Origin of the sequence: Bacillus atrophaeus (assembly GCF_001584335.1) — a bacterium.
GTDB lineage: Bacteria > Bacillota > Bacilli > Bacillales > Bacillaceae > Bacillus > Bacillus atrophaeus.
The window spans coordinates 1-57,671 of record NZ_LSBB01000001.1; the positions used below are offsets into that span (position 1 = coordinate 1).

Below are 57,671 nucleotides of genomic sequence, written 5' to 3' on the forward strand. Positions count from 1 at the left end.
GTTTAGTTTTCAAAGAACTTTGTGTGCCGCTCTTGAAGCGACCATTTAATCATAACATTTCAAACTGTCTGGGTCAATACTTTTTTTCGAAAAGTTTTTGACGCCTGTGCCTTTCTTAAAAGACAACAGAATGAATTATATCATACTTATTCAGACTGTCAAAGACTTTTTTTATTTCTTATTGGATCTTGTTTATCTGTTTATAAAAAAAGAGGCAGCCTTTGATCGGCTGCCTCTTTTTTATTCTTCTTCCGGCTCATCTTCTTCTTGAGTCTCGTCATTCTTTTCTACTAATGCTACTGTGGCCACATGTTCTTGTTCGCCCATACGGATGAGACGAACCCCTTGGGTTACACGGCCTGTTATAGAGATATCTTCAATATCCATTCTGATCAGCACGCCGCTTGCTGTGATGATCATCAGGTCTTCTTCTCCTTTAGTCGCCTTCACCGTAACCAATCGGCCATTGTTTTCTGTAATCTTACATGTTTTAAGTCCCTTGCCTCCGCGGCTCTGGGTTCTGTAATCTTCAGCCGGAGTACGTTTACCGTATCCGTTTTCTGTCACGATGAGGACATGGGAGTCATCTTCTAATATTTCCATTCCGACAACTATATCATCATCAGTCAGTGTTATTCCTTTAACGCCTGCCGCAGTACGTCCCATTTCTCTTACGTCAGATTCCGGGAACCGAATAAGCAAGCCGTTCTTCGTACCGATAATGATTTGTTTTGTGCCGTCTGTGAGACGGACAGCCATCAGCTCATCGTCTTCACGGAGTCCTAAAGCGATAAGACCGTTGTTTCGAATATTTGCGAATTGAGAAAGAGTTGTGCGTTTTGAAATCCCGTGTTTTGTAGTGAAGAATAAGTAGAGCTTCTCATCAAATTCACTTACCGGGATAATCGCGTTAATCCATTCGCCCTTCTCTACTTCAAGCAGGTTTATAATCGGAATTCCTTTTGCAGTTCGTCCGAATTCAGGGATTTCATACCCTTTTGAGCGATAAACTTTCCCCTTATTGGAGAAGAAGAGTATCGTATCATGGGTGGAAGTCGAAATCAGATGCTCTACAAAGTCATCTCCATTCGTCCCCATTCCCTGCACGCCTTTACCTCCGCGTTTTTGACTGCGGTAGGTTGAAGCTGGGAGTCGTTTAATATAGCCATTATGTGTCAGCGTAACGACTATATTTTCTCTTTCTATCAGATCTTCATCTTCAATTGTTTCAAGACCTGCTGTCACAATTTCTGTACGTCTCTTATCATTGAAACGCTCTTTTATCTCTGTCAGCTCTTCACGGATAATCTCTAGCACTTTTTCTTCGTTAGCTAAGATTTCTTTAAGCTCTGCAATTAGTTTAACAAGTGATTGATATTCCTCTTCAATCTTTTCACGTTCCAAGCCGGTTAAACGCTGTAATCTCATATCGAGAATGGCTTGGGCCTGCTTTTCAGTCAGAGAGAACTGTTCGATTAAGCCATTTCTTGCGATCTCAGCCGTTTGAGAATTCCGGATGAGGGAAATGACTGCATCAAGGTGATCAAGGGCTATTCTTAACCCTTCTAAGATATGGGCTCTTGCTTCTGCTTTTCTAAGCTCGTAAGCAGTTCTTCGTCTGATTACCACTTTTTGATGATCAAGATAATGCACCAGACACTGCTTTAAATTTAATACCTTCGGCTCGCCGTCAACAAGCGCCAGCAGGTTAATCCCGAAGGAAGTTTGCAGGGCCGTTTGTTTGTACAGATTGTTCAGGATAACATGTGCATTGGCATCTCGTCTGATTTCAATGACAATCCGCATACCGTTACGGTCAGACTCATCACGCAAATCAGTTATTCCTTCAATTTTCTTATCCCTGACAAGATCAGCAATCTTCTCAATTAGACGCGCTTTATTCACCTGGTAAGGGAGTTCTGTTACTAAAATTCTTTCTTTCCCTGACGGTGTTTCTTCAATTTCTGCTTTTGCCCGAATCGTAATAGAACCTCTTCCGGATTCATACGCCTTGCGGATTCCGCTTCTGCCTAAAATTTGTCCGGCAGTCGGGAAATCCGGCCCAGGAATGAATTCCATCAGCTCTTGGATTGTTATGTCCTTGTTCTCGCTTACGGCAAGCACTCCGTCAATAATTTCTCCAAGCTGGTGCGGCGGTATATTTGTAGCCATTCCGACTGCAATACCGGCTGCTCCATTTACAAGCAGGTTTGGGAATCTTGACGGCATGACAACAGGTTCTCTCTCTGAACCATCATAGTTATCTTGATAATCAATCGTGTCTTTTGTAATGTCTCGCAGAATTTCCATGGCGATCTTAGACATTCTGGCTTCGGTGTACCGCATCGCAGCGGCTGAGTCTCCGTCTACAGAACCAAAGTTTCCATGACCGTCGACAAGCATATAACGGTAGTTGAAGTCCTGCGCCATCCTGACCATGGATTCATATACTGCGGAATCCCCGTGAGGGTGGTACTTACCGATAACTTCTCCGACAATACGCGCAGATTTTTTATACGCCTTGTCACTGGTCATTCCCAGATCATTCATCGCGTACAAAATCCGTCTGTGAACTGGTTTTAAACCGTCACGGACATCCGGAAGAGCCCGGGATACGATAACGCTCATTGCATAATCCAAGAAGGATGTACGCATTTCCTGACTGATATTTATTTCACGAACTTGCGGTGTATTTTGTTCACTCATTAAAAAAACCTCCCTGAAGTATCACATGAAATTATGTGGGAGTAGATCGTCCATTATGATCTTCAATACGATTTCACTATTCTCCATTATATCAATAAACTTATGTTTATACACATTAAATTGCTAGAATATACGGGTTTTGCAAGAATTGCCTGAATATATGTCCCTGCCAAGGGCCGCTTGAGAAAAAAGCCTTATTTCTTATTGGAAACAAGGCTTTCTCATATTAGATATCAAGATTTTTCACGTATCTTGCATTGGCTTCTATAAAGTTTCTGCGCGGTTCTACTTTATCACCCATCAGCATCTCAAACGTTTCGTCCGCATCCATCGCATCTTCCAATGTGACTTGCAGAAGCGTTCTTGTATCAGGATCCATCGTTGTTTCCCAAAGCTGAGTCGCATTCATTTCTCCAAGACCTTTATAACGCTGCAAGCCTGGCTTTGGTGTTTGCGGAAGTGTGCTTAACACTTCCTCAAGCTGCTTATCATTGTAAGCATATTCAACTCTTTTCCCTTGCTGAACTTTATAGAGCGGCGGCTGTGCGATATAAATATAGCCGTTTTCAATAATTTGACGCATATATCTATAAAAGAAAGTCAATAACAATGTTCTGATATGCGCGCCGTCAACATCAGCATCTGTCATAATAACGACTTTATGGTAACGGGCTTTTTCAAGATTGAAATCTTCGCCTATACCGGTTCCGAGCGCGGTGATCATCGAACGAACCTCATTGTTTGAGAGAATTTTATCAAGTCTCGCTTTTTCTACATTCAGAATTTTACCTCTGAGCGGCAGAATCGCTTGGAAATGACGGTCGCGTCCTTGTTTTGCTGAACCGCCCGCAGAGTCTCCCTCTACGATATACAGTTCAGAAATACCCGGATCTTTTGATGAACAGTCTGCCAATTTACCCGGCAAGTTTGAAATTTCAAGCGCACTTTTTCTTCGTGTCAGCTCACGTGCTTTTTTTGCCGCCATACGTGCTCTGGCAGCCATAAGGCCTTTATCAATCACTTTTCGTGCAGAGTCAGGGTTTTCAAACAAAAATGTTTCGAGCGCTTCCGAGAATAGCGCATCTGTAATTGTCCGAGCTTCAGAGTTGCCAAGCTTCGTTTTGGTTTGGCCCTCAAACTGCGGGTCGGGATGTTTGATGGAAATAATCGCTGTTAAGCCTTCCCTCACATCATCTCCGCTTAAATTCGGATCACTTTCTTTGAAAATACCTTTTTTTCTGGCATAGTCATTGATTACACGGGTCAGACCTGTTTTAAAGCCTGCTTCATGTGTACCGCCTTCGTATGTGTTGATATTGTTGGCGAATGAATAGATGTTGCTTGTATAGCTGTCGTTGTATTGCAAAGCGACTTCAACCGTAATTCCGTCCTTCGTGCCCTCAATGTAAATTGGTTCCTCATGAACAACTTCTTTCGAACGGTTTAAATACTCAACATAGCTTTTAATTCCGCCTTCATAGCAGTATTCATTTTTTTGTTCTTTTTCTTCGCGTTTATCTTCAATCGTGATTTTAACGCCCTTTGTTAAGAATGCAAGCTCACGGACACGGCTAGAAAGCAAATCATAATCATATACCGTCGTTTCGGTAAAAATCTCTGGATCCGGAACAAAGTGAGTAATGGTTCCGGTTGTATCTGTTTCACCAATCACTTCAACATCAGCCATAGGAACCCCGCGTTCATATGCCTGGTAATGAATTTTTCCGTCACGGTGAACGGTCACATCCAGGGTCGTTGAAAGTGCGTTTACGACAGAGGCACCCACACCATGCAATCCTCCGGACACTTTATAACCGCTTCCGTCAAATTTACCGCCGGCGTGCAGCACCGTCATGATAACTTCAACCGCTGGACGGCCCATTTTTTCCTGAATGCCGACCGGAATACCGCGGCCGTTATCTCTTACAGTAATGCTGTTATCTTTCTCAATCTCAATATTAATTTCTGAACAATAACCGGCCAGGGCTTCATCTATACTGTTATCGACAATTTCCCATACCAGATGGTGAAGGCCTTTGCTGTTTGTTGATCCGATATACATACCCGGTCTTTTACGAACAGCTTCCAATCCTTCTAATACCTGTATCTGATTTTCATCATAACTATTTTGCTGCTGTTCCATAGCCACGCACATTCACCTACACTTTTCTTAAACAATATATTTATTTTAAAGATCCGCTAAGAATCTATTTCTAACATAAATTGCGCTCGTTTTTTCAGTGTGCTGGAAGATAAGGGGGAGTAATATATATTCTGTATTGTGACTACAATAGACTTTGGTGTGCCGTTTACGGACGGCACTACTTTTTGTTTCTGTTTAGCAAGAAACTCTTCGACAATCGGCGACATGTTTACTTTATAATCAAAAATGCCGACGATGTCCCGTGTGGAAACGACAAAGTCATCACCCAGATGAATATACAATTGCTCACCTCATTTCTTCACTTCACTAACGCACCGTTTTGCACACGGAACATTCCTGCTTGATGTAAGGTTTCGTGATCAATGCCATCTACACTTGTCGTAGTGACAAACGTTTGAACACGGCCTTGGATCGTATGAAGCAAATGCGACTGCCGATAGTCATCCAGCTCACTCAGCACATCATCCAAAAGTAAGATAGGGTATTCTCCGATTTCTTCATGAATCAAGTCAATTTCCGCCAGCTTGAGTGACAATGCCGTTGTCCGCTGCTGCCCCTGAGAACCATATGTTTGCACATCGCGTCCGTTCACATAAAAAAGAACATCATCCCGATGAGGTCCTGACAGCGTTACACCACGCTCAATTTCTTTTTCTCTTAGCTTTGAAAACGCCCTTTGGTAACTATCTCCTATTTTCGACAAGTCTTCGGGATCTGATACCTCAAGAGCCGTCTGATACTTCAGCGTCAGTTCTTCAAGCCCTCTTGAAATTCCCGAATGGATCGGCTGCGCCCATTTTTCAAGCTGCGCTGTAAATTGCAGGCGTTTTACGACAACCTTTGCAGCTGTCTCGATCAGCTGTTCAGTCAGAACGTCGAGCATTGTCTGGTCAGTCTGTTTCCTGCTTTGCAGCTGTTTCAAAAAATGATTTCTTTGCGTAAGAATTTTCTGGTACAGAGAAAGATCGTACAAATAGACTGGAGATACCTGGCCGATTTCCATGTCAAGAAACCGCCGTCTTACTTGCGGGCTGCCCTTTACGAGATTTAAGTCCTCGGGCGCGAACATAATTGTATTCAGCGCTCCTACATACCGGCTCAGTTTTTGCTGTTCGATATGATTGACCTTGCCCTTTTTCCCCTTCTTGGAAATGACAAGCTGCATCGGGATCGACCCGTTTTGCTTCATCACTCTTCCCTCTATTTTAGCATAGTCTTTGTCCCACCGTATAAGTTCTTTGTCATTTGACGTGCGATGTGATTTCGCCATCGACAAAACATAGATCGCTTCCATGAGATTTGTCTTCCCTTGAGCGTTCTCACCGATGATGACATTCACTTTATTTTCAAATTGAAGTTCAGCACGCTCGTAATTACGATAAGACGTTAATTCCAAATTTTGGATATACAAACAATGTCACCTGCTTTAATTGACGACTTGAAATGAACCAAATCCTTCAATCGCCACCACATCTCCAACATACAGTTTTCTGCCGCGGCGGTTATCGGGTTCATTGTTAACGAATACCTCATGCTCGCTCAAAAACCATTTTGCCATGCCGCCTGACTGAATAACATCAGCTAATTTCAAGAATTGGCCAAGCGTGATCATTTCTGTATCAATGGAAATTGGATTTGCCATTATATCGACCTCTTTCAAATATCACTAATATCTAATTGTACTAAAAAATAACGAAATAGGGAAAGGGAAAACTTGTAGGAGCAGGTTCTGAATAGAAAAGCTGCCGGATCGGACCGGCAGCGGAATTGTTTTTGAATTAATAGGTTCTGACTGGCAGGATAAGCTGTACGATCGTTTCATCGTTCGGCGTGCGAATCAGAAACGGTCTCATAGCTCCTGTAAAGCTTACACGAATTTCTGCTCCTTCAAGCACCTTTAATGCATCCAACATATATTTTGGGCTAAAAGAAATATTTAATTCCTCACCCTCGATTTGATCTGCCAAAACGGCCTCAACCACTTTACCGATCTCAGGAGAGTTAGATGAAATCTCAATGGATTCAGCAGGTTTTGCAGAAAGCTTAACCACGTTGTTCCGTCCTTCTCTTGCCAAAAGGGATGCACGATCAATCGCTTGGAGAAATTCTTTTGTATTCACAATGATTTCTGTTTTGCTCTCTTGCGGAATCAGACTTGTCGTGTCGGGATAGTTTCCGTCAAGAAGTCTTGAGAAAAACAAGACATTTTTCGCTTTAAACAACACTTGCGTTTCTGTGATCACGATATCTACAAGTTCTTGATTGTCGTCCAGAATTTTACTCAATTCAGTTAAGCTTTTTCCTGGGATGACTACGTTGTATGAGCTGTCTTCAGGAATATCGAGCTTCGCTTTTCTTAATGCAAGGCGGTGGCTATCCGTAGCGATGCATAATAATTCACCGTTTTCCACTTTCCAGTTTACACCTGTCAAGATTGGGCGTGTTTCTGAGGTGGACACTGCGAATACCGTTTGACGAATCAGGTTTTTTAATAAATCAGTCGGGATTTGAATGGCATGATGTTCTTCGATCTGCGGAAGATGAGGATATTCATCTGCATCCAGACCATTTAAATTAAATTCAGCTTTTCCAGAACGGATAATGGTTAAATACTGATTTTGCACTTCAATCTCCACAGTGGACATCGGCAGTTTCTTTACAATTTCACTGAAAAAACGGGCTTGCAGCACAATACTGCCGGGCTGTTCTATCGTGATGATTTCTTTATCCCCTTCTTCTTTTGGGATAAAGGATTCGATTGAGATATCGGAATCACTTCCTGTGAAGGATACTCCTTCATCGGATGCAACAATCTTAATTCCTGTAAGAATGGGAATCGTCGTTCTGGATGATACTGCTTTTAATACATCCTGGACACTTTCAACTAAACGATCTTTTTGAATCGTGAACTTCATGTTTATCCTCCTAACGGATAATAATATATATATATTTTAAAAATAGTAGAAGTACTAGTAGGGCCTGTGGATTTGTGGATAAGTTGTGAAAAAGACAGGAAACACAGCCTATCCACATGTGGACAGACTGTGCATGACTTAAGAAAAGTTATTCACACTTTCCCGGGTTTATCCTCGGGCCTATTATTTAAGCTGCTCTTTAATTTCTTTTACATGCTGCTGAAGCTGCTCATCATCAAGCATCATTTTTGATATTTTTTCATGAGCATGAATGACAGTTGTGTGATCACGCCCGCCAAATTCTTCCCCGATTTTAGGCAAGGAAGAGTCGGTCATCTCCCTTGAGAGATACATTGCGATTTGCCTTGGGAACGCAACGGACTTTGTACGTTTTTTTGCTTTAAAATCTTCGAGCTTTATATTAAATTGCTGACCTACGATTCGCTGAATTTCTTTTATGGTAATCACTTTCGGTTTTGACGAAGGAATGATATCTTTCAATGCCTCCGCAGCCAGATCAGCGTTTATATCTTTATTGATTAAGGACGAATACGCTACTACCCGTATAAGCGCCCCTTCAAGTTCCCGAATGTTGCTGTCGATTTGATTAGCGATGTAAAGCATCACCTCATTCGGAATATCAAGCCCCTCAGCTTTCGCTTTTTTTCTCAAAATGGCAATCCTTGTTTCAAGATCAGGCGGCGTAATATCCGTAATCAGTCCCCATTCAAAACGAGAGCGTAAGCGATCTTCAAGTGTCGGGATCTCTTTTGGCGGTCTGTCACTGGAAATAACGATTTGTTTGCTTTCTTCGTGCAGCGTGTTAAACGTATGGAAAAACTCTTCTTGGGTTTGTTCTTTTCCCGCTAAAAACTGAATATCATCTATCAAAAGTACATCGACATTTCGATAGCGATTGCGGAAATCGACAGCTTTATTATCACGAATAGAGTTGATGAATTCGTTTGTAAATTTCTCAGAAGACAGATAAACCACTTTGGCAGAAGGATTATGATCTATGACATAATGGCCGATCGCATGCATTAAGTGCGTTTTTCCCAATCCGACGCCCCCATATATAAATAAGGGGTTGTACGCTTTGGCAGGTGCTTCAGCTACAGCTAGAGAAGCGGCATGAGCGAAACGGTTTCCAGATCCGATGACGAATGTGTCAAATGTATATTTAGGGTTGAGCATATTTTGAGGAAAATCAGACGGTTCTTCTTTTGCCACCTTTTTTATTGGAGGTTTTGGCATAAAGTCTTCTTCGTCTTGATTTTGAGGTATGACAAACTTAATGCTCAATTCTTCCCCGGTCAATTCATATATAGTATCTGCAATGAGATGCAAGTATCTGGACTCAAGCCAGTCTCTGGCAAATTCATTTGGAGCGGTGATTGTCAGTGTATCTCCTTGCAGTGCGTGTGCTTTTGTAGATTTCATCCAAGTCTCAAAACTTGGCTTGCTTAATTTTTTTTCAATTTGAACCAAGGCTTGATTCCAAAGGTCTAATATATTCTCCATTTTCCGGCACGTCCCTCCTTTTCTTTGAATTGGGCCAGCTGATTTCTGTTATAGAACACAAAAAAAGAGCAAATGGCGCATACCATTCGTACACATTAAATGTTGAAAACATATAATATAGTAGATAAATAGCTTTTCGACAATTTTCACAGCTTGTGGACAACATTCTACACACCCTGTGTGAAAACAGTCCACATCTTATCCACAGTTTGTGGATAACGGAAAAAGGTGAGTTCAATAATTAAGAGTTAAAACACAAATATAATATCAAAATAAACGAGAGCTTGCAATGGGTCTCATAATCTTATCCACAAACTGTACAAGTTGTTGAAAAAATATTGTCCACAACAGTTAGCAATGTGAAAATGTTGTCGATAACACCTGTGGATATTAAAAAAACGCCAAAAAGATATCCACATGGGGTTTTGAGCCTCAAAAAAATCTGGAGATTCATATTTTTTTCGCTAAATTAAGGAATATGAAAAATAAGGTTTCGAAAGTTAGAAAGGTGTGTTATCCTATTATGGTTGCAAGAAACAAAAGTATTAGTGAAGTTGACAATGAGTAGGTTACGCAAATATAATAAGTAAGACTGTCTTTAACAGCTATTCCTCGAGGGAGGTGTCATAAATGAAAAGAACATTTCAACCGAATAACCGTAAACGCAGTAAAGTTCATGGCTTCAGAAGCCGTATGAGTTCTAAAAACGGACGTCTAGTATTAGCACGCCGCCGCCGTAAAGGCAGAAAAGTATTATCAGCTTAGGCCACTGAATAATGTCAGTGGTCTTTTTTCACGTTAAGAGGGAAAGAAGTTCTATGCGGCGCTGTCAGCTAGAGATGGTTTTTCTCTGGCTTTCAGACGGCCCATATTCTAAATACAGAAATAAAAGTTTTCCGCCAGCCAGTATCGGAGTGAGTCAAAAATGAAGAAGCGAAATCGTTTAAAGAAAAATGAAGATTTTCAAAAGGTGTTTAAGCACGGAACGTCAATGGCGAATCGCCAGTTTGTTTTATATGTGCTTGATCAGCCGGAGGCCGATGAGTTTCGGGCGGGGCTTTCAGTTAGTAAAAAAATCGGAAACGCAGTCGTTCGAAATCGTGTGAAACGTTTAATCCGGCAAGTTTTACAGGATGAGAAAGACAAACTGAAGCAAAAAGACTATATCATTATTGCGAGAAAACCTGCGAGTCAGCTGACCTTTGAGGAAACTAAAAAAAGTCTGCAGCACTTGTTCAGAAAATCCTCTTTATACAAGAAATCTTCAAAATAGTTATTTCCACTGTTATTTGTAGTGTTTTAAAAGCGCTTCCTTCTGGTTGGACTGAAAAATCAACACCATTTAAAACTGAAAGATGCTAAAATACATACAAGTGTGTATTTTTTAGGAGAGTACCTTTGTTATTAAAGATTGATTATAGGAGGAAATGTTGTTGAAAAGGAGAATATGGTTACTACTTAGTATGGTCGGCATGTTAGTGCTTTTAGCTGGGTGTTCGAGTGTAAAAGAGCCGATCACTGCAAATAGTCCGCACTTCTGGGACAAGTACGTTGTGTATCCATTGTCTGAGGTCATCACGTATGTTGCTAAACTGACAGGAGACAACTATGGACTTTCAATTATCATTGTCACAGTTTTAATCCGTTTATTAATTTTGCCGCTGATGATCAAGCAGCTCAGAAGCTCAAAAGCCATGCAGGCATTACAGCCTGAAATGCAGAAGCTTAAAGAAAAATACAGTTCAAAAGATCAAAAAACGCAGCAGCAGCTTCAGCAGGAAACAATGGCTCTTTTTTCCAAGCATGGGGTAAATCCATTAGCGGGATGTTTTCCAATTTTAATTCAAATGCCGATTTTAATTGGTTTCTATCATGCAATTATGAGAACACAGGCAATATCAGAGCATAGCTTCCTATGGTTTGACTTAGGAGAAAAAGATCCTTATTATATTCTCCCAATCGTAGCCGGTGTTGCCACATTTGTGCAGCAAAAGCTTATGATGGCTGGCAATGCGACGCAAAATCCGCAAATGGCGATGATGCTTTGGATTATGCCGATTATGATCATCGTATTTGCCATCAGCTTCCCGGCAGCTCTATCTCTTTATTGGGTAGTCGGAAACCTGTTTATGATTGCGCAAACTTTCCTCATTAAAGGGCCGGATCTTAAAAAAGAACCGGAACCGCAAAAAGCGGGAGGAAAGAAAAAGTGAGGAAGGTGACTGCTGCTGGGCAAAATGTCGATGAAGCAGTACAATCCGGCCTTAAAGAGCTTCAATTAACAAAAGATCAAGTTGAGATCACCGTTATAGATGAAGGAAGTAAAGGCTTTTTAGGGATTTTCGGGAAAAAGCAGGCACTGGTGGAGCTTACTGAAAAAATGGACCCTGTTCAGGAGACGAAGGCTTATCTGGAACAGGTTTGCGAAGCCATTGCCGGTCCGTCACATGTTATGATCAACGAAAGCAAGAAGACAATTACCTTTCAGATAAAGGGTGATAAAGCTGCGCTGCTGATAGGGAAAAGAGGCCAAACCTTAAATGCCCTTGAAACACTGACACAGCTTGTCTTAAACCGCTATTCTGATCAATACTGGCATGTGGTGGTTGATGCGGAAAATTACCGGTTAAAAAGAAAAGATACTTTGCGCCAGCTGGCGGTTCGTTTGGCCGATCAAGTGCTCAAAACGAAAAAGGCGGTTCATTTAGAGCCAATGCCGTCCAGCGAAAGGAAAATCATTCATGACGCCCTTTCAGGTTATGCAAAGCAGATTCATACGTACTCAACAGGTGAAGGCCAGTATCGCCACCTCGTTATTTCCCATAAAAAATAGCATAAAACCGAAGCCCGGACAAAACTGAGGCTTCGGTTTTTTTGCGTTGAAAAACTTGTTTTTCCTATATAATATCACGTTTTTGCCGTTTAAGTTTTTCCTTTTTAGGTGTATGCTGTTGATAAAAAGGAAAGTTAGGAAATAAAATTAATTGTTATTCACATGTGGATAAGTTAAAGTAGTAAGGGATGAATTTCTTTGTCTGTGGATAACGGAATCTTCCACTTCAAACCAAACTATGTTATCTTTGAGTTTTGGCATAATAATATATTTTTTATATAGATGATAGAAAAGATAAAGAGAGGTGAACAGCATGGATACGATTGCGGCGATATCGACACCAATGGGAGAAGGCGCGATTGCGATTGTTCGATTGAGCGGACCGGAAGCTATACAAATCGCTGACAGAATGTATAAGGGGCCGAAGGGGAAAACAATCAGTTCGGCTGAATCTCATACCATTCATTATGGTCATATTGTTGACAGAAGTACGCAGCGGGTCGTTGAAGAGGTCATGGTATCGGTTTTAAGAGCGCCAAGAACATTTACACGAGAAGATGTAATTGAGATTAACTGCCATGGAGGAATTGTGACGGTCAATCAGGTTCTTCAGCTCGCTTTAAGAGAGGGAGCAAGATTAGCCGAACCTGGTGAATTTACTAAACGGGCGTTTTTAAACGGACGAATTGATCTTTCACAGGCTGAAGCCGTTATGGACTTGATCAGAGCAAAAACAGACCGTGCCATGAATGTCGCCATGAATCAAATGGAAGGCCGGCTGTCTGCACTCGTTCGCCGTTTGCGCAATGAACTTTTGGAAACTCTCGCCCATGTTGAGGTAAATATAGATTATCCAGAATACGATGACGTTGAAGAAATGACGCATCAGCTGTTAATTGAGAAGGCAAGCTCCGTCAAGAAGGAAATTGACGCATTGCTGACGACTTCCGAGCAAGGAAAAATTTTGAGAGAAGGACTCTCTACTGTCATTATCGGCCGTCCGAATGTAGGGAAATCATCACTTCTCAACAGCTTGGTCCATGAAACCAAAGCGATTGTCACAGATATCCCGGGAACCACAAGGGATGTTATTGAGGAATATGTCAATGTAAGAGGAGTTCCTCTTCGCCTTGTCGATACCGCAGGCATTCGTGAGACCGAGGATATTGTTGAAAAAATAGGTGTTGAGCGTTCACGACAGGTTTTGAAGGAAGCAGACCTGATTTTACTTGTGCTTAATTATAGTGAAGAACTTTCTGAAGAAGACGTGAAGCTGTTTGAAGCGGTAAAGGGAATGGACGTTATTGTTATTCTGAATAAGACGGACCTTGAGCCTAAGATTGATGCAGATCGTGTTAAGGAGCTGGCAAACGGCCGTCCTGTCGTCACGACATCTCTTTTGAAGGAAGAGGGAATTACCGATTTAGAAGAAGCGATCCAATCACTGTTCTTTACCGGAACGATTGAAAGCGGCGATCTCACCTATGTCAGCAATACCCGCCATATTTCTATTTTGCATGAGGCGAAACGTGCAATTGAAGATGCACTTAATGGCATTGAACAGGATGTCCCTATCGACATGGTGCAAATTGATCTTACAAGATGCTGGGAGCTGCTGGGCGAAATCATTGGTGATGCCGTCCACGAAAGCTTAATTGACCAGCTCTTTTCACAATTTTGTTTAGGGAAATAAAAAGGAGGAACAAAAATCATGGGGTATGAAGCAGGCCAATACGATGTGATCGTTATTGGCGCCGGGCATGCCGGTGTTGAGGCTGCCCTCGCATCAGCGCGTCAAGGTGCCAAAACGCTTGTGTTAACTATCAACCTTGATATGGTTGCTTTTATGCCATGTAATCCGTCTGTCGGCGGCCCCGCGAAAGGGATTGTCGTCCGTGAGATTGATGCGCTTGGCGGAGAAATGGCTAGAAATATAGATAAAACGCATATTCAAATGAGAATGCTGAATACGGGAAAAGGTCCGGCTGTCCGCGCTTTGCGTGCGCAAGCGGATAAATTCCAATATCAGCATGAAATGAAAAATACGCTTGAAAAAGAACCAAATTTAACATTGCTTCAGGGAATTGCGGAACGTTTAATCATTGAAGACGGAGAATGCCGCGGAGTTGTAACGCAAACCGGTGCGCATTATCGGTCAAAAGCTGTTGTGCTGACAACTGGAACATATTTAAGAGGAAGAATTATTTTAGGTGATTTGTCATACTCCAGCGGTCCGAATAATCAACAGCCTTCTATTAAACTTTCTGAGCATTTGGAAGAGCTGGGATTTGATCTTGTTCGTTTTAAAACAGGAACACCGCCGCGTGTCAAAGGCGACTCGATTGATTACAGCAAAACTGAGATTCAGCCGGGAGATGAAGTACCCCGCGCTTTCTCATATGAAACTGTGGAGTATATTACAGACCAACTGCCATGCTGGCTGACATATACGAGTCCTGAGACTCATGAGATTATTGACAACAACCTGCATCGTTCACCGATGTATTCCGGTATGATTAAAGGAACAGGCCCGAGATATTGCCCGTCAATTGAAGATAAAGTGGTTCGGTTTAATGATAAGCCGCGTCACCAGATCTTCCTTGAGCCGGAAGGCAGAAATACGCAAGAAGTCTATGTCCAAGGTTTATCGACAAGTCTTCCGGAGGACGTGCAGCAAAGAATGCTTTCAACGATTCCGGGGCTGGAAAAGGTTCAAATGATGAGAGCGGGCTATGCAATCGAGTATGACGCAATTGTACCGACACAGCTATGGCCGACGCTTGAAACGAAAAAAATCTCTAATCTTTTCACAGCAGGACAAATCAATGGAACGTCCGGTTACGAGGAGGCGGCAGGCCAAGGAATCATGGCAGGCATAAATGCCGGACGGAAGGCCCTTGGTCGAGAAGAAGTCATTCTCAGCCGTTCTGATGCGTATATTGGCGTTTTAATTGATGACCTTGTGACAAAAGGAACAAATGAACCTTATCGTCTTTTGACATCCCGCGCTGAATACAGACTGCTGCTGCGTCATGATAATGCCGACCTTCGTTTAACAGAAATCGGCCATCGCATTGGATTGATTTCAGATGAGCGGTTCCAGTCGTTCCAAACGAAAAAAGCGGCAATCGAAGCAGAGAAAAAGCGTTTGTATTCTGTGATCATCAAGCCGTCTGAAGAAAATCAAAAGTATATCCGTTCTCTTGGCGGAAGCGAATTGAAAGACGGAGTGCGCGGCACAGACTTGATGAAACGTCCTGAAATGAACTATGAATCTGTCACCAAACTTGCGCCGGCTGAAACACAGGTTGCGCCGGAAGTGGCAGAACAAGTAGAAATCCAAGTGAAATATGAAGGATATATTGAAAAGTCACTTCAACAGGTTGAAAAGCTTAAAAAGATGGAAAATAAAAAAATCCCGGATCGAATTGATTATGATGCGATTAAGGGAATTGCAACCGAAGCCCGTCAAAAACTGAAAGAAGTAAGACCTCTATCTGTTGCTCAGGCTTCCCGTATTTCTGGTGTAAATCCAGCGGATATTTCAATTCTTTTGGTCTATTTAGAGCAAGGACGCATTGCGAAGGTAGCCGAATAGAAAGGATGACGGCATGAATATTGAAGAATTCACGTCTGGCTTGGCGGAAAAAGGGATTTCCCTTTCTTCCCGTCAGCTGGAACAATTTGAGTTGTATTATGAGATGCTTGTCGAGTGGAATGAAAAAATCAATCTGACTTCCATAACAGAGAAAAAAGAAGTGTACTTGAAGCACTTTTATGATTCGATTACAGCTGCTTTTTATGTTGATTTTAAACAAGTAAACACAATTTGTGATGTCGGCGCGGGAGCGGGTTTTCCGAGCTTGCCGATTAAAATTTGTTTTCCGCATCTCCAAGTATCCATCGTTGATTCATTAAACAAGAGAATTACGTTTTTGGAAAAGCTGGCTGAAGCTTTACAACTAGAGAATACATCATTTTATCACGACAGAGCGGAAACATTCGGACAGCGCCAAGATCTTCGAGAAAGCTATGATATCGTGACGGCTCGGGCTGTAGCGAGGCTTTCCGTATTAAGCGAACTTTGTCTTCCTCTTGTAAAGAAGAATGGTTTGTTTGTTGCGTTAAAGGCGGCTTCTGCTGAAGAAGAGCTGAAGGCGGGGAAAAAAGCAATTACAACGCTCGGAGGAGAACTGGAGCAAGTCCATTCCTTTAAGCTTCCGTTGGAAGAAAGCGACCGGAACATCATCGTCATGAGAAAGAAAAAAAATACACCTAAGAAATACCCAAGAAAACCCGGGACTCCTAATAAATCGCCAATTGAAGGGTAGTTTAGACAGCATGATGTGACAATACCCTCATCATATCTTCAAAATTGATGAATATACAGCAGGAAAAACCATGAGAAAATAGAATTATAAAAATGGTAGTTTTTAAAGGTGGTGTAGGTACATGAAGCATTCATTCTCTCGTCTCTTCGGTCTTGGTGAGAAAGAAGAGGAACCGGAGATTGCTGAGCATGATACAAACAAAGAAGAGATTCTGGAAATACCGGTAGATGCTATCGTTCCCAACCGTTTTCAACCACGCACCATTTTCTCAGATGAAAAAATCCAAGAATTAGCTATGACTATTCATACACACGGCATTATTCAGCCGATCGTCGTCAGGCATACAGAAGAGGAAGGCCAATATGAACTCATTGCGGGTGAACGCCGCTGGAGAGCGGTACAAACCCTTGAATGGGTGAAAATTCCCGCTATTATCAAGGATTTTTCTGATACGGAAACAGCATCTGTTGCACTGATTGAAAACTTGCAAAGGGAAGAATTGTCTTCTATTGAGGAAGCGCACGCCTATGCAAGGCTTTTAGAGCTTCATGATTTAACACAGGAAGCATTAGCGCAGCGTCTGGGAAAAGGACAGTCTACGATTGCAAATAAACTTCGGTTATTAAAGCTGCCTGAACCGGTTCAGGATGCGATCATGCAGAAGAAAATTACGGAGCGCCATGCCAGAGCGATGATTCCGCTAAAACAGCCTGAGCTCCAAGTCACACTGCTCTCAGAAATTATTGAAAAAAGCCTGAATGTTAAGCAGACGGAAGACCGAGTGGTTAAAATGCTTGAACAAGACCAGCGAAAACCAAAACCGAGACGCAAAGCGTTTAGCAGAGATACAAGAATCGCAATGAATACAATTCGCCAATCGTTGTCTATGGTCGAGGACAGCGGAGTGAAGTTAAATACCGAAGAAGAAGAATTTGAAGAATACATCCAATTGACGATTCGAATTCCAAAGTAAAAAACTCTCCTGGTGAACAGGAGAGTTTTTTAGTAAAAGGAAGTAAATTACTTTTTATGATTTTCTACAATAATATCAGGATTCTTTTCTATGAGCTTTTCTATAAATTGCTTTTGTTCCATAGGGGAAATGACCAAGTGTCCAAAACCCCCTCTGTAATAAATGGTGATGGTCTTCCGAGAGCCAATAAGGCGATATCCGGAAAACAGCTTGTTTTTTTGAATCACCTTATCAATCGAATGATAAGGAATTTTACTTCTGATGAGCCCGGCTTTAATATAAAGATGATGTTCGTCCAGTACATATTTTAAATCAATAAAACTCCAAAGAAGGATAACGTTGAGGAATGTCATCATGCCAAAAATCGTCCAGCTCCATCCGCCGGAATTTCCAAGTATAAAAGGGACAAAAGCATCCGCTTGAATCAGCAAGACAAGAAAAGCCATAATGAGCGATACAGGCAGATCCCGTTTTGTTTTAAAAACCATATATACACCGCCTATCTGTCTTCTATGTAACTTCTTCTTTTTAAATCATCAAAATCCCTTTTTCAGGTCAAAAAAACATAGAAATGAAAGAATGTATAAGAGGGAGCATAGTTTTTATAATGAAATTTCCGAATATATCCTTTCGGAAGAAACAAAAAAATGAAAAAAGTGAAACGCTTTATTCTTTTTTTGTTAAAATAGAGACATGACAGTACATGTTCATGTGAAAGTAGGTGACATCGTGGGGAAAATCATAGCAATTACGAACCAAAAAGGCGGAGTCGGTAAAACAACGACTTCAGTCAACCTTGGAGCGTGTCTAGCTTACATAGGAAAAAGGGTTCTGCTAGTAGATATTGATCCGCAAGGGAATGCAACAAGCGGATTAGGGATTGAGAAAGCCGATGTAGATCATTGTGTGTACGATATTTTAGTAGATGATGCAGATGTAATAGATATAATTAAACCAACTTCAGTGGAGAACTTGGATGTAATTCCCGCGACAATACAGCTTGCGGGAGCAGAAATTGAATTAGTCCCGACTATCTCAAGAGAGGTCAGATTAAAAAGAGCGTTAGAAGCAGTGAAGCAAAACTATGACTATATTATTATTGATTGCCCGCCGTCATTAGGTTTGCTGACAATTAATGCGCTAACCGCTTCAGATTCGGTAGTTATTCCTGTTCAATGTGAATACTATGCTCTTGAAGGTTTAAGCCAGTTATTAAATACAGTACGTCTGGTGCAAAAGCACTTAAATACTGATTTAATGATTGAAGGCGTGTTACTGACGATGCTTGATGCCAGAACAAACCTGGGTATTCAAGTCATAGAAGAGGTTAAGAAGTATTTTAGAGATAAAGTATATCAGACGGTAATTCCTAGAAATGTCCGCCTGAGCGAGGCACCGAGTCACGGTAAGCCCATCATTTTATACGATCCGCGGTCAAGAGGTGCGGAAGTATATTTAGATTTAGCAAAGGAAGTGGCTGCGAATGGCTAAGGGTCTTGGAAAAGGGTTTAACGCGTTGTTTAATGTGTCTGAAGAGACGGTTGAGGAAATCAAAATTAGCGAATTGCGTCCTAATCCTTATCAGCCCAGAAAAACCTTTGACGATGAATCATTAGCTGAATTAAAGGAGTCTGTATTGCAGCATGGAATCCTTCAGCCTATCATTGTCAGAAAATCTTTAAAAGGCTATGATATTGTCGCTGGAGAACGGCGCTTCCGTGCGGCAAAGCTTGCCGGTTTAGATACAGTGCCTGCCATTGTACGCGAATTATCAGAGTCATTGATGAGAGAAATCGCGTTACTGGAAAATCTTCAGCGTGAGGACTTGTCACCGTTGGAAGAAGCTCTTGCTTACGATTCTCTGCTTAAGCATTTAGATGTAACGCAAGAACAACTGGCGAAACGTCTTGGAAAAAGCAGACCTCATATTGCCAACCATTTACGATTGCTGACCCTGCCGGAGGAAATTCAGCAGCTCATTGCCGATGGGACACTTTCAATGGGGCACGGCAGAACATTATTAGGACTGAAAAATAAAAATAAGCTTCAACCGTTAGTTCAAAAAGTGATAGCAGAACAGCTCAATGTCCGCCAGCTTGAACAGATCATTCAACAACTAAATCAGGATGTTTCACGTGAAACAAAGAAAAAGGAACCTCCGAAAGATGCTGTTTTAAAAGAAAGAGAATCTTATTTACAAGATTATTTTGGAACGACAGTCAATATAAAAAGACAAAAGAAAAAAGGTAAAATAGAAATTGAATTTTTCTCTAATGAAGATCTTGACCGCATTCTTGATCTTTTGGCAGAAAAAGATTCTTGAGCAAAGAAACCATCTTCATATAGAGATGGTTTTTTTTATAGCCGTCCTGTAAGCTTCTGAAACGGATTGAGCCGCTCTTGTCTCCACTCTGTCCGGTCTGTTAAACTCAGTCCTTCAGCAAGCACTGTTGCCATACTCATGACCAAATGGAGACGAGTGTTTTGCAGGACAAAGTACTCCATAAATCCGCTCACATTGACTATGCCGTTGATATGAAGATGCCCAACCTCAGGTAAATCTTTTTGCACACCCGCTCCGGGTTTCAAAGGTCCCTCTCCAATTTGGAATGAACCAACGCTTTTTACGCGGCCCAAACACGCATCGACCGCGATAACGAATGGATTTTTATGTAGTTTATGAATCTCACTGAGTTTGTCTTTCATGTTAACAGCATGAACAGGATCAGAAAGTGTTCCGTAAACGTGTAATCTGTTCAATTGCAGCTGTCTCAGCTTCATCCCCACAAGCGGGCCTAATGAATCGCCGGTGGAACGGTCTGTCCCTATACATACCACAACAATGGGTCTGCCGGCAGCTTTGCGTAAGGCCGCGGCGAGAATGGTTTGAATTTGTTTTGCTGCTGTTGAATCCGTATGTGAAACATATTGCTTTACTCGTTCCTGAGAAAAAAGCCCGCCTTTTCGATTCATAGGTTTCACTTCCTTGTCATAGTAGTAACAGTATACGGAAACAAGCTGAAATCTATACCTATGAGGTGATAAAGTTGTGGAAGGCCGGGATGAGGTGGATGCTGCTCATTTTAGGAAGCTTAATCGGTGCCGGATACGCAAGCGGTCAAGAAATATGGCAGTTTTTCGGCGTGGAAAGCGGACTTGCTATTTTTTTATTTACAGTGATGTTCAGTCTCTCGGCTTACGTCGTTATGAAAATAAGCTATAAGGTTCAATCGACGCATTTTCTGCCCGTTCTCGAACATTTAATGGGCCCGCTGCTGGCCAAGATTTATGATGTGCTTATTGTGTTCTATTTATTTTCTACTACAACCGTGATGATTGCGGGCGGCGGAGTTACGCTTCAAATGTACAAGCTTCCCTTTTGGGCGGGTGTCGCATTGCTTTGCGGCGTAACTGTTTGTTTGTTTTTTTGGGATATTAATGGGATCTTATCTGTGAACACAGTTCTCATCCCCATCCTCGTGGCCGGTTTACTGTATGCGTTATTTTCTTTTCAGACAACCCATCATCATACGTGGACGATTGATTTGACCCGGCAATATAATTGGCCGGCAAGTATCACCTTTACGTCTCTGAACATTCTTTCGGTTGTAGCCATCTTATCTTCTGTAGGCAAGGACATGAAAGGGTTGGGAGAAGCGAAAATCGCTAGTGTGGCAAGCGGTCTGATTTTTGGGGTTATTTCATTTGTGTATAATGAAACGTTAGTCGAGCTTGCAGGAAGTCTTTCACAATATGAAATTCCGCTTTTTGCTGTGCTTGAGGGCGCGCCCTATCCCTTATTTTTATGTATGACTGCGGTATTGTGTTTAGCGATCTATACGACGACAGTTGCGGGAGTATTTGGGTTGTCCAGCCGGCTGCTTGCATTTGTCAGGCTTCCGAGATGGATGGTTGTATTTCTTCTCTTAGCCGCGATGGTTCCCTTTACATCTTTCGGTTTTTCTGACTTAATTGCTTTTTTATACCCGATTTATGGATTATTGAACCTTTATTTATTAGTTTGTCTATTATTATACCCTATTTTAAGTAAGTGGAAAAAAATATAAAATTATATTGAAAAAGTGAAATAGTTATCGTATCTTACAGGGATTTTTTTCTTTTCAATGATGATGATTGCTCTTATCATCTGTTTTTTTGTACAATAGAAAAAGCAGTCTATGAAAAGAGGTGAATGGTCTTGGCGGATAAAGACTTTGGCCTGAATGATGTTGTTGAAATGAAAAAACCTCACCCGTGCGGAGCGAACAGATGGAAAATTATACGGATGGGGATGGATATTCGAATTAAGTGTGAGGGATGCTCCCACAGTGTAATGATTCCGAGAAAAGAATTCGAAAGAAAATTAAAAAAAGTATTAGTCAAGCATGAGGAGCCTACTTCATAGAAAGGCTGTCACTCATGCTTTTTCATATAGTACGTAAGGAGAGACGCCGATGAGCATAGTGCATCAATCAGCTTGTCCGCTGAATTGCTGGGATAGCTGTGGATTTTTGGTGACTGTCGAGAATGAAAAGGTGAAAAAAGTGGACGGCGATCCACATCACCCGATAACCGAAGGGAAAATCTGCGGACGCGGGAGAATGCTTGAAACGAAAACGAATGCGCCTGAGCGGCTCCGTTATCCGATGAAAAAGCAAAACGGTGAGTTTGTGCGCATCTCTTGGTACCAGGCATTGGATGAAATTGCGGACAGGATGCAAAAGATTAAGGAGACAGCGGGAACAACGGCAGTTTTGCATAGTCATGATTATGCAAATAACGGACTTTTAAAGGCGCTGGATCAGCGTTTTTTTAATGGTTACGGCGGTGTAACCGAAATTGTCGGAAGTATTTGCTGGGGCTCGGGGATAGAGGCGCAGAGCTGGGATTTCGGCCGATCTTACGGCCATGGCCCTCTGGATATATACAATAGTAAGCATGTCATTGTTTGGGGGAGAAATGTGTCCCGAACCAATATGCACTTATATCATCATCTGCAGCAGGTCAAAAAACAGGGCGCGACTCTCACGGTAATTGATCCGATCTTCAATCCGACTGCTAAGCTTGCAGACCGGTATATTTCTGTAAAGCCCGGTATGGACGGGTGGCTTGCGGCTGGTGTGTTGAAAATTTTAATTCAATCAGGGAAAACAAATGAGGATTTCATTCGCAATCATTCATTCGGTTTTGAAGAGGTGGCATCCTTGCTGGCATCTGTTTCCTTGGAAGAGATTATTGTGAAAACTGAAACATCAATAGAAGAGCTTCAGTATTTGGCGGGTCTTTATGCCGATGGACCGACGGCCACGTTTATGGGGCTCGGAATGCAGCGTTATAAAAACGGCGGCGGAACGATCCGTTGGATTGATGCCCTTGTTGCGGCTAGCGGTAATGTCGGAATTAAGGGAGGCGGCGCAAATTTCGGAAATGTCCAAATTGGAGAAAGCTTTGCGAAGCCGAAGTTGACTCTTCCGGAATTAAAAACTCAATCCCGAACGTTTTCAATGATGACACAGGCAGAAGAGATCTTGACGGCAGCCGATCCTGCAATCGAAATGATAATCGTAACGTGCGGCAATCCGCTTACACAGGTGCCGAATACTAATAAGGTGAAGGAAGCTTTTGAAAAAGTGCCGATGACGGTAGCCATTGATTCGATTTTGACTGATACCGCGAAGCTTTGTGACTACGTCCTGCCGACGGCAACCGTGTTTGAGGAAGAGGATATTTATTATTCAAGTATGTATCATCATTTTGTGCAGTATGGAAAAAAGCTTGTTGAACCGCAGGGAGAAGCAAAGTCTGACAGCTGGATCTGGGCCGAGCTTGCCAAGCGACTTGGATTTGGAGAGATTTTTGAGTATAGCACGGAAGAATTTTTGCAAATGGGCTTGTCCTCTTTAGAAAAAGAGGGCGTGACACTTGAGCGGTTGAAAGAGAAAGGGCACCTTCCCCTCCCTGTGAAAGAAGTGCCGTGGGATGATTATAAGTTTTTGACTCCGAGCGGAAAGTTTGAATTTGTTTCATCCGCTGCAGAGAAAAAAGGCTATAGCGGTCTGCCTCAATTGGACGTGCCTGAAGAGTCTGCATTTCATGACAGCCGACTTGCTGAAAAATACCCTTATACCCTTTTGTCGATTCATCCGCAGCGTTCAAACCATTCCCAGCACGTACCGTTTATTGAAAAGATGCAGCATATTCAGGTTGATATTTCTCCTGATATTGCTGACGAACAGGCGGTGCAGGATGGGGATGTTGTAGTGATATTTAATGAGCGGGGACGTTTGGAGGGAAAGGCTAAGATCATGAAACAGGCCCACCCGAAAACAATCAATATAGATGAAGGCATGTGGTCGGCATTCGGAGGCTCGGTCAATACGCTCACTAAGGATACAAATTCTGATAATGGAATGGGAAGTACGCTTTTTGACTGTCTTGTAGGCATGAAAAAAGCATAATCAGAGGAATTGAGGGGGGCAAAAGGCTTTTTTGCCAGCTTGTCTTTTCCAGGGAACCTCCTTATAATTGCTCTAGGTTCAAAAAACGTTAACACAATGATGGTTTTATATAGAGGAGATGAAAGAATGGCTTTAACAGCTGGAATTGTTGGTTTGCCTAACGTCGGGAAATCAACGTTGTTTAATGCGATTACACAGGCCGGCGCAGAATCTGCCAACTACCCGTTCTGTACAATTGATCCGAACGTCGGGATTGTAGAAGTGCCGGATGAACGCCTTCAAAAGCTGACAGAACTGGTTAATCCGAAAAAAACAGTGCCTACTGCTTTTGAATTCACGGACATTGCCGGAATTGTAAAAGGTGCATCTAAAGGTGAAGGATTGGGAAATAAATTTCTTTCTCATATTCGCCAGGTTGACGCGATCTGCCACGTTGTACGCGCTTTTGCGGATGATAATATTACACACGTTTCAGGAAAGGTAGATCCGATTGATGATATCGAAACGATCAACCTTGAATTGATTCTGGCTGACATGGAGACGGTTGAGAAACGAATCGTTCGCGTCAGCAAACTTGCAAAGCAAAAAGACAAAGATGCGGTTATTGAATTTGATATTTTAACAAAGCTGAAGGAAGCGTTTGAGCAGGAAAAACCGGCGCGCTCAGTGGAATTCACGGAAGAACAGAATAAACTTGTGAAGCAGCTTCACCTTCTTACATCTAAACCGGTACTTTATGTAGCGAACGTCAGTGAAGATGAAGTAGCTGATCCGTCCGGAAATGAATATGTTGCTAAAATTCGTGAATATGCTTCAGGAGAAAAAGCAGAAGTCATCGTGGTTTGTGCAAAGATCGAGTCTGAAATTGCAGAACTTGAAGGCGATGAAAAGCAAATGTTCCTTGAAGAGCTTGGAATTGAGGAGTCAGGCCTTGATCAGCTGATTAAAGCGTCATACTCATTGCTTGGTTTGGCAACGTATTTTACAGCAGGCGAGCAGGAAGTAAGAGCCTGGACGTTTAAAAGAGGTATGAAGGCGCCTGAGTGTGCAGGAATCATCCATACTGATTTTGAACGGGGATTTATCCGCGCTGAAACGGTGGCGTATGATGACCTTCTTGATGGAGGCAGCATGGCAGCTGCGAAGGAAGCAGGAAAAGTCCGTCTTGAGGGGAAAGAATACATTGTGAAAGACGGAGATGTCATTCATTTCCGATTTAATGTATAAGCCAGAGTTGTAATAGGACAAGAGCTTTGGTATAATATAAAATTGTGAGTAATAGAATTATTGCTCCTTGCCCATTTAATGGGCCGCTTAGTCCAAAAGGAGGTGCAAACAGATGAGAAAGTACGAAGTTATGTACATTATCCGTCCAAACGTTGATGATGAGTCTAAAAAAGCAGTTGTTGAACGTTTCAACAATGTTTTGACTTCTAACGGTGCGGAGATCACTGGAACAAAAGATTGGGGTAAACGCCGTCTTGCTTACGAAATCAATGATTTCCGTGAGGGTTTTTACCAAATCGTAAATGTTCAGTCTGATGCTGCGGCAGTTCAAGAATTTGACCGTCTAGCTAAGATCAGTGACGATATCATTCGCCACGTTGTTGTAAAAGAAGAAGAATAAGCTAATTGAAATATATAATGTTAAAGGGTGGTCTTTCTTATGCTTAACCGAGTTGTATTAGTCGGAAGACTGACAAAAGACCCAGAGCTTCGTTATACGCCTAACGGTGCGGCTGTTGCCACGTTTACTCTTGCGGTGAATCGTACGTTTACGAATCAGTCAGGAGAACGTGAGGCCGATTTCATTAATTGTGTCACTTGGAGAAGACAAGCCGAAAACGTTGCAAACTTCCTTAAAAAAGGAAGCCTTGCAGGCGTGGATGGCCGTTTACAAACAAGAAATTACGAAAACCAGCAAGGACAGCGCGTCTTCGTGACCGAAGTTCAGGCTGAAAGTGTTCAGTTTCTTGAGCCGAAAAGCGGCGGCGGTTCTGGTTCAGGTGGATACAACGAAGGAAATAGCGGAGGCCAATACTTTGGCGGAGGCCAAAATGATAATCCATTTGGCGGAAATCAAAACAATCAGAAACGAAATCAAGGGAACAGCTTTAATGATGACCCATTTGCCAACGACGGCAAACCGATTGACATCTCAGATGATGATCTTCCGTTCTAATGTGAATATCGCTTAATTTCAAAAGGAAAGGAGGGAAATGACAATGGCAGGAGGACGCAGAGGCGGTCGCGCGAAACGCCGTAAGGTTTGTTACTTCACTTCTAACGGTATTACGCACATCGACTACAAAGACGTAGATCTTCTTAGAAAGTTCGTTTCTGAGCGCGGTAAAATTTTACCACGTCGTGTAACTGGAACAAACGCTAAGTATCAACGTAAACTTACAGCAGCAATCAAACTTTCTCGTCAAATGGCATTACTACCATACGTAACTGGTGAGTAAGCTGAGACGTTTAAAGAGCAAGGACCTTCGGGTTCTTGCTCTTTTTTTAAAAGGAAAAACAACAGATCTTCACAGAGAATATGTTTTAAAGGAAGGAAAGCAATTTGATGTAGAAAGGTGCTATGATTTCATGAAACTATCTGTATTAGTGGATAATAATACTTTTATTGATCGATACTTTTTAGGGGAACCGGCATTATCTTTCTTTATTGAAGAGGGTGATAAACGTATTCTATTTGATACTGGATATTCTGATATCTTTATTAAGAATGCTGAAAAAATGAAAATTGATTTATCGGATTTAGATTTTGTTGCCTTGTCACATGGACATGTAGACCACACTTGGGGATTAACTCATTTAATTAGACTGTACATGGAAGCTAAAAATGAGAATATGATATATAAAACGCCTGCAGTTATAGGACACCCATTAGTATTCGAAAGTAAATTATTTGATTCTATAGGTGAGATAGGAAGTATCTTATCTCATGAAAAGCTAAATAAACACTTTCCTATCCGTTTATCTAAAGAACCAGTATGGCTGACTGATCAATTGGTATTTTTAGGGGAAGTTAAAAGAAAATTCGATTTTGAAGGCAAAGATGCGATTGGGAAAATTGTGACTGAACAAGGTGAAGTTGATGATTTTGTACAGGATGACACAGCCTTAGTATATAAGTCATCGGAAGGGCTGGTTATTATTGTAGGCTGTGCGCATTCCGGAATTTGCAACATTATTGAATATGCTAAAGAAGTATGCCAGGAAGAAAGAATAGCTGATATTATTGGAGGATTTCATTTGTTGGATCCGCCAAAAGAACAGTTGGAGAAAACGGTACAATACATAAAAGAAATTAAACCTGCAGATCTTCATCCTTGTCATTGTACTGATTTAGCCTCTAAAGTAGCACTTTCAACAGTAGCCGATATAAAAGAAGTTGGAGTAGGATTAAAAGTGGAATATGTGTAGCTTTTTGAAAAGCACGATGGATTTTAGATCCTACTTCACGCAAAAGCAGCATGGGTTCAATCCCATGCTGCTTATTTGAGGGAGAGCGCCTTATCCGAATTCTTATTGCTCATTCTTCAATTGAATGTGGTCTAAGCTGTTCTTCCAGTTCGCTTTGATTGCTTTGATGGCGTGATTTATATTTTGGTTTCTAATAGCATCTATTATTTGCAGATGTTCATTATAGGATGTATGCATGGCATCGTTTTGGCTGAAGTAATACATTTCGATTCTTTGTATTTTCGTTTTGAGGCTGATCAGCATCTTTTGCAGCTCCGAGTTATTGGATAGTTGAATGATTTTATCATGAAAAGCATTATCTGCCTCAAGCGCAGTAAATCTATCTCCTGATCCCATGGCATGATGCAGATGTTCATTAAGCTGTTCCAGCTCTTCTAAATCTGCTGATGTCATGTGAGGAAAAGCTTTCTCCATAGCCAAGCTCTCTAATGTCCATACAATTGAATAGATATTTTCTGCATCATTTAAGTCAATTGGAGATACTAATGTCCATCTATTGGCTTTAGTCACCACAAGTCCATCATTTTCTAATTTAAGTAAAGCTTCTCGAATGGGGGTACGGCTGATTCCCAGCGTCTCTGATAAATCTTGATCTCTTAATTTTGCCCCGGGTTCAAGTTTGCCTGTGATGATCCAATCTCGCAGCGTGTTGTATACTTCATCCTTCATAAACGTCCGTTTAAGCTTTGGCTCATTCTTATTAATAGTCAATGTTCAGCACCTCTTCAAAAGGGAGAATTAATATGTAATATACCACATTGAGCCTGAGTATTGTAATACTGGCAGCGCGCCGGGCGGAAAGGTTTATTTGAGTTTTTTTTCTTTGATAGATAAGATCATGATTGTACTTAGAATACAGCATGTTCCTAACCACTCTGATATTCCAAAGGTTACATGCAGCCATATAACTGATAAAAAGGCTGCCGATAATGGTTCTGCACATGCTATGAGACTAGTTTCAGAAGCCGTTAGATATTTTAAGCTTTCTAAGTAACAATAAAAAGCTGTGAGTGTTCCAAATAGGACAATAAATATAACTGCGGCATACGCTGACACAGACCATTGCCCTTCAAACTTCCAAGGCGGATGAATCAAACTTAAACCTAATCCCCCTATTAACATCCCCCATCCTACTACAATAGCAGCTCCCCATTTCGCAAGCAGTTTGTGCGGGTGGAGTGTATAAAAAGCAAGTGCAAACGCTGAGCTAAGGCCCCAAAAAAGCGCCCATCCAGAAATGGAAAGACTATGAATATCCCCATGGGTAACAAGAAAAAATGTTCCTATAATAGCTAAAAAAACAGCGATTAGCTCTTTTACAGTAGGGAGGCGTTTTGAACAAATAGCCACATAACATGTAATGAGTGCAGGGGCTAAGTATTGGAGCACAGTAGCTGTCGCTGCATTTCCGTGCTGGATGGCGGCGAAGTAGGTATATTGAACAGACAACATGCCTAGGATACCAAATAAAACTAGATTTAGCCCATCCATTTTATCCTTCCATACTGCCCATATTCGTTGTTTTTCTTTTCGGTAAGCAAGCCCTAATAATAGAATGCCTGATAATAATAAACGTACGACAGTTAACCACTCTACATTAAAGTGTTGTTGTTGGAAAAGATATTGAGCGACAGTTCCTGATACTCCCCATAAAATGGAGCCTGTAAGTACAAGTGCAATTCCTTTTGTTCGTGAGTGCGATAGTGCTGCGTGTTCACCATTCATTTTTTTCCCTCGCCAATCTTGTTTTTTATCGGTGTCTATTAGAAGATCTGCAAACTTGCAATAAGATTGAATGATTAGTAAAGTGTAATATATTATATACTATACTATAAATGACAGTCAAAGACAGATTGATTTTTGTGATGATGATTTTACAAGTAACGATTTTGCAGCAGCGAATCAGCCAGGGGGAGTACAAATGAAACTGATGTCATGGAACGTAAACGGGCTGCGTGCCCTTTTGACTAAAATGAATTTTAACAGCTATCTGGAAGAAGAGAACGTTGATATTTTCTGCCTGCAGGAAATCAAATTACAAGATGGACAGATTAAGTTAGAACCAGAGGGCTATCATGTGTATTGGAATTACGCTGAGAAAAAAGGATATTCCGGAACAGCGATTTTTACCAAAAAAGAGCCGCTTGCTGTTACGTACGGCTTAGGAATAAAAGAGCACGATCAAGAGGGCAGATTGATCACGTTGGAATTTGAGAACATGTATGTCATAACGGTATATACACCGAATGCAAAACGCGGATTAGAGCGTATCGACTATCGCATGGACTGGGAAGATGCTTTTTTATCCTATATAAAAGCATTAGATGTGAAGAAGCCTGTCGTGTTATGCGGTGATTTGAATGTCGCGCATCAAGAAATCGATTTGAAAAACCCTAAAGCAAACCGAAAAAATGCCGGTTTTTCTGATCAGGAAAGAGAAAGATTCAGTCAGATGTTAGAGGAAGGATTCATTGATACATTCCGCTACTTACACCCCGATCAGGAAGGGGCATATTCTTGGTGGTCCTACCGCATGAATGCGCGGGCCAAAAACGTTGGCTGGCGTCTAGATTATTTCATAGTGTCAGAAAGGCTCAAAAAGCAGATCAGGGACGCAAAGATCTGCAATGAAGTGATGGGTTCCGACCATTGCCCGGTTGAGCTGACGATTGATCTTTAATCCGGAAGACCCTTTCATAATAAAGGGTCTTTTTTTTATCTTTGTAATCTTGCTCATACATCCCAAAATCCGTACATACGTGCTGATTTTGTCTATACTGAAGGTGGAGGTGATTCATATGGCAGAAAAAAAGAACCTGCCGGATGAGAAGTGGAACGCCATTGTAAACAATGATTCGTCCTATGATGGAGAATTTTATTATGCTGTAAAAACAACCGGCATTTTTTGCCGCCCATCTTGCAAGTCCAGAGTTCCCAACAAGGAAAATGTCCGGATTTTTCAGACGGCTGAGCAGGCGTTAGGGGAAAAATTCAGACCTTGTAAACGGTGTAAACCAAACGGCTTGCGTTTACCGGATGAGGATTGGGTAACACAAATAAAAGAGTTCATAGACTGCAGCTATAGTGAATCACTGACATTAGATAAGCTAGCCGATATGTGCCATGGCAGCCCTTATCATTTACAGAGGACTTTTAAGAATGTGGAAGGGATCACCCCTATAGAATATATACAAAAAAAGCGCATAGCAGCGGCTGCTCAATATCTGGAGCTTACTGACCAGTCAATCAGGAAGATCGGATTAGCGGTAGGCATACCTAACACAGCCCATTTTGCAACCTTGTTTAAAAAAAGGACGGGGTACACGCCGACAAAATACAGGCAGATCAAAAGAGAAGACTCTTAGGAGGCAACATAATGCAATCGAAGCAACACACAATCATTTATTGGTCGTTATTTGTATGTAATCAATGGAATGTATACATCGCTGCTACATCAAAAGGGCTTTGCTTCGTGGGATCTAAAGGCTTTGACGAACTTGTGCTTTGGGCTGAGAAAAAATTCCCGCAGCACATACTGGTGCAAGACGATAAGGTATTACATCCCTATGTGGCAGAGCTGGAAGAGTATATAAAGGGTGACAGAAAAGAATTTACGATGCCGATTGATGTGCAGGGAACGCCGTTTCAATTGGCGGTATGGAATGCCTTGTGTGAGATCCCTTATGGTGAAACTTACTCGTATTCAGACATCGCTGAGCGCATACAAAAACCGAATTCAGTACGCGCAGTCGGAACAGCTATCGGCGCCAACCCCGTACTGATTACGATTCCCTGTCATAGAGTCATAGGGAAAAACGGAAAATTAACCGGCTTCAGAGGCGGTTTGGAGATGAAAAAACAATTGCTGAGTTTGGAAAAAGAGGATAATGGTAAGAGTGAGAGAATAATATGAAACCAAACGTGTTTATGTGAGCCAGAATAGTTTTTCACCTTAATATTTTTCCTGTGAAGGCAGATCCGAATGGGTCTGCCTTAGTCTAATTCCCATTCTTCTTCGGCGGCAGGAGAACCCAAGGCGATAAAGGAATAATTACATAACCATTGTTTTTGGAGGAGTCGAGTTGGCGAATATAAAAGATATTGCGAAAATGGCGAATGTATCCGTATCTACTGTTTCAAGAGTGTTAAATCAACATCCGTATGTAGCTGAAGAGAAAAGGCTTGCTGTCCGGCAGGCGATGGAAGAATTAGATTATACACCAAACCGGACCGCTATTGACTTGATTCGCGGAAAAACGAATACCATCGGTGTCATCCTGCCTTATAGCGACCATCCTTGTTTCGATAAAATAGTGAACGGTATAACAAAAACAGCTTTTGAACATCAATATGCTACGACGCTTTTCCCGACAAAATATAATGCCGGGATTGAAAAAAAGTATCTGGAGATGGTGAGAACAAAGAAAATAGACGGATTAATCATCACCTCCAAAGCAAACACATGGGAAGAGATTTTACCTTATGCAGAATATGGCCGTATTATTGCTTGTGAATATACCAATCAAGCAGAAATTCCGTGTGCTTATAATGATAGAAAATCTGCTTATATAGAAGGTTTTCAATACCTGAAAAAACGGGGTCACGAAAATATTGCCTTTACTTGCGTTCGGGAGGCGGAACAAAGTCCAAGCACCGCTGATAAAGTAAAAGCTTTTGAGTTTGTTTACGGGCCGCTGGAAGAGCACAATATACTGGCTGGCTGTAATCATATGACGGACGGAGAAAAGGCAGGAGAATATTTTCATAATCTGAATAGGAAACCGACTGCGATTTATGCAAATAGTGATGAAATTGCAGCCGGAATTTACTTATATGCACAGAAACACAATTGGTCTATCCCTGAAGAGCTTGAGATTATCGGTGAAGGCAACCTCTCCGTCAGCCGGGTGCTGCATTTTTCATCACTGGATTTGAATCTTGAGCAGTTAGGAGAAGCGGCATTTTCCTTATTTCTGAAAGATACTCCCGCGAAAATAAAAATCCCGCACCAGCTTGTTGGAAATAAAACTTGAACTGAAATGCTTTTCATACCTTATAACTAAATAGAGACCATCAAATAAGGAGGGACAACATGCATATTGAACATGTGGCCATATGGGTCAGAGACTTAGAACGTATGAAGGCGTTTTACGAAAAGTACTTCAATGCAAAATCAAATTCGCTTTATCATAATGAGAAAAAGGATTTCAAATCATATTTTTTAACGTTTGATAATGGGGCAAGGCTGGAGATTATGAAGAAAGGCACTATTGATTCACAACCTTCGGAAACAGCGTTAGGATGGGCACATCTTGCGTTTTCAACTGGCAGTGAAGCGGAAGTGGACGACTTTACACAAACCCTGACGAAGGACGGTTATCGACTCGTAAGCGGCCCTCGCGTGACGGGTGACGGCTACTATGAAAGTGTGATTGAGGACCATGAAGGGAATCTGATTGAAATTACAACATAAAATCTCGAAAAAACAGCACGGCTTTTGCCTGTGCTGTTTTTTATTACACTTGCTGAGAATTCGTTTTGGGGCCAAAGAAAATGAGCAGAACGGAGCAAGCCAGCCAGCAGCCGCCGATAAATAAAAAGACGCTCACATAGCCGAGTTGTACAGCAATAAAACCAACGAGTAACGAGCCGAATATATTGGAAAAACGGCCAAGCCCATAAGCTAACCCGCTTCCTGAAGAGCGGAACTCCGTCGGATAAGGTTCAGATGTATAGGCATATAAATTCGAGGTGAAAACACGTTCGGTAATGTTTACAACAAAACCAAATATGATAATCATCAGCGGAATAAATGTCATGCCATACAACAATCCCGCTATAGCAGTCAGGAATGCGCTGGCAGCTAAAATCCATTTTCGCTGAAAGGTTTCTGATATCATCGAACCAATGAGTGCGCCTAGCGGGGCACCGACGGAGTGAAGCACGTTGTACCACAGCGTTTTTTCCATTGTGATGCCATTGCTTTTCAGCAAGCTTGGAACCCATGATGCAAATCCATAGAAGCCAAACGTTTCAAAAATCCATACAGCGGATAAGACGATCGTGATTTTTAAATTTCTCCCTTTAAATAAGCCTAAGTAGCCCGCTTTTTGAACGGTCTGAACAGGTGCTGCTTCTTTTGGTACAGGCAACGGGCCTTTTTCTTGTTCAACATGTGTTTCGATTCGTTTCATAATCGCATCCGCTTTGCCATATTCGCCGCGATTTTCGTGCCAGCGGGGCGACTCTTCCAGCCTGCGGGTGGATAAAAAATAAATAAGTCCTGCCGCTCCCCACACAAACACAAGTCTCCATCCCCACGGCCCTAAGGGGATGACAAATGCCGATACGACGTTAGTAATCGGAACCCCTATTAAACCAATCATGGCGCAAAAAGAGATGTACTTTCCCCGCACATTGGAAGGGAAAAACTCAGCTAAATAACTGTTCGTCACAATCATAGCCGCGGCGACGCCAAGCCCTGTGAGAAAGCGGAAAGCAATGAGGGATGGTATGTCCCATGCAAGGGCATTTAACAATGATGAGACAGAAAAGATGAATACGAACCAATTTAATGCTTTCTTCCTTCCGATTCGATCCGACAAGCGCCCGCCTAATGAAGCACCTAAAAACATGCCTAAGAACGAAGCCGCTGTCACGTTGGCAATCGTGCTTAATTTGATTCCCCAATGCTCAATCAGCGCCGGTGCCACATTACTGAGTGTAAATAAGTCGGCCAGATCAAAGAAATACACAATGCCGAGAGCGGTAAGCACTTGATAATGGACACGTGAAATCGGGAGACGATCTAGACGATTCGCTACATTTGAAAATGGTTGAGTGTGATTTTGGCCGGAATTCATAGTAAACCCCCTTTGTATAAGAGAAAAGTTAGAAAAAACAGAAAATAATCCGCCTAGCTATATTATAAATGTCTTTTTTTATCTGAAACAGAGTTTAAATCACTAAATAAAAGGCATTTTTAAAAGAGTCTATTTCAATTACTCCGAGGCGTGGAGCCTGTAACTGTGGCAGTCAATCAACAAATAAAGCAGCAAGGGAGTTAATCCCTGCTGCTTAATGTTTTTATAGCTTCTTCTATATCTGTTGTCGGCTGCTGGCAAGCGAAATTTTCACAAATATAGACGGTCGTTTTTCCGTCAATGATGCGATAATCAGCTGCAAACGGTGCAATGTCTTTACATTGATCCGGATGTTCTGCCACTAAGACTGAAAAATTCGGTTGAAACGCCTGCTGCAGAGCCGATATGATGTGCTGGCGCTGGCTGTCGTCTTTACGGCCGAAAATAACAATCTCTTTTTTAGGCATCATATGGGTTAGCACACTTTGCATAAAGAAGGAGTGGCCGCTTGGGTAAGCCTCGACATCCCGTTTGAAAGCGGAGAACATCTTTTCTGCTTTTTCAATCAGGGATAATTCGCCTGTCAGTTGGCCAAGCCGCAGAAGCTGTACGGCCGCGACGCTATTTCCGGAAGGCACAGCGCCATCGTATACTTCTTTTTCTCTGACAAGTAAGGCTTCCGCATCGTGCCCTGTAAAATAAAAACCGCCATGCTTCTGATCCCAAAACAAATCAAGCATTTTTGCCGATAGGTCTTTTGCTTTTTGCAGATAGGCCAGGTCATAGCCGGCTTCATAAAGCTCGATGTAGGCCCATAATAAAAAGGCATAATCATCAATAAATCCTTTATTTTTCACTTCGCCGTCACGATAGCGAACCATGACGCGCCCGTCTATGATTAATTTTTTTTCAATAAAGGCAGCGGCTGCCTGAGCCATATTGAGGTATTCTGGTGCTTGGAATACTTTTGCCGCTTTTGCAAGACCCGCAATCATAAGCGCGTTCCACGAGGTCAGCACTTTATCATCAACGTGGGGATACGTTCTTGTTTCTCGCTTTTTCAATAGTTTTTGCCTTGCTTCCCCGAGTTGTTTATTGATTTCTTGTTCATTTAAATCAAATTCTGCTTTTACCTTGTCTAATTTCGTATGAATCAAATTGGGAATATTGTGGCCTTCGAAATTACCTGATGAGGTGATATTGTAAATGGCACAATACAGCTCGCCAAGCTCATCTCCTAATGTTTCGATGATTTCATCCTTAGACCACACGTAATATTTCCCTTCTACTCCCTCTGTGTCCGCATCTAAAGCTGAGTAAAAGCTTCCGTCCTCATGCGTCATTTCCCGTTGAATAAACGTGATGATCTGCTCGACAATGTGTTGATAGCGGCTGTCTTGTGTAACTTGATACGCTTCTGTATAAGCTGTCAGCAATAACGCATTGTCATACAGCATTTTTTCAAAATGGGGAACAAGCCATTCGTCATCGGTCGAGTAGCGGGCAAACCCATAGCCTACATGGTCATAAATGCCTCCATTCGCCATACTGTCCAGCGTCTTGGTGACGTTATAGAGGGCGTTTTCCTGACCGGTGTATTGATGATAGCGAAGAAGATACATGAGCATATGGGGCATCGGAAACTTAGGAGCTTGGCCGAATCCGCCATAAACGGTATCAAAACCGCTCATCAGCTGCTGGAACGTACGATGGAGCGCCTCTTTTGTCAACGTCCCATTACCCTCGGGCGTTTTGATTTGCAAATGGCTGGAAGCATTCTCAGCAATCTCTTCTACGTGCTCGCGATCATTGGCAAACGTGTTTGAAAGGTGTTCGAGAACGTCAATAAATCCAGGACGGTTGAATTTGCTCGTCTTCGGAAAATAAGTTCCGGCATAAAACGGCTTCTGTTCAGGCGTAATAAACACATTTAACGGCCAGCCGCCCTGTCCGGTCATCAACTGACAAATTCTCATATAAACAGAATCAACATCCGGACGCTCTTCCCGGTCTACTTTAATGGCAACAAACCGCTCATTTAACAGGCGGGCAATTTCCTCGTCTTCAAAGCTTTCGTGGGCCATCACGTGGCACCAATGGCATGTCGAATAGCCGATGCTGACCAGAACCGGCTTGTTTTCGCGCTTTGCTTTTTCGAAGGCTTCTTCTCCCCAGGGGTACCAATTCACAGGGTTATGAGCATGTTGAAGTAAGTATGGTGATTTTTCATTGATTAATCTATTGGGTTTACTTTTGTTTGGCATGGGATCACCTTCTTTCTCTTAAATTAATCAATCATAATTATATTTCTCAGTGTGTTGAGAAATATGTACTTAGCTTTAAGATTATGCTTTTCAGTTATGCATCTATTTCTTCCTGCTATCCATCTCGGTGATGTACTTTTCAGTTTGAATTTCAGATGAAATCCAGTAAACGGTTAAGTTGATCAATTTTTTCAGATCCTGTATATCCCTATCTTCCCATACTCTATGATAATGTGTTTCATCATTTCCAAGCCATGAAGCTCGCTCAGCTACTTGCTTTATATTTTCGGACAAATATAGCTTAATGCACTTACCAAGGAAAGCGGCCTTAATAGTTTGGTCGTCTTCGCCCCTATGTTTTATTAGATAATCTTTGATAAGAAATTCTAATGATTTTCTATATCCCATACCAGCAATATGATTTAAACCAGAACTTTCTGCTGCATTTGCTTGGTTGTAAATATCCACAAACAAAGGTGATGTTTGTGTAATGTCCGCATTAAATTGAACTTTTTCAGGTCTCGTAGGGTATGACAAACCAACCCTATACGAATAATAACTTATACTATTTTTAGAAAGGAGATTGATAAATAAGTGATTGCAAGACCTTTTATTGCATTTGAAAATAGCTTCTATTCTATTAGTCTCCAATATATAGGCTGATACAAAGCTTGGTTCTTGAATTGAATTGCATAGTGGACATTTTTCTGGTTTATTTTCCAAGGTAAAGTATTCAATATCTCTTTTATTGGATGTTAAGTCTTCACATGGGTATTTAATCATTTTATTCCTCCTTTTAAATTTGACATGCGAAGTTGACTATTTGTTTATACGTTCAGTATTTTATACTTAGCATATCGTTGAAAATTTTTTAGGCATGTATTTGCTTTGATGTTTTAGTTTGGCGACTCTGTTTTTTAACATTGTTTTTCTTTTGTATTAGAAATTTTATAAACCAAATTATAGCATCAAAGCCTGAACGTATTATTATGAATTTGATTGAAGACTTATTACAGCACGTTTAATTTAATCTTGCTTTATTAATCTAGTATTTAAAGTGTTTAGTTTTCTAAATGTTCTTCCAGTTTCGAGCATGTAATAAGCGAGGTGGTCTGCTAAAGATTTATCTTGGATCTTATTACCCTCAATAAAAGATATTACTCTATCTTGAATTGTCCATCTATCTTCTATTGTAGCTCAATCCCAAAGGAGCTTTAAAGCCTCTTATCGGATGGAACTATATAAATGACTTCCAATATAAAAGTTTTCAGCAAAGATTCCTATTTTATAATCACTTCTATACGGCCAGCCCATCTATTACCAACTGAAAAGCTAACTTCACACCCTTTGCCTGTTCTTTATCAATTTCCACTCTTTTTTCTAAAGGGTTATAAATATATCCAAATGGAGGTGTTCCATTAGACCACCTACCTAACTTTGCACTATCCTTTTTTCCTTTCCTTAGCTGCGCTTTTATGTTTTCATACTCCCAGTTATTTACGAACCCAGTGAACTTTAACGCTTGCCAATCTTCTTGGATTTCTAAGTCATATATACGTTCACTATCAGTAACAAAGAGGACATCTTCTTGTCTTAATAAACTCATAAATTTAGGTGTTTCAGCATCGTCTCTAGTAACACGTGCAAGGTTAACAGATAAAACAGCATCAAAAAGGTTTTCTTTAATTTCGCATATCATTTTTTGATACTCCGGTCGATTTTCATCCATTGAACTGCCAACTTCTTGGAACAACTTAATTTCCCAGTTGTTTTTTTCTGCAATATCTAACAAACGTTTTCTGTGTTTTGCTAGCGTTTCTTCAGTCTCTTCACCTTCGTTATTGCGTGATTTTCTGAGATAAATGGCGACTCGTTTAATCCTTTCCTTTAGTTCCATACTATATCACCTTCAAATGTAATATAATTATATTATAGGTTAAGATTTCTTTTTTATTAAGAAGTTGTAAAATGTAAAGGGGCAGAATTATGGAGAAAACACCAATAGATCCAAGTGCGATTATAGTAGATGTTGTTCAAAAAAACTTAGAGACTATCTGCAAAAAGGTTTTTGGCTTCAGTAAAGATAAAGTTGCAGATTATCAAATTAAAACACAAAATGCTTACCAAGGATACTTAAACAGAGCAGTTGACAAATATGGAAAGGTAAAGACACTTATTCACAAAAGTATTCCCATTAATTTATATGATTTTTATGTCCATACAGATTTAAAGTGTGAAGACAGTATTATTTCTACTGAAAATATAAATGGGATTTTACAAGTTAGTAATTCTAGTATGGTCTTAGGAACTGGTGGAACCGGAAAATCAACACTTTTTAAACATTTATTTATAAGCGCTTTATATACTTCTGATAAAATACCCATTTTCCTACCTCTTAGGAATGTAAATGATTCCGAGCAATCTCTAATTGATTGTATGTACGAGACAATTAATAGTTTAGGCTTCACCTTAGAAAAAAAATATTTTTTGGAATCTCTTGATACAGGTATATATATATTCTTATTCGATGGATTTGATGAAGTAGAAGACAGCAAACAACAGAAACTAATTAAAGAGATTGAAGTATTAATGGATAAGTACCATCAAAATAGTTTTTTGGTGTCATCAAGAGAATCAGATAGTTTATCAGTGGGATGGGATGGTTTTATTGAGTTTAAAATGCTACCTCTTAGTAAAGAAAAGTCTATTAAATTAATTGAAAAACTTCCCTACTATGATGAAGAGGTTAAGTCAAGGTTTTTAAAAACATTAGATAAATCGCTATACAAAAAGCAAAAAGATTTTTGCTCTAACCCTTTGTTATTAACCTTAATGTTACTGACATTTGAAGAGTTTGCAGAAATTCCTGATAGAATGCATGTTTTTTATGGTCAAGCATACGATGTTCTAGACCGAAAGCATGACGCCACTAAGCCTGGTTTTAAAAGAAAGAAAAAAACAGACGTTTTTAATTTAGGATCTGATGGTTTTTCTAAGATACTCGAGACAATTTCTGCTTTAAGCTATTTTGAAAATAAATTATCATTTTCAACTCAAGAACTAACTAGTTATATAAATAAAGCAAAAGTATTAGAAAGATTAGAATTTAATTCTCAATATTATATTGATGACTTGATTGAAGTTGTGTGTATATTAATAATTGATGGTTTGAAATATTCTTATCAGCATCGCTCATTTCAAGAATACTTTACTGCCACTTATATAAACAGACAACCTGGAGAGCAACAGAAAAAATTATTATATGGATTACTTAATTTTAAAAGTCGTTCCATAAACAGCGACCAAGTTCTAAAGATATTATTTGATTTAAACAGAACAATGGTCGAAAGACAATTATTTATTCCAGTACTTAAAGAGATGCAGGAGCAAGTATTCGCCGTAGGAATGAGTGATTATATTGTTGGAAGTCTTAAACATGTAATGCTAGACATTTCAAAAAAGTCTGATGGAACATTTTATTTAGCACCTGTTTATCCCATGGGGGAATCTGTAACATTTCCTTTGTTACAATTTTTAAGAAATAAATATTCTATATTTCCTGAATATTATCAAGTGTTTAAAGAACTGCATAACCAATATAGAAATATGATGTGGATTAAAGAAGTTCAAAGTTTGGATGAAATTAATTCCTTTCTTCAAATATTAAATTACGACGAACGAATCGATAAACAAATTAAAGGTATAATTGAATTTTTTGAACATAGTAAAGACCAAAATCAAAAAAATGCTCGACGACCAATTACACTAAATATAAACATATTAATGCAGAATGGCTGTTACGAAGCGAAACAAGAAATTCTCAGTATATTAAAATTTGTTGAACTTAGGATAAAAATAGGTCTGAGTGTATTAGAGAAATTAGAACATGAGCATCAAGAAATGAATCTGCTACTAGATGATTTTTTTTAGTATAAGTATCCCCTATTTTTAGAGTAGGGGATATTTTTATAGATTAACAATAAAGCAAGATATTATAACCTTCAATTATTTAAAGAATCAGTATATATAAGTCTAGTTGTTTAATGGTTGTAAGTGCATTGCAGTGGAAATCTGAATGTATTTTTTCTATTTTAACTATTATGCCACTAGTGACGAGTATGATAACCAATGCAAGTAAGCATACTATATTATGGATATTCTAATAGACATGGCATCAACAACACGTTATTGCACATATAAAAAAGAAGCAACTACTTAGACAGGCTTCTGCTGTCTTTTAACACCATATTAGTTCACCCTCATATGTAATATAATGTTTCCAAACCATATTGGTTGATTCCTTTAAGAGACGTGGCACCGAGGAGGAAATGAAAGATGGTTTATTTCGTAGTATTTTTTTGTTTTGCTATTACACTGCATAATATTGAGGAGGCTATTTGGTTACCTAAGTGGTCACAACAACCTTCAAAGTTTCAAAAGCCAGTAACCTCAAATGAATTTCATTTTGCTGTCATTGTTATAACTATGTTGGCTTATTTATCTGCATTTGGTTTTTTATATATGCCAGAATCAGATATTGCAAAATGGATTTTCATTGGCTTTCTAGGTTCTATGGTTATCAACGCTATTTTTCCACATCTTATCGCAACTGTTTTAATGAAAAAGTACGCACCTGGACTTCTTACGGGCTTATTGCTTAACATTCCAGTAAACTCATTAGTTATTTATCAAATGTTTGTAAAGAATTTGATTGTATGGAAGGAGTTAATAATATCTACGTTGGTTGTAGGAATTATTTTATTAGCACTTATTCCATTATTATTTAAAGTTGGTGATAAAGTATCTCCTTAATGAGTTTGAATTGATTAGAATTTAGGAAGATATTAAGGGACACAAATTAGAGGTCAAGATAAAATGCAATGAATCAAAAGAAAAAACAACAGTATTTAAATTAGAAGAGAAAAAGTTTTTGAATCTAGGTTTCTAAAAATTTGCAATAAAATTATTAAAAGGCAGCCGAAACTGGTTGCCTTTTGTGGTTATTTTAAGAGACATGACACCAATGGCATGTCGAATAGCCGATGCTGACCAGAACCGGCTTGTTTTCACGTTTTGCTTTTTCGAAGGCTTCTTCTCCCCAAGGGTACCAATTCACAGGGTTATGAGCATGTTGAAGTAAGTATGGTGATTTTTCATTGATTAATCTATTGGGTTTACTTTTGTTTGGCATGGGATCACCTTCTTTCGATTCGATTTCTTTTAACTCCTAATTAATTTATACAAAATTATAAAGAAATATTAGTAATGAAATCTTAACTTCCGATGTGAATTCATTCAAAAATTCACAAATTTAATTTTCAATATTCTCTTCGATTGTATTATTTATTTTTAGTTTCTTCAAGAAAGTGCAATTTCAATTGAGGTTTGCGACTAATATCATGTCAAAGGCCACGAAAATATTAATGATATAGTCTTTTTTAAGGTTTATGTAAGGTTACTATTAAAATGGGGTAAGGTTTGGGTTGTACAATATAATTGTAAAGCTTAGAAGGGGGAATTATTCGATTCTTAAGCTTTCAATGACGTTAAATTATGAAAAAACTAGGGGACTATTACCTAAATAAAAAGATAGAGGTGAGACATTTGAAAGAAAATAGAGTTTTATCTTCACTATGTTATTTTAGTATATTTTTTGCGCCGTTTTTATTTCCAATTATCGTATATTTTCTGAGCCAGGGAGATGTGAAATATCATGCGAAAAAATCTTTATGGACTCATCTAATACCTTATATTATTTTTGCCATTGGTATTGCTGGATCGGGATTACTGGGAATAAACGGTTGGAATCATAGCGGGCCTGTTCTTGTAGCTACTTATGTTATTTCTCTTATTATTGGGATCTATTTTTTCGTATGGAATATAGTAAAAGGAATAAAAGTATTAGCAGAGCGCTAAAGGTATAAATAAAAGCAAACAACGGTTCTGGTTTAAACCAGAACCGTTTCTTTGTGTTGTCCTATAATAGGATGTTGTATCTACGAAAATCATTCTAATTACAATTTGATATTGTTCATACTGCTTATAATTTTATATTTATACTTGTGCCTTTACCAACGGTACTGTTGATAACAATTTCTCCGTCATGTTTCTGAATAATATCTTTGGCTATAGCCATTCCAAGACCAGATCCTTTATGCAACGTTCCAGTGTTCGTTCCTCTGAAGTAGCGGTCGAAAATGTTATCAACTTCTTCCTTTTCTATACCTTTGCCATTATCTTTTATTGTAATATGAGTACGTTCTTTCTTTTCAAGGTGTACAACTATTTTTACATTACTATCATTATGAACAAGAGCATTCAGAATTAAATTACTAATTGCTCTCCTCATTAAAATAATGTCGAGATTTATTCGTATATTCTCTTGACTAGCATTAAATTCAATGGTCTTATCAGCATATCTGGAATCATTTAAAATATCTATTAAAGTGTCTCGTATCAATGATACAAGATTGATGTTTTTTCTATTTAAGGTTAAATCATTATTTTTCAATCTTGTCGTTAGGTTTAAATCTTCCATTACTTCTTTAATATAAAGTGATTTGCTTTCAATAATTTGTGCGTAATCTCTTATCACATCTAACGAAAGATCGTAATCTTTATCTTTTATTATTTCAGCGTAACCTTGTATAGATGCTAAGGGGGTCTTAATATCATGAGAAATATTGCTGATCCATTCTTCCCTCATTTGATCTAATTTATTTTTTTCCCTTTTATTTATTGTTAGTTGATGTGATAAGTGATTTACATTATAGAAAACATCTTTATAGAGCCCTTTCGGTTCATAATTAATATTGTAATCTTTATTTGCCAGCCTTTGGATCCCATCAATTATTGTATTTAGCGGACGTGTAAGTTGTCTGCTGAAAAGATACCCAATGATTAAAGCAATAGCCCCGTCAATCAATAATATAGTCACTGTTTTTGTTTTAATATTCTGTATAACTTGCTTGGTTTCGTAGGAGATAATAACTTTCCTAATTGAACGATCCTTGAATCCAATAAAGTAACTATATTCTTGTTCAGAAATTTTTTTCCCACCTGCAAAAATAGTCGATAATAATTTTTTATCCATATATTTGTGCATATCCACAATTTCTATAGGAGTGTATTCTTTCTTTAAGCCTTGAGGCTGTCTGTAGCTATATAGTTCTTCGCCTTTTTCATCTAAAATTTGAACCCATGCATTACGATCTTTTAGAGCTTGTTTACCTTCCCTGCTGATGGTCACCTCACCATTTGTTACTGTTAAATATTTCTGAAATGACCGTGTAAAGGTTTCGGCAGAATTTTCATTGTCATGGCCAATTGAGGTATTAAAATTCGCCTGAGCAAATAGCCATACCAAAAGGGCAGACAAATTAATTATAACAATGAGTATAGCAACTACTATGACAGATATCATGTATCTCCCCGTTAATCGCCATTTCATATTATGCATCCTTTTCAACAAATTTGTAGCCCAAACCTTTCACAGTTACTAAATAGTCTGGTTTGGAAGGTTTTGTTTCTATTTTCTCTCGGAGCCTGCGGATGTGTACCATGATCGTATTATCAAATCCAAAAAAATCCTCTCCCCATACAGCATTATAGAGTGTTTCTTTACTAATCACCATATTAGGGTTTTGTAAGAAATACTTCATTAACCTTAACTCCTTAGGTTTTAATTCAACAGGTTCGCCATTCTTTGTTAGTTCGGCTTTTCGTTCACTTAACTGAAATGGCCCCACTTTTATTATGTTGTCTGCTATTCCTTTAGACTGTGAGTAATTGGCTCTTCGTAACTGTGCTTTTACACGATAAGCCACTTCCTTAGGACTAAACGGCTTGGTAATATAATCATCTCCGCCAATGGCAAGCCCTACAATTTTGTCGGTTTCTTCCCCTTTTGCCGACAAAAAAATAATAGGTACATTAGACAGTTCTCTTATTTGCTTACATACATCATAGCCTTCTCCATCTGGCAGCATTATATCTAATAAAACAATATCAGGCTGTTTTTGTTGAAATTGAGTAAAGCCATCTTTTGCAGTTGAAGACGTAATCACGTTTTCAATTCCCTCTTTTACTAAGACTGTCTTTATAAGCGCCAAAATTTCTTGTTCATCATCTATAATTAAAACTTTATTGTTATTTAGTGACATTACATTATCACCTCTCAAAAATAAATATATCTGCACATTGATTATACCGAAACGTACTTAGTATGGAAAAATTAATCCTCTATATTCATCAATTTAAGTATTCATTGGTTGGGTACTTCAAGAGGTATTTTTTGGGGGCAGGCGGAACATCAGTAATTAATAGTGAAACCGAATAACCAATTAATTTGTAAGGCCTGTTGATATTTGATATTAGACTCAATTGTTTAAAGTGTGTATATAAAAAACTACTGACATACAGTTCTCAGAGTTTTTTGTAATGGGGTGAAGTTGTTATGTAATTGGTTATAACAGGAGGTCTTATGCCACCAATGACAAGTCGAATAGCCGATGTTGACCTGAACCGGCTTGTTTTTGCGTTTTGCTTTTTTGAATTCTTCTTCTCTCCAATGGTGCCAGTCTAGGGCGTATTGGAATGAATATGGAGACTTCTCGACGATTAATCTATTGGGTTTACTGTTATTTGGCATGGGATCATCTTTTTTCAGGGCACTTGCCATGATATTCAATTTGGAACAAAACGAAGAGTGGCAATGAAACCACTCTCAATTTTAATCTTCTAAAGATTCTCTGAAACGAAAACCAAGTAATAGGCTAATCCTCTTTGTTGTTCTTCTAACATACCCCTATGAAAATTGTCTTGCATGAAAAATTTGTTTGCTGTACGTAATCTTCTTTAGTAATCGGATGTCCGTTATGATTTAGGAACTTAAGATGTTGTTTTACATGTTCTTGCACAGCAGGGTCATTGTACGTAACGCCATTTTTTAAGAAATTCGCCATACCATCTAGAAAATGTTTTGCTTCTATAGCCATTTTGTTCATTTCACCAGCATTGATGGAATCGGTATCTAATTCAAAATCATATGTTTCTTTTAAATAGTCATTTTGCTCACCCAATGATTGTTTCCATTCTTCTGCGGTTTCAAATCCTTTGAACATTAACTTATTGTCCATGCGCTCACCTTTTCTTGTGTAATCTACAGACGTTTTGACTGTTTCAATTAATTGCTGATACTTTTCAATCTTCTTTTCGAACAATCTTTTCTGTTTTTCCAATGTACTGGTTCTGTCGGAGTCTTCATCTAATAACATTTTTATTTCTAACAAAGGGACATCTAATTCTTTGTAAAAAAGTATTTCTTGTAACCTTTTTAGTTCGTCTGCTCCGTAATACCGATAGCCGGCATCGCTTATTTCTTTAGGGACAAGTAATCCAATTTTATGGTAATGATAAAGAGTTTTAATGGTAACATTTGCGATGTGGGATAGTTCTTTTACAGTTAATTTCATCATGTCCTCCTTTCATGTTTCACTATGAGGGGTGACCTTAGGGCAGAGTCAAGGTTATTTATAGTAAGGGAAAAGAGATACTGTAATGGGCAGGGGAGTTCAACAAAAAAACTTAATATAACTATACATAAGAAGAATGAACGGATAAAAAAAGGCCATCCGAAAATTGGAAGGCCATTTGTGTAAATTATTCTTCATGGTTGTGAGACAAAACTTCAACTAAATGATCTAGATCTAATTGCAGATGGTGAACCATTGCTTTTGATGCCTGTTCGTCATTTCTCTGTTTCATGTGATGAAAGATTTGTTGATGTTGTTCAAGGATATGTTCTGCTCGTTTTTCTCCTTCAAAATTCAATATACGGAAATAATAAATTAACCCTTTTAAATCATTAAGTTGTTTTCGTAAAAGGTTATTTTGAGTATATTGTATGATTAATTCATGGAACCTCTCATTTAATTCTATAATGACGTTTTGTTCCATTGATTGGAGAATCGCTTCTTCTGTTTTTTGAAGTGTATTTTCGATATTTTCTAATTCTTCAGCGGATGCAATTCTTGTCGTTAATCCTGCAGCGAATGATTCCAATGCCATGCGGCAAAAATAGATTTCTTCCACGTCTTTTATTGTCGGTTTATAAACCATCACTCTTGTGTCAATGATTACAAGTCCTTCTTTCTCTAAGACCCTAATCGCTTCCCTTAAAGGACTTTTACTGACACCAAGTTCCTTGGCCATTTTTGCTTCAACAATTCGTTCTCCAGGTTTTAATTTTCCTTCAAATATCATTCGCTTAATAGCGTGATAAGATTGTTCATAAAACGGTTTTGGTTTTTCAAGCACGTTTCTCATCCTCTGTCCATTCTCTTATCGTATATATTACCACACATGATGCTGCATTGATAAAGGTGGTTAAGAGAACAGTTTGGTTGCTTTCTTAGGTTCTGAGAGAGAATAACTCAGCCACAAAATTATTCCCCTGTTTCTTACTTTGCTTTCAGTCTTGTCATCATTTCTTGTGTGACTTCGTTTGTAGTACACTTCCCGCCAATGTCTGGGGTGACATATCCATCTTTCAATAAGCTCTCCATTACATCCAACAATACGCTTCCCAATTCTTCTTCACCAAAGTGATCCAAAAGCATTTTGGCTGTCCAAATTTGTCCCAGCGGATTAGCTGTACCTTTACCGATAATATCTGGAGCTGAGCCATGAACTGGTTCAAACATAGAAGGATACTTTCCATTCACGTTAATGTTAGCTGATGGAGCGATCCCAATGCTTCCCATAATGGCTGCGCCTATATCAGTTAAAACATCGCCAAATAAATTACTTGCCACGATAACATCAAACCTTTCCGGATGGGTAACGAAAAAGGCTGCTAAAGCATCGATATGCTGGGAATCGGAGTTAACTTCGGGGTAATCCTTTGCAACAAATTCGAAAACCTCATCCCAAAAAGGCATGGAGTGGAAGATTCCGTTTGATTTGGTTGCACTGGTGACATGTTTTTTGCGTTTTTTGGCCAATTCAAAGGCGAAACGCATCGCTCGTTCTGTTGCTTTTCGTGAGAATACAGCATTTTGGATGGCAATTTGGTCTTCCCCTTGATAAATCCTTCCGCCAATAGAGCTGTATTCTCCCTCACTATTTTCTCTAACGACAATTAAGTCAAAATCTTTTGGATTGACCAAGGGAGACTTTAATCCGCTAAATATTTTGGCAGGACGAATATTAATGACCTGTTCAAACTCACGGCGGATTTTAATTAATAATCCCCAAAGTGAAATATGATCGGGAACAAGTTTTTTATTTCCTACAGCACCAAGAAAAATCGCATCGAATTGGGACAACGTGTCCATACCATCTTCCGGAATCATCGTTCCATTTTCCAAATAATATTCACAACTCCATGGAAAATCAGTAAACTCGAATGTTAAACCGCCATGAATTTCTGCTAAAGTGTCTAAAACTTCTTTGGCTGCGGGTACTACTTCTCTTCCTATCCCATCTCCTGGAAGTGACGCAATGTTTAATTTCAATGTGAAGCCCCCTTTGTTATTTTCCAAAACAGTATCCGGTCGACCGTATATCATTTTAATTATCTCAGGAACTATATGGCATGACAAGTTTTAATAAATTGAAGGTTGAATCCAAAAAATTATATATTTTATGAGACTCAAAGGGTCAACAGCGGAAAGACTCTCTGCAAAGATATAAAAAAAGAACAGGCTGTAACTGCCCATTCTTTATATAGATAGGTATAAATGGTGAAATTGAGATACGTTAAGCTGATCGAATCACCACAATTTACGGTGTATCTATTTAATCCATTATCGCTTCATCCAGTACATGCTGAAACTCAGTTTCTTCCTCATCCTGATAGCCTTCGAAAATGATGTTTTCGATATCTGAATGGTTGAAAGCAAATGTATATTCTTGATCAATGTAACCTTCAGGATAAAATACACCAATATAATCAAACATTTTTGGGTTGTTGCTGACTACGATTTGTTTTCTGCCGTAAATCATTAATTTTTTTGATCCGCCTTCTAATAAGACAATTGATCCGATTGGTAATAGCTTACTTTCGGCCATGACTGTGTTTCTCCTTTCTACTGCTTTTGGTCAATGATATCTTGATTGGCTTTTATGAAAAAATATTGGTGAATGAATTTGACGCCGACATAAGAAATTAGGCAAGCAATTAACAAGTAAATATAACTCATAAATAAGTCAGCGACTGAATCAGAAAACTGAAATATGATCTGGGCAGTAATGTAACCTGCTCCCGGTCCTATCGTTAACAAATAAGTTCCCCAAGCATGATTGTGTTTCTTTTTTCTATCACTGTTAGGCAAAGTGATTAGGTAGTATCGAATAAATCCAAGTATTACAATGATATAAGTTAATAATGAACTCATTATATAAAGAGGATTAGAGCCTAACACCGAATATGCATATTTTTGAGATAGTACAAAATAACAAAAGGATAGTACGAGTCCAGTTCCGCCTTTATATAAAACAAAGTGAAAAACACTCAGTTTACTAGTTTTTGTAAACATGATGATCACTGTCCATAAATTGATACCTATAATAAAAGGCAAGGCTATAATAGTAAATATTGTTTCTCTATTTATTAAGAGGGGAATCGCGCATATTAAATCTAAAAACACGATGATACAAATTAGCATCGCCCATTTATCCTCATTAGATGCGTCATCTGCAATTAAGTGGCGCTGTATATCTTCTGGCAACTTTCTAAATCTTACATTTTTATCTAATCTTAACAAGAACTTTTGCCTCCTCAAAACCTCACTTAAACCAACCTGCAACAGTTTTTAATCCGGATTCAACTTTGTCTTTAGCCATATCTGTTACACTTTTTTTGTCTTTTCCCCATTTAACGCCACCTAAAAGTTCAGATACTCCAATTGATAATCCGAATGCTACGGCGGCGGCAGCTATTACAGGAGCTCCAAAAGTCCCGATTGCAATTGCACCAGCTACAGCACCTACTCCTAATGTTGCAGCGCCAACTCCAACATCAACTCCAACATCTCCGACCGTTTTTTCAACTGAAACATTGGGATCATTGACATTTTTAATGAGGTCTTCTCCCGTCGTAATCGCCACACCGGCCCAGCCCAATTTGCTCTTCATAGCTCCTTTTATTGCGGAGGGAGCTCTGGTATATTCAGCTACCTTAGGATTGTTTCCGATTTTTAACTGTGATTTCGTCCATGTATCAGGGTAATTTTTCCCTTTAATTCCTATTACTTTCCCATTCACTACCTGATATCCTTTAATTTTTTTACCACTGTTTGTTATGATATTCTTCTTTATGCTCAGCCCGTCTTTGGTGACATGCTTCATGCTCTGTCCAAAATCTTTTACGGCAGTGGCAGTGCCATAAGCACTCCCTGCACTTCCTACCGGATACATCCAATCCACCTCAAACGGGAGCTCTTCTTTTGTGACATCATCGATTTTACCTTTTTCATCTTTTTCACTAAATCGTTTGAGCAACTTCCCCATCGGCGTTTCATCAGGATTTTGTAATTTACTTTGTAAGCCGCCATTGGCTTGGTTGATTGCTGAGGAATTATCAGGCTCAACAATTGCGCCGCTTTGATATGTAGAGATTTCGATTTTCGGCCCGGTATACATCTGTTCCAGCTGCTCAATGTACTGCTTCATCGTATTCAAATCCTGTTCCGCTGTTTTGAGTGCATTTGTTTGTTCGCGGTCAAAGGTGTGTAATTTTTCTAACGTTTCGCTGATTTGTCTTGTTGCTTTTTTAGCGTTGTCGTTTACAGCGGTATCGTCAAGGACGGGCAGGGTGACGATGTGACCAACGGTATCGGCTGTTTGGTTGGCCTTCTCGGTGAGCCTTGCTGTTAACGATTCGGCTTGGCTGACTCCGTCTGTTAGTTCGTTTTCGAGAAAGCTTTGTGAGATAAAGCCGTTTTGGGTCGGTTCCAGGGATTCAAGGGCGTTTTTCATCTTTTCTAAAATTCCTTTATAGTCGGAGATAAAAGATTCATAAAAAAGAAGAAAAGTGGTGTGGCATTCTTCGTAAAAGGAGCGGATTGCTTCACCGCCTTTTCCTTTTAAAGCGTCGTCGAGTGCGGTAACGCCTTTGATGCTTTCTTTGAGTTTGTTGATGTCTTCAGACTGGTTTTTTAAATCAGTCAATGTTTTGTCAATGCCATTATGAAATGCTTGAACATCAAGTGTTTTCAATATGCAGAACCTCCCTTTTATTTGGATTTTATAGACGCTGACAGCTTTTCGTCTGCATCTTTCATCATATTGACGGCCTGTTCAGTTTGGGCGATTTGTTTTGAAAGGGCCGATGCGTAAGCTTTTGTCAGGTTTTGCAAATCATTATTCATATTTTCGATTTTTTTGATGACGTCGAGATGATTTTGGCCGTTGATATCTGTCGGTATGTGCGGCTTGATTGCATGTGCGGATTGATTGAGCTTAGAGAGTGCTTGTTTGACTTTACTGGTATTGACTTTAATTTCTTGGCTCATTGGTTTGACTCCTTTTTAATGACGGGCTTCTTTCTCCTCTTTTTCCAATCTTTCAATTGTTTTTTTTAGTGAACTGATATCTTGGCTGAGTGACTGAATTTCGTCTTCTATCGAGGCAATGCGCTCATTTATCTTGTCCAATAGATGATCAAATTGTTTGCCTTCAATATCGTCGTAGGCTGCTTTCATATCGTTTCTGATGTTTTTAAACGAATCGGCTAGACTGCCCTGCCATGTATTCGTTGAGAATTCGGGTTTTTTTATGGTGCTTTTTGAATCGGTAAATTCCTCTTTTATACTTTTTAACTCGGATTTGCAGGCCTTCAGTTGGGTTATCTGCTCTTTTTTTGCGCTTAATGTGCCTTGCATTGCATATAATGAAGCCTTTTCCATCAACAACATGTGCCGGCACCTCCTATAATTTTGGTTCAAATGACCTGTTGGTAATCGGGTTTATACAGACTATATTAATGTTACAACATGGAATAAATGAGTTAAATAGGATAAATGTACCGAAAAGAGGAACGGGTTTCCATTGAAAGTGTTTGATAACAAATAATATGTCGAAGATTCGGTCACTTATAAGTTACTGCCTAGTTCAATGAGATCGGTTCTTAAGACTTTGTTTTAGGTTTGCTTTGCGACGGTAATCCTCGACTTCATTCATCTAAACTTAGCTCTCAAGGTTATTCCTGACAATCCATGCATATATTCTTATATTGAGACTAACAAAGGTAGGTGACCTGAATTGGACCCATATTTTCACAGAAAAGCGATTCAAGAGGCGAATGATCTTGATTATTGGTCTTATCTGGCTGATGCGCAGGTAAGAGCGGGAATCATCGGACCACCATTGCAAACGGTTGATAAAGCGTTGTGGTATCCCAATCCGTATGCTTCAAGGCATGTACTGCAATCGAATCTCCAGTCTGTTCCCTCAAGAGTCATGAATCCGAATAGATCTTCAATTGTGGCTGCAAAACGTGGTGACATTAATGGTGATGGTGTCATTGACAATGTTTTTCTTACCGCAAATAAAACGCCTGACAGTCCTTTTTGGAAAAATGTCACGTTGGTTATCCGGGATGGAAGGACAAATCGCGATCAGCAAATCTCGTTTAAAAATAATGCCGGATATAATCCGACACTCTTTCTTGGTGATTTTACAGGAAACAAGGCGGATGATATTTTAGTGGTCATTGATACGGGGGGAAGCGGCGGTGCTGTTTATGCGTATGTCTTTTCTTCTATTAATGGTCAAATGAGGCAAATTTTTAATTCCGACGCATTTAATGAAGACTTCAAGTACAATGTGGCTTATCAAAATCAATACAAAGCCGCTGTGATCAGTTATAAACTAAATGAAATGTATATACTCGATCTTACTTACAAAGGCAGGGAATATCTAACTGAAATTTATAACAAGAATGGCGTTTTGAAAGCGCCGATAGAAGGCTGGGTTAATCCTTTGTCCGGCTTGTATCCGGTTGATTTCAACAGAGACGGCACATATGAACTCGAAGCGTATCAGAGAATCGCCGGAAGGTACAATGCGGATTCACTTGGGTTTGTACAGACCGTGCTGAAATGGAATGGGCGGACATTTAGTGCTGATCGGCAGAATGTGTCAATCTTTGGTGGTGACGTTAGTTAATAGATCGTCTGTTGACATTTGTAACCATTCTGGCAAAAGGACCGACTAAAAATATAGCTAGAAACCAGGCTGACATCAGCCTATTCCAAACCACATGATTACTCCTCAGATGAAAGTTTCTTTTTTATCATTCGACTTGCCAAAGGAGGCAAATGAGTGCAGCTTGAAACAGATCGCCTATTATTGAAAACACTAGACCTTAATCTACTCGAAGCGGCAGCTAAGCGTGACTTATTGGGAATCGAAGCATTGGGATACAAAACCAATGGTGAATGGCCTGAGCCCGATTTCTTTGAAGTTTTACCTTTTTTTCGAGAGCTTCTTCTGAAAAATAACGGAACAAAAGGGTTTGACTCCTGGATTATTGTGATGAAGGATACGAAAGAGATAGTCGGCGGTATAGGCTTTTTAGGTAATCCAGACTCTAACGGTATGATTGAAATGGGTTTTGCTATTAATAAAAGCCACCGACGCAAAGGTTATTGTATTGAAGCTGCCCAAACATTGTTAAAGTGGGCTTTGAACCAGATTGAGGTAACAGCTATCAAGGCTAGATGTGAAATTGAAAATACCGCTTCTGAAAATGTACTTGAAAAGTTAGGATTTAAAATTGAGCGCAATGATTCTGAATTTCTTTACTGGAAATATTGAAGGCAGATGTTGATGAAATCAATTAATGGGTGGTTATATGAATTTTCCATCGTATTATTGTTTCCTTACGGTTTGCTTTTTTGTTCAATTTGTTCCAAAAAGAGAGCCGCTCATTAAGCAGGCTCTCTATTTCAACTGAATTCTTTTCACTTCACCAAGTACAAATACATAAAATACCAATCCAATCAAGAGGACAGCTCCGGCAACAAGAAAACTGAGCGTGAAGGAGCCGGTTACATCTAATAAATAACCTGTCAGCGATGCGGCGATGATTCCGCCGAATAAATTGTTTGCCAAGTTGACCATGGAGCTCAGCATGGAGACAGACCCGATGGGGGCAAGTTCTGCCGATATGGACCAGCCGATCGGAGCCGTTGCCGAAATTCCCGCAAGGCCGATGGAAATACAAACAATGGCGATCGTAATATTATCTGTAAAAAGGGCGCCTAAAAAGAAGAAGCCTAAGCCCATGCCGATCACAATAATGGTTTGATAGACTTTTGTATTCTGATATCCCTTTTTGATGAAATAGTCGACAAGCCAGCCGCCGACCGCAATACCGGAAATGGTGGAAATTAGCCATGGAACGGCGGTGAATAAGCCGGATGACATCAGATCCATGCCATAAGTGTGCTTGAAAAATGTCGGCAGCCACGTAAGTAACAGGTTAAATGTATAGCCGTACCCTGTAAAACCAATCATCAGGCCCCATACTTTTCGATTCGTAAACAATGCTTTCAAAAGGGGACCTGTTTTATAAGGAATTTGCTCGGATGTAATGGTATTGTGTTTTTGTATATAATTTAGCTCGCCGCTGGAAATGCGCTTATGTCGTTCAGGCTGCTCATAATACCACCAGAACAGCATCGTAAACAGCACATTTACGATACCAATTGTTAAAAAGGCGACCCGCCAATCAAAGGTCGTGACGAGAAAGGCAACTAATGGCGCGCCGAGCACATTTGAAAATTTGGCGGCTGAATCAAACAATGAATTCGCCAGTCCGCGTTCACTTGGAGGAAACCATAATGCGGTGGCCTTGGATGCAGCGGGAAAGGCAGAAGCACTTGTCAGTCCGATGAGAAAACGGACAATATACAAAAGCAGCTTTCCCTGCAAAAAAGCGAGCAAAATCGTTAAAATGCTCCAAATAGTCATTCCCACGCGTGTGACCCACGCAACGCCAAACTTGTCTAATAAACTCCCGACGGGCAGCTGCATGACTGTGTATGAATAAGTGTAGATCGAAAAGACAATGCCAAGTTCGGTTGCCGATAAATGAAATGAATCCTGTATAGCAGGCGCGGCAACGGATATGGCCACACGGTCAAAGTAATTAAGAATAATAATACCGCTTAGTAATGATGAAATGTACCATCTGGTATGACCAGGCCGTTTCACATGCTCCTGACTCATGTTGAAAACCTCCTCTGCAATAGCATGTTCTCCGCGAGTGAATTACATTCAGATGAAAGACTCCTTTGTTTCCTTACCACATGCTTTAAAAGAATAAACAGAGCCGGAATTTGACGCAGGATGCTTCTGTCACTTACAATGAAAGTAATAAAAATGAATACTCCAAAGGGGAGTAGCTGGTACAGTAAAGTCGTCATTACAGGATGGAAGTCCTCGGCTTTGCTGGCAATTCTATTGTTAGCGAGACCTTTGCCAAATATGATTTGGTGAAGGTCTTTTTGTTTAAAAACTTCACCAAATCGGTGGAGTTTTTTTCATTTTTAAAAGGGAGAGGAGAATGTTGATGTCTAAGCTGTCAAAATTGATGAAAAGCGATTTGGTGAAAAAAGGGCTGCCTTTAGCGAAGGAAAAACTGATTCCGTTATTAAAAGAAAAGCTGAAAGATAAAAATAAAAAGAAGTAATAAGGAGGCTGAAGCGATGAAAGCTGTACTGACCGTTTTGGCGGGAGTATCCCTTTTAGGAGCCGGCGGCTGCGGAGCGCTGGACAATTTGAATGATGGACTGTCCTATGCGAATGAGGCGGCCGGATATGTCACAGAAGTCAAAACGCTTGCTGAAGAAGCACCTGCGCTTGCAGAACAAGCCGTAACTGATGCAGATGCCAAAAAGGAACTCAAAACGCAGCTAGAGTCCATACAAAAAGCGGCAGCCGAGTTTGATAAATTAACACCGCCTGATGCGGCGGCTGATATTCATGACACCATCACACAGCAGAATGAAAAACTGCAAGAAAGTGCGGCCGAGCTGTTGAGCATGACGGAGGAAGGCAAAATAACAGTTGAAAATTTGGAAGAGACAGAACTGGTGCAAAGCGCACAGCAAATCAGCGGAGTGATGAACCAGATCGAAAAACTTGGTGAATAGAACGTAAAAAGCATCCCGGCAAGATTCGCCGGGATGCTTATCAATTATTCGGAAATGGCATCTGTTAAAACAGGAACGACTTGTTTTTTTCGGGAAACGACGCCTTTTAGTAAGGCCGTATTGTTTTCTAATGTTACGTTAAAGGCTTTTTCCACTTTATCCGTCTGATCACCGATAGCAAGAGCAAGTGAATCATTTTCCAAAATGTCTGTAATGACTAAAAGGAAGAGATCCAAGTTTTTCTCAGCGATGACTTTAGAAAGGGCAGCTTCTAATTCCGGTTGGCGCTTTTTGACATCTTCAATATCAACTGTATTGACCTGTGCGATTTCAACTTTTTTGCCGCCAAGATTGAATTCTTTCGCATCAAGAGTGATGAGTTCTTCTACTGTTTTCTTGCTTAAATCAGCGCCCGCTTTGAGCATGTTAAGGCCGTATTCTTCTGCATCTACTCCTGCGATTTCCGCAAGCTCTTTAGCCGCAGCTACATCTTGCTCCGTGCAGGTAGGAGATTTGAATAGAAGCGAATCAGAAATGATTGCTGACAGCATAAGTCCTGCGATTTCTTTTTCGATTGTTACGTTATTTTCTTTATATAACTTGTTCAAAATGGTTGCCGTACATCCGACAGGCTCCGCTCTGTAGTAAACGGGTTCGCTTGTTTCAAAATTGGCAATGCGGTGATGGTCGATGACCTCAAGAATTTGAACGTCTTCAATATCCTTGATGCTTTGCTGGCGTTCGTTATGGTCAACCAAAATGACGCCGTTCACTTCATTAGCCGCTGTTTCAACAAGACGAGGGCTTTCTTTCTTAAAATAATCAAGCGCGTATTTTGTTTCTTCATTGACTTGACCGAGTCTGACAGGCTCAGTGTTGAAACCTAGCTTGTTTTTTAAGTCTGCGTACGCAATGGCTGAACAAATTGTATCTGTGTCTGGGTTCTGGTGTCCGAAAATAAGTATTTTTTCCATGATAGCTCCTTATCCTTTTTAAGTAGTGTAAACATTCTTTATATAGTTTAACACGGATGGCAGTAGGTGTAAGCATTGAAAACCTCAAAAATTGATGCGAAAAAGGAGCTTTTTGATTGTATGCGGAATGAAACATGTGTAAAATATTGGGCAGTTAAGTCACTAAATCGTATGTAGTATCAAAAAAGGTACTATGGGAGGGTGCGGGAATGAGTTCAGAAAACAAAATATACCCGAACAAAGAAGGCTGCCCGGTTGAATTTACACTTGATGTGATTGGAGGTAAGTGGAAGGGAATTCTTTTTTATCACATGATAGACGGGAAGAAACGCTTTAACGAATTCCGAAGAATTTGCCCCAATATTACACAGAGAATGCTTACGCTTCAGCTTCGGGAGCTTGAAGCGGACGGAATTGTGCATCGAGAGGTGTATCATCAGGTGCCTCCTAAGGTGGAATACTCACTTACAGAATTCGGGAGGACCTTGGAGCCGATTGTGTTACAAATGAAAAAATGGGGCGACACCAACAGAGAGGCGCTTGAAGCGTATCGCTCGACTGGTATGCTCAAGGACAATACAAGTCAGAAGTAAGCAGCAAAGGGAAATCCTTTGCTGCTGTTTTTATTTCATAGAAATGGCTCTTTGTGCATTCTTTACATCATTTTTCAATAAATCTGCCAGATTGTACGCGGGGTAATAACCGTGCTCATACATATAATTGAACACCTGCTCATGCCATTTAATGGCCGCGTTTAATTGTTTTACAAGCACGATTCTTAACTGAGGTGTAGCGGTTTCTGTAATCGCGATCGCATAGCTGCGAACGGAAGTTTTGGCAAAACCGAGCAAATCTCCGCTGTAAAACGGTGTATCCGCTCGCTCTTCCTCTTCATCATCCCGATTGTAAATAGGTGCTTGGGGAAAGAAAGCAAGCAGTTCTTTCAAATTCTGTTCAATTGCTTGAATAGAAAAGCTGTAAAGCTGTTTTAAACGGGAATCCGTTACT

Annotated in this window: 57 protein-coding genes and 3 pseudogenes (1 of these 60 running past the window's edge); 30 read left to right on the top strand and 30 right to left on the bottom strand. The window is 39.9% G+C overall.

What is annotated here, in order from left to right:
• Positions 1 to 240: 240 nt before the first annotated feature.
• The 7 genes from gyrA to dnaA all read right to left on the bottom strand — a co-directional run bounded on the left by gyrA (position 241) and on the right by dnaA (position 9,309).
• Entirely contained in the window at positions 241 to 2,706 is a 2,466-nt protein-coding gene (gyrA, locus tag AXI57_RS00005; protein ID WP_010790566.1) for a DNA topoisomerase (ATP-hydrolyzing) subunit A, read from the bottom strand.
• 226 nt (positions 2,707 to 2,932) lie between these two features.
• Positions 2,933 to 4,849, bottom strand: coding sequence for a DNA topoisomerase (ATP-hydrolyzing) subunit B (gene gyrB / locus AXI57_RS00010; RefSeq protein WP_010790565.1), 1,917 nt, complete (start codon positions 4,847 to 4,849; stop codon positions 2,933 to 2,935).
• Positions 4,850 to 4,905: 56 nt separating this feature from the next.
• Positions 4,906 to 5,151, bottom strand: a complete 246-nt coding sequence (gene remB, locus AXI57_RS00015; protein WP_061668866.1) for an extracellular matrix regulator RemB — start codon at positions 5,149 to 5,151, stop codon at positions 4,906 to 4,908.
• A gap of 17 nt (positions 5,152 to 5,168) precedes the next feature.
• Positions 5,169 to 6,281, bottom strand: a complete 1,113-nt coding sequence (recF, locus tag AXI57_RS00020; RefSeq protein ID WP_010790564.1) for a DNA replication/repair protein RecF — start codon at positions 6,279 to 6,281, stop codon at positions 5,169 to 5,171.
• Positions 6,282 to 6,296: 15 nt separating this feature from the next.
• Positions 6,297 to 6,512 carry a ribosome maturation protein RlbA gene (gene rlbA / locus AXI57_RS00025; protein WP_003326035.1) on the bottom strand — a complete coding sequence of 72 codons (216 nt, stop codon included), beginning with the start codon at positions 6,510 to 6,512 and terminating at the stop codon, positions 6,297 to 6,299.
• Between the two features lie 136 nt (positions 6,513 to 6,648).
• On the bottom strand, positions 6,649 to 7,785 hold the full coding sequence (dnaN, locus tag AXI57_RS00030) for a DNA polymerase III subunit beta (protein ID WP_003326036.1): 1,137 nt from the start codon (positions 7,783 to 7,785) through the stop codon (positions 6,649 to 6,651).
• A 183-nt stretch (positions 7,786 to 7,968) separates the two neighbouring features.
• Positions 7,969 to 9,309 (bottom strand): chromosomal replication initiator protein DnaA, encoded by a 1,341-nt coding sequence (gene dnaA, locus AXI57_RS00035; protein ID WP_003326038.1) that lies wholly within the window; start codon positions 9,307 to 9,309, stop codon positions 7,969 to 7,971.
• A gap of 630 nt (positions 9,310 to 9,939) precedes the next feature.
• On the opposite strand from dnaA, the gene rpmH reads away from it, so the two are divergent.
• From rpmH to noc, 8 genes are all read left to right on the top strand, one after another.
• Positions 9,940 to 10,074: a 50S ribosomal protein L34 gene (gene rpmH, locus AXI57_RS00040; protein WP_003178075.1), complete on the top strand. Its 135-nt coding sequence runs from the start codon at positions 9,940 to 9,942 to the stop codon at positions 10,072 to 10,074.
• 160 nt (positions 10,075 to 10,234) lie between these two features.
• Entirely contained in the window at positions 10,235 to 10,582 is a 348-nt protein-coding gene (rnpA, locus tag AXI57_RS00045; protein WP_003326040.1) for a ribonuclease P protein component, read from the top strand.
• Positions 10,583 to 10,736: 154 nt separating this feature from the next.
• Positions 10,737 to 11,522 (top strand): YidC family membrane integrase SpoIIIJ, encoded by a 786-nt coding sequence (spoIIIJ, locus tag AXI57_RS00050; protein ID WP_072053271.1) that lies wholly within the window; start codon positions 10,737 to 10,739, stop codon positions 11,520 to 11,522.
• The gene (jag, locus tag AXI57_RS00055; RefSeq protein ID WP_061668867.1) at positions 11,519 to 12,142 is read left to right on the top strand and encodes an RNA-binding cell elongation regulator Jag/EloR; all 624 of its coding nucleotides are present in this window, start codon (positions 11,519 to 11,521) and stop codon (positions 12,140 to 12,142) included. The genes spoIIIJ and jag overlap by 4 nt, the downstream gene beginning before the upstream one ends.
• A 313-nt stretch (positions 12,143 to 12,455) precedes the next feature.
• Positions 12,456 to 13,835, top strand: coding sequence for a tRNA uridine-5-carboxymethylaminomethyl(34) synthesis GTPase MnmE (gene mnmE, locus AXI57_RS00060; protein ID WP_013390720.1), 1,380 nt, complete (start codon positions 12,456 to 12,458; stop codon positions 13,833 to 13,835).
• Between the two features lie 18 nt (positions 13,836 to 13,853).
• Positions 13,854 to 15,740, top strand: coding sequence for a tRNA uridine-5-carboxymethylaminomethyl(34) synthesis enzyme MnmG (gene mnmG / locus AXI57_RS00065; protein ID WP_061668868.1), 1,887 nt, complete (start codon positions 13,854 to 13,856; stop codon positions 15,738 to 15,740).
• Between the two features lie 13 nt (positions 15,741 to 15,753).
• Entirely contained in the window at positions 15,754 to 16,473 is a 720-nt protein-coding gene (gene rsmG / locus AXI57_RS00070) for a 16S rRNA (guanine(527)-N(7))-methyltransferase RsmG (protein ID WP_003326045.1), read from the top strand.
• Positions 16,474 to 16,594: 121 nt separating this feature from the next.
• Entirely contained in the window at positions 16,595 to 17,446 is an 852-nt protein-coding gene (gene noc, locus AXI57_RS00075) for a nucleoid occlusion protein (protein ID WP_003326046.1), read from the top strand.
• Positions 17,447 to 17,493: 47 nt separating this feature from the next.
• Here noc and AXI57_RS00080 read toward each other — a convergent pair whose 3' ends face one another.
• A complete protein-coding gene (locus tag AXI57_RS00080; RefSeq protein WP_061668869.1) occupies positions 17,494 to 17,934 on the bottom strand; it encodes a PH domain-containing protein in 441 nt (146 codons plus the stop codon).
• Positions 17,935 to 18,175: 241 nt separating this feature from the next.
• Here AXI57_RS00080 and soj point away from each other — a divergent pair, with 241 nt between their 5' ends.
• Positions 18,176 to 18,937: a sporulation initiation inhibitor protein Soj gene (gene soj, locus AXI57_RS00085; RefSeq protein WP_003326048.1), complete on the top strand. Its 762-nt coding sequence runs from the start codon at positions 18,176 to 18,178 to the stop codon at positions 18,935 to 18,937.
• Positions 18,930 to 19,769 carry a ParB/RepB/Spo0J family partition protein gene (locus AXI57_RS00090; protein WP_003326050.1) on the top strand — a complete coding sequence of 280 codons (840 nt, stop codon included), beginning with the start codon at positions 18,930 to 18,932 and terminating at the stop codon, positions 19,767 to 19,769. Before soj ends, AXI57_RS00090 begins: the two co-directional genes overlap by 8 nt.
• Before the next feature lie 35 nt (positions 19,770 to 19,804).
• Here the strand turns inward: AXI57_RS00090 and yyaC are convergent, their stop codons facing one another.
• Positions 19,805 to 20,419, bottom strand: coding sequence for a spore protease YyaC (yyaC, locus tag AXI57_RS00095; protein WP_010790554.1), 615 nt, complete (start codon positions 20,417 to 20,419; stop codon positions 19,805 to 19,807).
• An 89-nt stretch (positions 20,420 to 20,508) separates the two neighbouring features.
• Here yyaC and AXI57_RS00100 point away from each other — a divergent pair, with 89 nt between their 5' ends.
• From AXI57_RS00100 to AXI57_RS00135, 8 genes are all read left to right on the top strand, one after another.
• Positions 20,509 to 21,513, top strand: coding sequence for a YkvI family membrane protein (locus AXI57_RS00100; protein ID WP_035175572.1), 1,005 nt, complete (start codon positions 20,509 to 20,511; stop codon positions 21,511 to 21,513).
• 131 nt (positions 21,514 to 21,644) lie between these two features.
• The gene (locus AXI57_RS00105; RefSeq protein ID WP_003326053.1) at positions 21,645 to 21,851 is read left to right on the top strand and encodes a DUF951 domain-containing protein; all 207 of its coding nucleotides are present in this window, start codon (positions 21,645 to 21,647) and stop codon (positions 21,849 to 21,851) included.
• A 49-nt stretch (positions 21,852 to 21,900) separates the two neighbouring features.
• Positions 21,901 to 23,904 carry a molybdopterin-dependent oxidoreductase gene (locus AXI57_RS00110; RefSeq protein ID WP_061668870.1) on the top strand — a complete coding sequence of 668 codons (2,004 nt, stop codon included), beginning with the start codon at positions 21,901 to 21,903 and terminating at the stop codon, positions 23,902 to 23,904.
• 126 nt (positions 23,905 to 24,030) lie between these two features.
• A complete protein-coding gene (gene ychF, locus AXI57_RS00115) occupies positions 24,031 to 25,131 on the top strand; it encodes a redox-regulated ATPase YchF (RefSeq protein ID WP_003326055.1) in 1,101 nt (366 codons plus the stop codon).
• Positions 25,132 to 25,243: 112 nt separating this feature from the next.
• Positions 25,244 to 25,531 (top strand): 30S ribosomal protein S6, encoded by a 288-nt coding sequence (gene rpsF, locus AXI57_RS00120; protein ID WP_003326056.1) that lies wholly within the window; start codon positions 25,244 to 25,246, stop codon positions 25,529 to 25,531.
• A 39-nt stretch (positions 25,532 to 25,570) separates the two neighbouring features.
• A complete protein-coding gene (gene ssbA / locus AXI57_RS00125; RefSeq protein ID WP_003326057.1) occupies positions 25,571 to 26,086 on the top strand; it encodes a single-stranded DNA-binding protein SsbA in 516 nt (171 codons plus the stop codon).
• Between the two features lie 43 nt (positions 26,087 to 26,129).
• Positions 26,130 to 26,369, top strand: coding sequence for a 30S ribosomal protein S18 (gene rpsR, locus AXI57_RS00130; RefSeq protein ID WP_003326058.1), 240 nt, complete (start codon positions 26,130 to 26,132; stop codon positions 26,367 to 26,369).
• Positions 26,370 to 26,499: 130 nt separating this feature from the next.
• Positions 26,500 to 27,339, top strand: a complete 840-nt coding sequence (locus tag AXI57_RS00135; protein ID WP_034718196.1) for an MBL fold metallo-hydrolase — start codon at positions 26,500 to 26,502, stop codon at positions 27,337 to 27,339.
• 102 nt (positions 27,340 to 27,441) lie between these two features.
• Here the strand turns inward: AXI57_RS00135 and AXI57_RS00140 are convergent, their stop codons facing one another.
• Complete coding sequence (locus AXI57_RS00140) at positions 27,442 to 28,110, bottom strand: GntR family transcriptional regulator (protein ID WP_081112725.1); 669 nt, start codon at positions 28,108 to 28,110, stop codon at positions 27,442 to 27,444.
• 93 nt (positions 28,111 to 28,203) lie between these two features.
• The gene (locus AXI57_RS00145; RefSeq protein WP_061668871.1) at positions 28,204 to 29,124 is read right to left on the bottom strand and encodes a DMT family transporter; all 921 of its coding nucleotides are present in this window, start codon (positions 29,122 to 29,124) and stop codon (positions 28,204 to 28,206) included.
• 196 nt (positions 29,125 to 29,320) lie between these two features.
• Here AXI57_RS00145 and AXI57_RS00150 point away from each other — a divergent pair, with 196 nt between their 5' ends.
• The 5 genes from AXI57_RS00150 to AXI57_RS00170 all read left to right on the top strand — a co-directional run bounded on the left by AXI57_RS00150 (position 29,321) and on the right by AXI57_RS00170 (position 32,872).
• Entirely contained in the window at positions 29,321 to 30,079 is a 759-nt protein-coding gene (locus AXI57_RS00150; protein ID WP_061668872.1) for an exodeoxyribonuclease III, read from the top strand.
• Positions 30,080 to 30,197: 118 nt separating this feature from the next.
• Positions 30,198 to 30,764 (top strand): bifunctional transcriptional activator/DNA repair enzyme AdaA, encoded by a 567-nt coding sequence (locus AXI57_RS00155; RefSeq protein ID WP_061668873.1) that lies wholly within the window; start codon positions 30,198 to 30,200, stop codon positions 30,762 to 30,764.
• An 11-nt stretch (positions 30,765 to 30,775) separates the two neighbouring features.
• Positions 30,776 to 31,312 carry a methylated-DNA--[protein]-cysteine S-methyltransferase gene (locus tag AXI57_RS00160; protein ID WP_061668874.1) on the top strand — a complete coding sequence of 179 codons (537 nt, stop codon included), beginning with the start codon at positions 30,776 to 30,778 and terminating at the stop codon, positions 31,310 to 31,312.
• 169 nt (positions 31,313 to 31,481) lie between these two features.
• Positions 31,482 to 32,432 (top strand): LacI family DNA-binding transcriptional regulator, encoded by a 951-nt coding sequence (locus AXI57_RS00165; protein ID WP_061668875.1) that lies wholly within the window; start codon positions 31,482 to 31,484, stop codon positions 32,430 to 32,432.
• A gap of 59 nt (positions 32,433 to 32,491) precedes the next feature.
• Positions 32,492 to 32,872 carry a VOC family protein gene (locus AXI57_RS00170; RefSeq protein ID WP_061668876.1) on the top strand — a complete coding sequence of 127 codons (381 nt, stop codon included), beginning with the start codon at positions 32,492 to 32,494 and terminating at the stop codon, positions 32,870 to 32,872.
• Between the two features lie 43 nt (positions 32,873 to 32,915).
• On the opposite strand, the gene AXI57_RS00175 is transcribed toward AXI57_RS00170, so the two are convergent.
• The 4 genes from AXI57_RS00175 to AXI57_RS00190 all read right to left on the bottom strand — a co-directional run bounded on the left by AXI57_RS00175 (position 32,916) and on the right by AXI57_RS00190 (position 38,423).
• Entirely contained in the window at positions 32,916 to 34,262 is a 1,347-nt protein-coding gene (locus AXI57_RS00175) for an MFS transporter (protein WP_061668877.1), read from the bottom strand.
• Positions 34,263 to 34,462: 200 nt separating this feature from the next.
• A complete protein-coding gene (locus AXI57_RS00180) occupies positions 34,463 to 36,526 on the bottom strand; it encodes a thioredoxin domain-containing protein (protein ID WP_061668878.1) in 2,064 nt (687 codons plus the stop codon).
• A gap of 102 nt (positions 36,527 to 36,628) precedes the next feature.
• On the bottom strand, positions 36,629 to 37,309 hold the full coding sequence (locus tag AXI57_RS00185) for a DUF4145 domain-containing protein (RefSeq protein ID WP_081112726.1): 681 nt from the start codon (positions 37,307 to 37,309) through the stop codon (positions 36,629 to 36,631).
• 514 nt (positions 37,310 to 37,823) lie between these two features.
• Complete coding sequence (locus tag AXI57_RS00190) at positions 37,824 to 38,423, bottom strand: recombinase family protein (protein ID WP_223251845.1); 600 nt, start codon at positions 38,421 to 38,423, stop codon at positions 37,824 to 37,826.
• A gap of 89 nt (positions 38,424 to 38,512) precedes the next feature.
• Between AXI57_RS00190 and AXI57_RS00195 the strand changes: the two genes are divergently transcribed.
• Together AXI57_RS00195 and AXI57_RS00200 are read left to right on the top strand one after the other, a co-directional pair.
• The gene (locus tag AXI57_RS00195; RefSeq protein WP_060399963.1) at positions 38,513 to 40,456 is read left to right on the top strand and encodes an NACHT domain-containing protein; all 1,944 of its coding nucleotides are present in this window, start codon (positions 38,513 to 38,515) and stop codon (positions 40,454 to 40,456) included.
• Between the two features lie 405 nt (positions 40,457 to 40,861).
• Positions 40,862 to 41,338 (top strand): HXXEE domain-containing protein, encoded by a 477-nt coding sequence (locus AXI57_RS00200; protein ID WP_061571965.1) that lies wholly within the window; start codon positions 40,862 to 40,864, stop codon positions 41,336 to 41,338.
• A 199-nt stretch (positions 41,339 to 41,537) separates the two neighbouring features.
• Here the strand turns inward: AXI57_RS00200 and AXI57_RS00205 are convergent.
• Positions 41,538 to 41,717, bottom strand: a pseudogene (locus AXI57_RS00205) (DUF255 domain-containing protein); the annotation flags it as partial.
• A 413-nt stretch (positions 41,718 to 42,130) separates the two neighbouring features.
• Between AXI57_RS00205 and AXI57_RS00210 the strand changes: the two are divergent.
• Entirely contained in the window at positions 42,131 to 42,442 is a 312-nt protein-coding gene (locus AXI57_RS00210; protein ID WP_061669410.1) for a magnetosome magnetite crystal formation protein family, read from the top strand.
• A 124-nt stretch (positions 42,443 to 42,566) separates the two neighbouring features.
• Here the strand turns inward: AXI57_RS00210 and AXI57_RS00215 are convergent, their stop codons facing one another.
• From AXI57_RS00215 to AXI57_RS00260, 11 genes and pseudogenes are all read right to left on the bottom strand, one after another.
• Positions 42,567 to 43,976 (bottom strand): sensor histidine kinase, encoded by a 1,410-nt coding sequence (locus AXI57_RS00215; protein ID WP_061668880.1) that lies wholly within the window; start codon positions 43,974 to 43,976, stop codon positions 42,567 to 42,569.
• Position 43,977: 1 nt separating this feature from the next.
• Complete coding sequence (locus AXI57_RS00220; protein WP_061668881.1) at positions 43,978 to 44,688, bottom strand: response regulator transcription factor; 711 nt, start codon at positions 44,686 to 44,688, stop codon at positions 43,978 to 43,980.
• A 320-nt stretch (positions 44,689 to 45,008) separates the two neighbouring features.
• Positions 45,009 to 45,176, bottom strand: a pseudogene (locus tag AXI57_RS20530) (DUF255 domain-containing protein); the annotation flags it as partial.
• A gap of 89 nt (positions 45,177 to 45,265) precedes the next feature.
• Positions 45,266 to 46,002: pseudogene (locus tag AXI57_RS00225) on the bottom strand (MerR family transcriptional regulator).
• Between the two features lie 184 nt (positions 46,003 to 46,186).
• The gene (locus AXI57_RS00230) at positions 46,187 to 46,852 is read right to left on the bottom strand and encodes a GntR family transcriptional regulator (RefSeq protein ID WP_061668882.1); all 666 of its coding nucleotides are present in this window, start codon (positions 46,850 to 46,852) and stop codon (positions 46,187 to 46,189) included.
• 134 nt (positions 46,853 to 46,986) lie between these two features.
• Positions 46,987 to 48,096 carry a tartrate dehydrogenase gene (locus AXI57_RS00235; protein ID WP_371845872.1) on the bottom strand — a complete coding sequence of 370 codons (1,110 nt, stop codon included), beginning with the start codon at positions 48,094 to 48,096 and terminating at the stop codon, positions 46,987 to 46,989.
• Positions 48,097 to 48,325: 229 nt separating this feature from the next.
• Complete coding sequence (locus tag AXI57_RS00240; protein WP_061668884.1) at positions 48,326 to 48,598, bottom strand: DUF4176 domain-containing protein; 273 nt, start codon at positions 48,596 to 48,598, stop codon at positions 48,326 to 48,328.
• 17 nt (positions 48,599 to 48,615) lie between these two features.
• Positions 48,616 to 49,293, bottom strand: coding sequence for a hypothetical protein (locus AXI57_RS00245; protein ID WP_061668885.1), 678 nt, complete (start codon positions 49,291 to 49,293; stop codon positions 48,616 to 48,618).
• A gap of 22 nt (positions 49,294 to 49,315) precedes the next feature.
• The gene (locus tag AXI57_RS21860) at positions 49,316 to 50,746 is read right to left on the bottom strand and encodes a ribonuclease YeeF family protein (RefSeq protein WP_238380151.1); all 1,431 of its coding nucleotides are present in this window, start codon (positions 50,744 to 50,746) and stop codon (positions 49,316 to 49,318) included.
• A 17-nt stretch (positions 50,747 to 50,763) separates the two neighbouring features.
• A complete protein-coding gene (locus AXI57_RS00255) occupies positions 50,764 to 51,042 on the bottom strand; it encodes a YwqI/YxiC family protein (RefSeq protein ID WP_061668886.1) in 279 nt (92 codons plus the stop codon).
• Between the two features lie 15 nt (positions 51,043 to 51,057).
• Entirely contained in the window at positions 51,058 to 51,444 is a 387-nt protein-coding gene (locus tag AXI57_RS00260) for a YwqH-like family protein (protein ID WP_219946919.1), read from the bottom strand.
• A gap of 508 nt (positions 51,445 to 51,952) precedes the next feature.
• Here AXI57_RS00260 and AXI57_RS00265 point away from each other — a divergent pair.
• Both AXI57_RS00265 and AXI57_RS00270 read left to right on the top strand, forming a co-directional pair.
• Complete coding sequence (locus AXI57_RS00265) at positions 51,953 to 52,696, top strand: hypothetical protein (RefSeq protein WP_061669412.1); 744 nt, start codon at positions 51,953 to 51,955, stop codon at positions 52,694 to 52,696.
• A gap of 156 nt (positions 52,697 to 52,852) precedes the next feature.
• Positions 52,853 to 53,347, top strand: a complete 495-nt coding sequence (locus tag AXI57_RS00270; RefSeq protein WP_061668887.1) for a GNAT family N-acetyltransferase — start codon at positions 52,853 to 52,855, stop codon at positions 53,345 to 53,347.
• Between the two features lie 126 nt (positions 53,348 to 53,473).
• Here AXI57_RS00270 and AXI57_RS00275 read toward each other — a convergent pair whose 3' ends face one another.
• Complete coding sequence (locus AXI57_RS00275) at positions 53,474 to 54,784, bottom strand: MFS transporter (protein WP_106048193.1); 1,311 nt, start codon at positions 54,782 to 54,784, stop codon at positions 53,474 to 53,476.
• Between the two features lie 458 nt (positions 54,785 to 55,242).
• Between AXI57_RS00275 and AXI57_RS00280 the strand changes: the two genes are divergently transcribed.
• Positions 55,243 to 55,689 (top strand): DUF6376 family protein, encoded by a 447-nt coding sequence (locus AXI57_RS00280; RefSeq protein WP_061668888.1) that lies wholly within the window; start codon positions 55,243 to 55,245, stop codon positions 55,687 to 55,689.
• Positions 55,690 to 55,733: 44 nt separating this feature from the next.
• Here the strand turns inward: AXI57_RS00280 and AXI57_RS00285 are convergent, their stop codons facing one another.
• On the bottom strand, positions 55,734 to 56,663 hold the full coding sequence (locus AXI57_RS00285; protein WP_003326092.1) for a manganese-dependent inorganic pyrophosphatase: 930 nt from the start codon (positions 56,661 to 56,663) through the stop codon (positions 55,734 to 55,736).
• Positions 56,664 to 56,872: 209 nt separating this feature from the next.
• On the opposite strand from AXI57_RS00285, the gene AXI57_RS00290 reads away from it, so the two are divergent.
• Positions 56,873 to 57,256, top strand: a complete 384-nt coding sequence (locus AXI57_RS00290; protein WP_061668889.1) for a winged helix-turn-helix transcriptional regulator — start codon at positions 56,873 to 56,875, stop codon at positions 57,254 to 57,256.
• A 30-nt stretch (positions 57,257 to 57,286) separates the two neighbouring features.
• On the opposite strand, the gene AXI57_RS00295 is transcribed toward AXI57_RS00290, so the two are convergent.
• A protein-coding gene (locus AXI57_RS00295; protein WP_061668890.1) for a spore coat protein crosses the window boundary here: on the bottom strand, positions 57,287 to 57,671 show its 3' portion. The gene runs 104 nt beyond the window's last position; only the last 385 of its 489 coding nucleotides appear in the window; its start codon lies off the right edge, out of view; it ends in the stop codon at positions 57,287 to 57,289.

Bases quoted from the DNA above. Each gene is read 5' to 3' on its own strand.
- rsmG (WP_003326045.1), top strand. From the start codon at position 15,754: ATGAATATTGAAGAATTCACGTCTGGCTTGGCGGAAAAAGGGATTTCC.
- AXI57_RS00255 (WP_061668886.1), bottom strand. From the start codon at position 51,042: ATGAGCCAAGAAATTAAAGTCAATACCAGTAAAGTCAAACAAGCACTC.
- yyaC (WP_010790554.1), bottom strand. From the start codon at position 20,419: ATGAATCGAAAAGGCGGGCTTTTTTCTCAGGAACGAGTAAAGCAATAT.
- noc (WP_003326046.1), top strand. From the start codon at position 16,595: ATGAAGCATTCATTCTCTCGTCTCTTCGGTCTTGGTGAGAAAGAAGAG.
- AXI57_RS00280 (WP_061668888.1), top strand. From the start codon at position 55,243: ATGAAAGCTGTACTGACCGTTTTGGCGGGAGTATCCCTTTTAGGAGCC.
- AXI57_RS00100 (WP_035175572.1), top strand. From the start codon at position 20,509: ATGAGGTGGATGCTGCTCATTTTAGGAAGCTTAATCGGTGCCGGATAC.
- AXI57_RS00240 (WP_061668884.1), bottom strand. From the start codon at position 48,598: ATGGCCGAAAGTAAGCTATTACCAATCGGATCAATTGTCTTATTAGAA.
- ychF (WP_003326055.1), top strand. From the start codon at position 24,031: ATGGCTTTAACAGCTGGAATTGTTGGTTTGCCTAACGTCGGGAAATCA.
- AXI57_RS00175 (WP_061668877.1), bottom strand. From the start codon at position 34,262: ATGAATTCCGGCCAAAATCACACTCAACCATTTTCAAATGTAGCGAAT.
- gyrB (WP_010790565.1), bottom strand. From the start codon at position 4,849: ATGGAACAGCAGCAAAATAGTTATGATGAAAATCAGATACAGGTATTA.
- mnmG (WP_061668868.1), top strand. From the start codon at position 13,854: ATGGGGTATGAAGCAGGCCAATACGATGTGATCGTTATTGGCGCCGGG.
- AXI57_RS00220 (WP_061668881.1), bottom strand. From the start codon at position 44,688: ATGTCACTAAATAACAATAAAGTTTTAATTATAGATGATGAACAAGAA.
- AXI57_RS00215 (WP_061668880.1), bottom strand. From the start codon at position 43,976: ATGAAATGGCGATTAACGGGGAGATACATGATATCTGTCATAGTAGTT.
- rpsF (WP_003326056.1), top strand. From the start codon at position 25,244: ATGAGAAAGTACGAAGTTATGTACATTATCCGTCCAAACGTTGATGAT.
- rpmH (WP_003178075.1), top strand. From the start codon at position 9,940: ATGAAAAGAACATTTCAACCGAATAACCGTAAACGCAGTAAAGTTCAT.
- AXI57_RS00170 (WP_061668876.1), top strand. From the start codon at position 32,492: ATGCATATTGAACATGTGGCCATATGGGTCAGAGACTTAGAACGTATG.
- AXI57_RS00200 (WP_061571965.1), top strand. From the start codon at position 40,862: ATGGTTTATTTCGTAGTATTTTTTTGTTTTGCTATTACACTGCATAAT.
- AXI57_RS00290 (WP_061668889.1), top strand. From the start codon at position 56,873: ATGAGTTCAGAAAACAAAATATACCCGAACAAAGAAGGCTGCCCGGTT.
- AXI57_RS00185 (WP_081112726.1), bottom strand. From the start codon at position 37,309: ATGATTAAATACCCATGTGAAGACTTAACATCCAATAAAAGAGATATT.
- AXI57_RS00230 (WP_061668882.1), bottom strand. From the start codon at position 46,852: ATGAGAAACGTGCTTGAAAAACCAAAACCGTTTTATGAACAATCTTAT.
- rlbA (WP_003326035.1), bottom strand. From the start codon at position 6,512: ATGGCAAATCCAATTTCCATTGATACAGAAATGATCACGCTTGGCCAA.
- AXI57_RS00155 (WP_061668873.1), top strand. From the start codon at position 30,198: ATGGCAGAAAAAAAGAACCTGCCGGATGAGAAGTGGAACGCCATTGTA.
- spoIIIJ (WP_072053271.1), top strand. From the start codon at position 10,737: ATGTTGTTGAAAAGGAGAATATGGTTACTACTTAGTATGGTCGGCATG.
- AXI57_RS00190 (WP_223251845.1), bottom strand. From the start codon at position 38,423: ATGGAACTAAAGGAAAGGATTAAACGAGTCGCCATTTATCTCAGAAAA.
- AXI57_RS00235 (WP_371845872.1), bottom strand. From the start codon at position 48,096: ATGATATACGGTCGACCGGATACTGTTTTGGAAAATAACAAAGGGGGC.
- dnaA (WP_003326038.1), bottom strand. From the start codon at position 9,309: ATGGAGAATATATTAGACCTTTGGAATCAAGCCTTGGTTCAAATTGAA.
- AXI57_RS00080 (WP_061668869.1), bottom strand. From the start codon at position 17,934: ATGGTTTTTAAAACAAAACGGGATCTGCCTGTATCGCTCATTATGGCT.
- AXI57_RS00180 (WP_061668878.1), bottom strand. From the start codon at position 36,526: ATGCCAAACAAAAGTAAACCCAATAGATTAATCAATGAAAAATCACCA.
- AXI57_RS00145 (WP_061668871.1), bottom strand. From the start codon at position 29,124: ATGAATGGTGAACACGCAGCACTATCGCACTCACGAACAAAAGGAATT.
- rpsR (WP_003326058.1), top strand. From the start codon at position 26,130: ATGGCAGGAGGACGCAGAGGCGGTCGCGCGAAACGCCGTAAGGTTTGT.
- AXI57_RS00285 (WP_003326092.1), bottom strand. From the start codon at position 56,663: ATGGAAAAAATACTTATTTTCGGACACCAGAACCCAGACACAGATACA.
- AXI57_RS00195 (WP_060399963.1), top strand. From the start codon at position 38,513: ATGGAGAAAACACCAATAGATCCAAGTGCGATTATAGTAGATGTTGTT.
- AXI57_RS00150 (WP_061668872.1), top strand. From the start codon at position 29,321: ATGAAACTGATGTCATGGAACGTAAACGGGCTGCGTGCCCTTTTGACT.
- gyrA (WP_010790566.1), bottom strand. From the start codon at position 2,706: ATGAGTGAACAAAATACACCGCAAGTTCGTGAAATAAATATCAGTCAG.
- AXI57_RS00135 (WP_034718196.1), top strand. From the start codon at position 26,500: ATGAAACTATCTGTATTAGTGGATAATAATACTTTTATTGATCGATAC.
- AXI57_RS00160 (WP_061668874.1), top strand. From the start codon at position 30,776: ATGCAATCGAAGCAACACACAATCATTTATTGGTCGTTATTTGTATGT.
- AXI57_RS00110 (WP_061668870.1), top strand. From the start codon at position 21,901: ATGAGCATAGTGCATCAATCAGCTTGTCCGCTGAATTGCTGGGATAGC.
- AXI57_RS00260 (WP_219946919.1), bottom strand. From the start codon at position 51,444: ATGTTGTTGATGGAAAAGGCTTCATTATATGCAATGCAAGGCACATTA.
- rnpA (WP_003326040.1), top strand. From the start codon at position 10,235: ATGAAGAAGCGAAATCGTTTAAAGAAAAATGAAGATTTTCAAAAGGTG.
- dnaN (WP_003326036.1), bottom strand. From the start codon at position 7,785: ATGAAGTTCACGATTCAAAAAGATCGTTTAGTTGAAAGTGTCCAGGAT.
- AXI57_RS00090 (WP_003326050.1), top strand. From the start codon at position 18,930: ATGGCTAAGGGTCTTGGAAAAGGGTTTAACGCGTTGTTTAATGTGTCT.
- mnmE (WP_013390720.1), top strand. From the start codon at position 12,456: ATGGATACGATTGCGGCGATATCGACACCAATGGGAGAAGGCGCGATT.
- ssbA (WP_003326057.1), top strand. From the start codon at position 25,571: ATGCTTAACCGAGTTGTATTAGTCGGAAGACTGACAAAAGACCCAGAG.